This window comes from Streptomyces sp. NPDC054961 (assembly GCF_053609145.1).
Genome location: NZ_JBSGWY010000020.1, coordinates 66,414 through 121,988, shown reverse-complemented (window position 1 = coordinate 121,988; position 55,575 = coordinate 66,414). Strand labels below are relative to the sequence as shown.

The window sequence follows — 55,575 nt, the reverse complement described above, 5'->3', positions numbered from 1 at the left end:
TGTAGACCAGGACGTTCATCCGGTCGTCGGCGTTGTCGGTGATCGCGACGTAGCCGTCGCCGAAGAGGTCCGGCGTGGTGCCCGAGCCCTGGTTCACGGAGCCGGGCTTGGTCCCCGTACCCCGGTCGTAGGTCTGGCGCCACTGCACCGCGGGGGTGCCGTCGTCGTCCGCGCGGAAGCTGTACAGCGCGTGGTCGGTGACGATGGACACGCCGTCCTCCGCGACCGAGAAGGAGTTCTGGATCTCCTCCCCCGCCAGCCGGACCGAGCGGATCCGCGAGGTCTCCGGATCCACGGTGCCGACGCGGCCCTGGCGGGTGACCCACCAGATGCGGCCGCTCCAGTCGGGCATCACCGACGTGACGGGATCGCAGGTGCCCGAGGGCCAGAGGTTGGTCCAGTCGACGCAGTCGTGCGGGACCTGGCCGGTGAGGTCCCAGTCGTCGTCCACCCTGAACCGCCAGCCGCCGTCCGGGTTCTGGACGTGGGACAGGCGCAGGACGTGCTGCCGGGAGTCGGCCAGCACCGCCCGGTCCTGGTCGTCCAGGTAGAAGTAGGCGCCGCCCGAGGTGTCCTTGAAGATCTTCGAGAAGTCCAGCGAGGTGATCGCCTGGACCGTCGAGGACCGCTGCGGGAGCTGGTACTCCGCGAGCGTGGCCAGCGTGCGGGGGTCCAGCAGTTTGACCTTGAAGCCGCCGAAGGTGCCGCACACGGTGACCAGCCGGCCGGCCGAGTCGAAGGTGGCGGTCGCGCACTCGCCGCCGAGGGCGGCGATCTTCTCGCTGGTCACCCGCGGGTCCTTGCCGAGCGGCCCGGGCCAGGGGGACGTGGCGCTCCCGGCCGCGTCGGAGTGCATGCCGCTGCGGCCGTTGGGCGCGAGGAAGGGGTGCTGCGGCGGGGCTTCGCCGGGCAGCGGGGCGGCGGTCACGGGGCCGCCGTCGTAGTGGCTGACCAGGCGGTGGCCGGGGGCCAGGGGTATCTCCTCGGCGGCGGCCGGCGGTATCCCGTACATCACCGCGCATGCGGCGAGGACCGGCACCACAGCGCAGTTCAGCGCTCTTCGCAACATCCGGACGTCCTCCGTTGTCTTGGCCTCTGTTGACACCGCGTATGACATCGCGCCGCGGCCAGACGCTAGATCGCACGGCCCGAGGAGTCCATGGAAGAGCCGGATGATTCACGAAGGCGCAACAGTCGATCACCGTGCGCGGGACGGCCGGGGTCACCTAGGGCTTGAGGTCGCCGACCACGCCGGCCGTGGCCGAGAAGCCGTCGTGGATGGTCGCGGCCAGGCTGCTGCTCGCGAGGAAGAAGCCGAGCAGGACGCAGACGAGCGCGTGCGACAGCTTGAGGCCTCCGCCGCGCATGAACATCCACGCGAGGAAGAGGAGCAGGACGACGACGGAGAGGGAGATCACCATCGGAACACCTCCTTACGCGGCGCCATGGTGGCGCAGGAGAAGGGCTCCGGGAGCGAAACCCGTGTCCGCCAAACGGGTGTTGACCGTCCGTGACCGGCGGTCAGTCCTTGACGATCTCGCCCCAGCGGGCCGTTCGCCCGCACCAGCGCCCGAGCAGGACGGGGTCGTGACCCACCGCCAGCAGCCCGGCCCCGGACTCCGCCCGGTACTCCTCGACCACGCCGACCAGCGCGGCGGTGGTGGACGCGTCGAGCATGGCGGTCATCTCGTCGCACACCAGCCAGCGGGGCCGCAGCACCAGGGCCCGCGCCAGGCAGGCGCGTTGCAGCTGGCCGTCGCTGACCTCGTGGGGCCTTCGGGCGAGCAGGTCCGCGCCGAGGCCGACCCGCTCCGCCAACGCGGGGACCGCGGAGTCCACTTCGCCGCGCCGTCCGTTCGCCCGGAGGGGTTCCGCGACGAGGTCGCGCAGACTGAGCCGGGGATCCGCCGACAGCCGGGGCTGCTGGAACACCACGCCGACCGCGGTGCGCAGCTCGCGCGGGGCCTTGTGCCGGAAGCCGGTCACGGCGCGGCCGCCGAAGGCGACCGTCCCCCGGTCGGGCCGGTGCAGCAGGGCGGCGACCCGGGCCAGGGTGGACTTCCCGCAGCCGCTGGGTCCGAGCAGCCCGAGGGATTCGCCGGGGCGCAGGCTCAGGCAGGCGTTCCGCACCACGGGGGCGCGGCGGTCGTATCCGGCGGTGATGCCGGTGAGCTCAAGCACGGTGGCAGGCCACCCCTTCGGAGAGCGGGGGGCGCTCGGCCCGGCAGCGGGCGTCGGCGAGCGGGCAGCGGGCGGCGAAAGCGCAGCCGGGCGGCAGCGCGCCGAGCTCGGGCGGGGCGCCGGGAACGGGGGTGAAGGCCCGCTCGGGGAGGGCGTCGAGGAGCCCGCGCGCGTAGGGGTGGCGCGGGCCCGGAGCGCCGAAGAAGGCGTCGGCGGGGGCGTGTTCCACGATGCGGCCCGCGTACATGACGGCCACCGTGTCGGCGATGCGGTGAGCCGCCGCGAGATCGTGCGTGATCATCAGCAGCGCGTGGCCGGCGCCCCGGGCGTGGGCGCTCAGCTCGTCGACGGTGCGGTCGACGAGGTCCCGGTCGAGGCCGGTGGTCGGTTCGTCGGCGAGCAGCAGGGGTGCGTCGCCGATCAGGGCGAGCGCGGTGGCGGCGCGCTGGGCGAGGCCGCCGGACAGCTCGTGCGGGTACCGGTCGAGGTGGCTGGCGGGGAAGGCGGCCCGGGCCGCCGCCGCCCCGGCCGCTTCGCGCAGTTCCGCCTTGGCGGTCCCGGTCAGCTCGCGGACCGTTTCCTCCAGGTGGGACCGGATGGTGCGGACCGGGGTGAGGTGCGCGGCCGGGCTCTGCGGGACCAGCGCGACGCGGCGGCCCCGGATGGTCCGGGCGAGGCTCCGCTCGTCGAGGGCGAGGAGGTCGACTCCGTCGGCGAGCCGGGCCGAGCCGGCGGTCTCGGCGTTGCCGGGGAGCAGCCCGAGGAGGGCGGAGGCCAGGACGGACTTGCCGCAGCCGCTCTCGCCGACCAGGGCCAGGCACTCGCCGGGGGCCAGGGTGAGGGTGGCGTCGGTGACGGCCTCGACGTGCCGGCCGCCGCGCATGCGGAAGCGCACGGACAGCCGGTCCAGGGTCAGGACGGGCCCGGCGGGACCAGGGTGGTTCACAGGCTCAGCTCCGAGCGGCGGCGGGGGTTGAGGCGGTCGCGCCAGGCGCCCGCGAGGCCCGCGATCGCCAGGGTCGGGACGATCAGGAAGAGGCCGGGGAAGAGGGTGGGCCACCAGTCGCCGGCGAGCAGCGAGCCGCGGGCCGTCTGGACCAGGTTGCCCAGGCTCGCCTGGTGTGCGGGGAGGCCGAGGCCGAGGAAGGACAGGGCGGACTCGTGCCACATGGCGTGCGGGATCATCAGGACGGCCGCGAGCCCCGCCTGCGGCAGGACTCCGGGCACGAGGTGGCGTACGGCGATCCGCAGGCGCGAGGCCCCGCCGGAGACGGCCGCGTCCACGTAGGGCCGCGCGCGGAGCGAGAGGACCTCGGCGCGCACGATGCGGGCCGTGGACAGCCAGTGCGTGAGCGCCACGGAGACCACCACCGGCCACACCCCCGGCCGGAACATCGCCACGACGAAGACGCCCAGCAGCAGGTGCGGGACGGACGCGAGGGCGTCCACCACCCGCATGACGAACCGGTCCGTCCATCCGCCCAGCGCCCCCGCCGCGGCGCCGACCGCCGTGCCGATGACCGTGGCGGTCAGCGCCGCCACCAGGCCGACCAGCAGCGAGACCCGCAGCCCGTGGACGCAGCGCAGCAGCAGGTCGCGGCCCACGTCGTCGGTGCCGAAGGGATGGGTCCACGAGGGCGGTCGGAGTTTTGCCGACAAGTCGACTGCCTGCTGGTCCAGCTGGACGAGCGGCGGCACCAGCAGCACCGCGAGCGCGATCAGCGCGGCGATCACCGCCGAGGTTCGCACCCGCACGGCACGCGGGGAGCGCCGCTCCCGGCCCCGGGACCGCCAGGTCACCCCCGTCCCGCCCGCCGCCCGGGTCGCGCCGGCCGTCCCGGATGCGGCGGCCGCCTCGGATGCACCGGTCACCGCGGTCACCTCGCCCGTGTCAGCCATCGAAGCCCACCCTCGGGTCCGCCAGCCCGTACAGCAGGTCGGACAGCAGGTTCCCGGCCAGCACCGCCGCCGTCGCCAGCACCGTCAAGGCGGCCAGCAGCGGGAAGTCCACCGACGTCGCGGCCTGCACGGTGGCCGCCGCGATGCCGGGCCAGCTGAAGACGGTCTCCACCAGCAGGGCGCCGGTGATCAGTTCGGGCACCCTCGATCCGATCAGGGTCAGCATCGGGAGCGTTCCGGCGCGCAGCGCGTGGCCCAGCAGCACCCGCCGTTCCGCGATGCCCCGCGCACGGGCGCCCCGTACGGGGTCCTCCTCCAACGCGTCGGCCACGCCCTGCCGGACGTACAGGAAAAACCACGGCAGCTGCGAGACGCCCAGGACGAGTGCGGGCAGCACCAGGTGACGGGCGACCTGTCCGGCCGTGACCACGTCGCTGCCGGCGTCCGACAGCCCCCCGGACGGCAGGACCCCGAGGCGCACGGAGAAGAACCAGACGGCGAGCAGGCCCAGCCAGAAGGCCGGGGCCGCCTCCAGGGTGTACGCGAGCGCGGAGACGGCCCGGTCCAGGCGGCCGCCCTGGCGACGCGCGGCCAGTACCCCGAGTCCGGTTCCCAGCAGCACGGCCACCGCGAAGGCGCACAGCGCGAGCAGCGCCGACCAGCCGAGGCGTTCGCCGATGACGTCGGCGACGGGCCGGCGCATGACGGTGGAAACGCCGAGGTCCCCGGTCAGTGCCGAGGTGAGCCATTCCCACCAGCGTGCGAGCAGGTGCCGGTCCACGCCGAGGTTGGCCCGCAGCCGGTCGAGTTCGGCCTGCGGGGCGGTGAGGCCGGCCGTGCCGGCGTACGCCGTGACGGGGTCGAAGGGGGACAGCTCGGCGACGGCGAAGACGGCGAAGGTCACGACGAGCAGGACGGGGGCGGCGAACAGGGTCCGCCGTCCGGTCATGCGCGCCATCGGCCCCCAGGGGAGGCGGGCGCGGGCGCTCACCTGTGCTTCGGCTTCCAGTTCTCGACGTTCCACCAGGGGCCGGAGCCCAGGCCGTGGTCGTGCGGCTCCACCTGGGTCGAGGGGCCGTCCCACCGGTCGTCGACCACGTAGAGGTGGTCGATGTGCGTGAGGTACACGTAGCCCGGGTTCTGGGCCAGTTCGCGCTGGACCGTGTCGTACGCGGCCTTGCGCACGGCCGGGTCGCCGCTCTTGCGGCCGTCGACGAGCGCCTGGTCCACGGCCGGGTTGTCGTACCGGGCCATGTTGTTGAAGCCGTCGCCCGCGAGGGAGGAGGTCAGTGCCGGGTACTGGTCGAAGTCCGGGTCGGCGGGTGAGCCGCCGCCCGCGAGGACGGCGTCGGTCTTCATCCGGGGCTCGATGACCTCCCAGCCGCCGGACTCGGTCGTGACCTCGATGCCCGCCTTCTTGGCGTCGGAGGCGAAGGCCAGCGCGTGGTCCTGGCGGATCTTGTCGCCGGAGGTGTACCAGAGCGGGAAGGAGGCGCGGACGCCGTTCCTGACACGGACGCCGTCGTCGCCGGGGACCCAGCCCGCGTCGTCGAGGATCTTCTTGGCCCTCGCCAGGTCGTACGCGCGCTCCGTGCCGGCCGCGAACCACGGGCTTCCGGTCGGAACGGGGCCGTAGGCGGCCTTGCCGGCTCCTTCCAGGAGCCGGTCGACCATCGCGCCGCGGTCCACCGCGATGTCCAGGGCCCGGCGGACCGCCACGTCACCGGTCACGCCGTGGTGCGTCGGCAGGGTGACGTTGCGGTAGTCGAAGGTCTTCGCCGCGTACGTCTTGCGGGCCGCGTCCCCGGTGAAGGCCCGGGCCAGGTTCGGCGGCAGGATCGCCCCGTCCAGTTCGCCGGTGCGCAGCCGGGTGGCGCGCACGTCGTCGTCCTTGACGACGGCCATGGTGAGCTTCTTCACCGCCGGCTCGCCGCCCCAGTAGGCCGGGTTGGCCTTGAAGCTGAGCTTCTCGCCCCTGGACCAGGCGGTGAGGACGTACGGACCGGTGCCGATGGGCCGGGAGGCGAAGTCCCCGCTGTTGACGTCCTGTCCGCCCGCGATGTGTTCGGGGGCGATGGGCAGGACGGTGCGCTCGGCGAAGGGGGCGTAGGGGTACTTCAGGGTGAAGACGACCGCGTCGTCGCCGCGCGCCTCGACGCCGGCGACGGCGTCGAGCTCGGACCGGGACGGGTTGTTCGTCTTCGCGTCGAGGACCGTCTCGTAGGTGAAGACGACGTCCTTGGCCCCGAAGGGCTGCCCGTCGCTGAACTTCACGCCCTTGCGGAGCGCGTACGTGTAGGTGAGCCCGTCCGCGGAGACCTCCGGCAGGGCCTCGGCCAGCGCCGGCTTCAGTCTCATGTCCGCGTCGTGCGCCAGCAGCCCGTCGAAGATCTTCGAGTTGCCGTCCTTGCCGTAGCCCAGCAGCGGGCTGAGGGTCTCCGGCTCGTTGGCCACTCCGACCACGACGGAGTCCGCGGACCCGGAGCCGGCCGCTCCCGTGGGGTTCGAGCAGGCCGCCACGCCCGTGATGAGTGCGGCGGCCGCGGTCGCGCCGATCACGCGCCGTACGGTCCGGGCCGTCATGGTGTGCACTTCTCTCCTGTTTTCGAACACTATCTGCTGAAAAATCGTCGTTATTGCAAAGAGGTCGCAATAATGCCAGACGGGAGCGGCAGAAGACGAACGCACGGGTCTTGTCCGGCCGCCGCACGGCGTGCCATATATGTCTAGACCTTTACGAGGAGCCGGGAGAGCCGGAGGAAGAGGGCACCCGCCGTGCGCGACGCCGCAGCTAGCCCCGCACGGGCGTCCGTACGGCCCACGGCGCGGCCGGCCGGGCGCCGGGCACCGCTCGCCACCCTGGCCCTGGCCCTTGCCCTGGCCCTGACCCTGGCCCTCGCGGCGGCCGCCCTGACGGCGTGTTCCTCCGGCGACACCACTCCCCCGCCCGCGCCCGGCGGGCTCACCGCCCAGGCCGGCAGCGCCACTTCGGTCCACGTGATGTGGAGCTCCGCGGCGCCCGCCGACGCGGTGGCCGCCTTCCTGGTGTTCCAGGCGGACCGCCTCGTCCGGGAGCTGCCCGCCGACAAGACGATGGTGGACATCACCGGCCTCACCCCGCAGACCGCCTACGGCTTCACCGTCCGGGCCCGGGACACCGCCGGGAACACCTCGCCGCCCAGCGCCACCGCATCGGCCACCACCCCGGCCGCCCGGGCCGAGGACCACGGGGCCCCGACGGCCCCGCCCCGTACGGCCGGCCGTGCCCTCGGGCCCACTTCGGCCCGGCTGACCTGGGACGCCGCCTCCGACGACACGGGCGTCACCGCGTACGACGTCTACCAGGGCGCGGCCCGCATCCACAGCGTCGGCGCCGGGGTGACGGAGACGACCCTGGAGGGCCTGCGGCCCGAGACCGCGTACACCTTCACCGTCCGGGCCCGGGACGGCTCCGACAACTCCTCCCCCGACGGGCCCCCGGTGGACGTGACCACCCCGGCCGGGGCGGGGCAGCGGCCGGACACCGCGCCCGCCGCGTTCACCGCCGTCGCCTCGGCGGGCGCGGTCACCCTGGCGTGGACCGCCCCGCCGACCGGGCGGGAAACGAGCGCGTACGAGCTCTACGTCAACGGTCGGCCCACCACCGTCATCCAGTTCGGCGCGGGCGCGGTCCCGGCCGGCCGGGCCGAGCACCGCCTCGCGGTCACCGAACCGGCCGGTACCGTATGGACGGTGAAACTGCGGGCCCGACTGCCCGACGGCACCTGGGGGGCCTTCTCCGAGGAACGGCGGTTCACGCTCGTCCAGCCGGGCGCCGCCCCTTCGATCTGACCCTAACGGCACTGCGGGGAACGAACTTCGCGCACAATACAAGCGTGTTCGGTGAGTACTCGATCAACAACAATCAGCCAGATTCCTCAGGTGGCGGCACTGAGCCAGACTCTGGCGCCATGCCGGGAAACCTGCCGCCGGAGACGGCGAGCTTCGTGGGCCGCGAGCGTGAACTCGGCCTGCTGCGCGGACTGCTGGGCGAGCAGAGGCTCGTCACCCTCACGGGCGTCGGCGGCGTCGGCAAGTCCCGGCTGGCCCTGCGCGCCGTCGCGGACGCGCGCCCGCGCCCTCGCGACGGCGTCTGGTGGGTGGAGCTCTCCCCGCTGCGCGACGCCGACCTGCTCACCACCACCGTCGCGCACGCCATCGGCCTCGCCCACCAGTCCCCGCACCCCCTCGACGAGGAACTGTGCGCCTGGATGGCCGACAAGGAGCTGCTGATCGTCCTCGACACCTGCGAGCACCTGGTCGCCGCGTGCCGCCACCTGGTGGGTGAACTCCTGCAGTCCGCACCCGGGCTGACGGTGCTGGTCACCTCCCGCGAGCCGCTCGGCTGCCCCGGCGAGCAGGTGGTCGAGGTCAGCCCCCTGCCGTGCGACGGACCCGACAGCGACGCCCTCGCCCTCTTCCGGGCCCGCGCCCTCGCCGCCACCCCGGACGCCGAGGCCGCCTTCGCGGACCCGGACCGGGCGGCCGTCGCGGCGGAGGTGTGCCGCCGCCTCGACGGGATCCCGCTGGCCCTCGAACTCGCCGGCGCCCGGATGCGGTTGTGGACCCTGGAGCAGACGGCGGAACGCCTCGGCGTCCGCTTCGACCTGCTCTCCGACACCTCCGCGTCCTGCCTGCCCCGGCACCAGACCATGCGGACCGCGATCGGCTGGAGCCACGAGCTCTGCGAGCCCCTGGAACGGCTGCTGTGGGCCCGCCTCTCGGTCTTCACCGGGGACTTCGACATCGCCGCGGCGCGGGCGGTCTGCTCGGGCGGCCCGCTGCCCGCGGTGCGCGTGGAGCGGGTGCTCGCGGGCCTGGTCGCCAAGTCCGTGGTGCGGTGCAGCCAGGAGCGCGGCGCGGGAGCCCGCTACCGGATGCTGGACACGATCCGTGAGTACGGCCAGGACTGGCTGGCGGAACTCGGCGAGGTGCGGGTCCTCGCCGACCGGCACGCCCACTGGTACGCGGCGCTCTCCCAGGCCGCCGACCGGGACTGGATGAGCCCCTCCCAGGTGGACTGGTACCGCAGGATGACCACGGAGCACGCGCAGCTGCGCACCGCCCTGGAGCACCTGCTCGGTTCGGACCCCACGGCGGCCCTGGAGACCGCCGGGGCGCTGTGGTTCTTCTGGTTCTCGTGCGGACACGTCCACGAGGGCAGGGCCTTCCTGGAACGGGCCCTGAGCAAGGCCCCCGCGCCCGCGGGAGCGGCGTACACCCAGGCGCAATGGGCGCTGGGGCTCACCGCGCTGCTCCAGGGCGAGCTGGACACCGCCGAGGCGGTCGGCGAGGAGTGCACCCGCTCCGCGGCGGCCCTGGCCGACCCGGAGCCGGAGCTGCGCGCGGCCTACCTCCACGCGGTCGCGGTGCTGATGCCTGGCGATCCCCTGCGGGCCCTCACGCTCGCCGGCCCCCGGGCCCGCGCGGGCCACGGAGGACGGCCCACGGGTGCGGGCTGGCTGCTGTGCCGGCTGGCCACCGGCTACGCCCTGTGCGACCTCGGGCGCTTCCAGGAGGCCATGCGGGAGGCCCAGGGCCTGCGCGAGGCGTGCGCCGAGCTGGGCGAGCGCTGGCTGCGGGCGTACGCGGACTACATCCTGGCCGTCGCGTCCTTCAAGCTCGGCCATCACGGGGAGGCGGCCCGGCACGCGCGGGCGATGCTGTCGGGCAAGCGGCTGCTGGGCGACCGCATCGGCATCGCCCTCGGCCTCGACCTGCTCGCGGCGGCGGTGGCGGCCCTGGGCGACGGCGAACTGGCGGCGCGGCTGCTGGGCACGGGGCACGCGTGGTGGCGCACGGTGGGCAGGCCGCAGATGGGCTCGCCCTCACTGACGGCGCTGCGCGACGAGGGCGAGCGGCAGGCCAGGGCGGCGATCGGCGACGAAGCCTACGAGAGCGCCTTCCTGGGGGGTGCTGCGGCGCCCACCGGCTGAGGCTCTGCCGATGGGCGTCAAGGATCCGACTCCGGGGCTCCCGTCAGTACGGGAGGGGCCTTCCCGACGGTGTGCGCAGATCCAGGTCTCGGGGTGCGGGCTTGGGGACGGACTTGCGGATCAGCTGCTGGCGCATGCTGCCTCCTCGCTCAGACCAGGGCCGGGCGGCGGGGTTCCACCGTGCGGCCGTCGGGGAGCAGTTCGCCGGTGTCGTCGAACACCACGGCGCCGTTGCAGAGCAGGTTCCAGCCTTGTTCAGGGTGGAAGGCCACGGTGCGGGCGGCGTCGTGATCGGCGCTGTCGGCGGTCGGGCAGGGGGGCTGGTGGGAGCACATGGCGCACCTCCTCGCAGAGTGGGGCGGGAGGGCCGGTGGTCACCCGGTCGAATCCGCGATCCACGGTGGCGGTGAGTATTACTGATCGCCACCCCTGGGCGGAACCCATATTCGCCGTCCAGTTCAGGGTGTGTATGCCCGATTACCATGCGCTCATGCCCGCTATCCGGATCATTCGCCGAAGTTCTCTCGCACCCTCCGAAGCGTGGCGGCGGCTGACGGACTGGGAGCGCCACGGGGAGCAGGTCCCGCTCACCCGGACGATCGTCGGGACCGCTCCTCCCACGCACGTCGGAACACGGTTCACGGCGCGCACGGGCGTGGCCGGAATCACGTTCGACGACCCGATGGAGGTCACGGTCTGGCGGCCCCCGGGCGACACCTCGGCCGGACTGGTCCGCCTCGTCAAGCACGGCCGCGTGGTCCGCGGCTGGGCGGAGATCGAGGTCCGCCCCGCGCCCGGCGGCTGCGAGGCCGAGTGGCGCGAGGAGCTGAGCCTGCGGGGCCTGCCCCGCCTCTGCGACCCGGTGACGGCGGCGGCGGCGCGATTCCTCTTCGGCCGCGCGATGGACCGCCTGCTGCGCCCCTGAGGCCCGCGCCGCCGGTCACGGGCCGCCGGTCACGGGCCGCCCGCCGCGGCCCCCGGACCCGCGGCTATGGTTCTGCCGTCGCCGCATCCGGTGATCATCGCGAGTCCGAGGGGGATCTCCGTGGCCACCCCGCCACCTCCGCAGCCGGGCACCGGCCCGCAGTCCGCAGGGCCCTACGGTCCCTACGCCCCGGCGCAGCCGCCATCCTGGCCGGGAGCGGCTCCGGGAGGCCCGTACGCCCCGCCGCCGCCCGCGGGTCCTCACGGGCCGGCCGTGCCCGCGCAGCAGGGGCCGTACGGTTCCTGGTCCGCGCCACAGCCCTCGTACGGCCACCCGGGGTGCCGCCTCTGCGGGGCGCGGCCGGCCGCGGAAGCGACCGTGCGCGGCCACCAGGGCATCATCGTGCTGATGCGCTTCCTGAGCCTGCGCGGGCCGTTCTGCCGCGACTGCGGGCTCGCCACCTACCGCCGCATGTCCTCGGACACCCTGTGGCAGGGCTGGTGGGGTCCGCTGTCGCTGTTCATCACGCCGGTCACGGTGCTGGTCAACCTCGGCCCCCGGGCGGCCTTCCGCCGCCTCGGGCCCCCGGAGGGCGGCTTCCGGCCGGCGCTCGACCCGGGCAAGCCGCTGCGCCGGCGCCCGGTCGTGCTGCTGCTGCTCGCGCCCGTGCTGCTCGTCGTCCTCGGGATCCCGGCCCTGATCGCCATCGGCCTGCTGGCGGGCGACGACGAGCCGCTGACCCTGTCCCCGGGGCAGTGCGTGCGCAACGTGGGCACCCTGAAGGACCAGAAGCTCGTGGTCACGGACTGCGGCTCGCCCCGCGCCGAGTACCGCGTCGACAAGCTGCTGGACGGCGACCGGCCCTGCCTCCCGGATGCCTACCTCGCCTCCCCCGAGTACGGCCCCGGCGGCTACGGCCTCTCCTGCCTGACGCCGCTGCGCGACCACTGACGCGAGACGCCGGCGCCCCCGCCCACCGCGAGGTGGACGGGGGGCGCCGGCGCGAGGCCGCGATCGGCCGCGGTCAGCGGATCGGCATGTCCGCGAGGGTGCGGGCGATCACCAGCCGCTGGATCTCGCTGGTGCCCTCGAAGATCGTGTAGATCGCGCTGTCGCGGTGCATGCGCTCCACCGGGTACTCGCGGGTGAATCCGTTGCCGCCGAGGATCTGGATCGCCTGCGCGGTGACCTTCTTGGCGACCTCGCTCGCGAAGAGCTTGGACATCGAGCCCTCCGCCGAGGTGAAGGGCTTGCCCGCGACCGCCATCCAGGAGGCCCGCCACACCAGCAGCCGGGCCGCGTCGATGGAGGTCCGCATGTCGGCGAGCTGGAACGCGACGCCCTGGTTGTCGATGATCGGCCGGCCGAACTGCGTACGGGTCTTCGCGTAGTCCAGCGCCACCTCGTAGGCGGCGCGCGCCGTGCCCACGGCCATGGCGCCGACGGCGGGCCGCGAGGCCTCGAAGGTGGCCATGGCCGCGTTCTTCACCCGCTCGCCGCCGCCCGCCCTCGCCCGCTCGCGGGCCCGCGCGAGGCGCTCGTCCAGCTTCTCCTTGCCGCCGAGCAGGCAGGAGCCGGGGATCCGGCAGTCCTCGAGGACCACCTCGGCGGTGTGCGAGGCGCGGATGCCGTGCTTCTTGAACTTCTGGCCCTGGGAGAGGCCGGGGGTGTTCGGCGGCACGATGAAGGAGGCGTGGCCCTTGGTGCCCAGCTCGGGGTCGACGACGGCCACGACGATGTGGACGTTGGCGATGCCGCCGTTGGTCGCCCAGGTCTTGGTGCCGTTGAGCACCCACTCGTCCTTGGCCTGGTCGTAGACGGCGCGGGTGCGCATGGCACCGACGTCGGAGCCGGCGTCGGGCTCGGAGGAACAGAAGGCGGCGAGCTTCACGTCGTCGGGGGTGCCGTACATCTGCGGGATCCAGGTCCCGATCTGCTCCTCGGTGCCGTTGGCGACGACGCCGATGGCGGCGAGTCCGGTGCCGACGATGGACAGCGCGATGCCCGCGTCGCCCCAGAACAGCTCCTCCATGGCCATCGGGATGCCGAGGCCGGTCGGGTCGAAGAACTGCTGGGCGTAGAAGTCGAGCGAGTAGATGCCGACCTTCGCGGCTTCCTGGATGACGGGCCACGGAGTCTCTTCGCGCTCGTCCCATTCCGCGGCGGCGGGACGGATGACGTCGGCGGCGAAGCCGTGGATCCAGTCCTGCATCTGCTTCTGGTCGTCGTTGAGCTCCATGGTGAACTCCGCCATGTTCCCTCCAGCTTTCGTGTCGCAACGCCGCACACCTAGTTACCAACGGTAACCCCTACGGTGCACCCAGTCTGTTACCGGCCGGTAAGCACTGTCAAGCAGCGCCGGTACCAGGCCTCCGATGGGATCCTCAGGGTGGGTGGGGTGTTACGTTGCGTGGGCGTCACGCACATCGCAAGGGCGGGGAGAGAAACACGTCATGGAGACCACACAGCCGACCGGCGAACCGGGAGCGGGCGAACGCCGCCGGCGGGAGCTGCTCGAGGCGGCAGACCGGGTCGTGCTCCGGGACGGCCCCAAGGCGTCCATGAACGCCATCGCGGCGGAGGCCGGCATCACCAAGCCGATCCTCTACCGCCACTTCGGCGACAAGGCCGGCCTCTACCAGGCCCTCGCCGTCCGGCACACGGACGCCCTGCTCGACTCGCTGCGCGCGGCGCTCGACGCCCCCGCGGAACGGCGCCGGCGGGTGGAGGCCACCCTCGACACCTATCTCGCCGCCATCGAGGCCCGCCCGCAGGTCTACCGCTTCCTCATGCACCCCGCCGAGGACACCCAGACCACCGGGACCGCCGAGGGCGGCTTCGACGTGGGCCTGCACTCGGCCCCGCTGCTGCGCCGGCTCGGCGAGGAACTGGCGCAGGTGATCGGCGAGCGCGTGGACCTCGGCCCCGGCGGCGAACGCCTGGCCCGGGTCTGGGGCCACGGCATCGTCGGCATGATGCACGCGGCGGGCGACTGGTGGCTCGGCGAGCGCCCGTGCGAGCGCGCGGATCTGGTCGCCGGCCTGACCGACCTCCTGTGGGGCCGCCTGGCCACGGCCGGCAACCGCGCGGACGGCCCCGGCTTCTGAGGAGGAGCCCCGGGGCGGGCTCACTCCCCCAGGGCGTGGATGCCCGCGGTGCCCCAGTCCGTCTTGCGGATCTGCCGCCGCAGCTTGCGCGCCCGCAGGCCCGTCACCCGCTCCGCGTAGACGGTCCCGTCCAGGTGGTCGCACTCGTGCTGGAGACAGCGGGCGAAGAAACCGGTGCCCGTGACGCGCAGCGGCGTCCCGTCGGAGGTGACCCCCTCGACCACGGCCTCGTCGAAGCGGACCGTGTCCGCCTCCAGCCCCGGCAGGGACAGGCAGCCCTCGGGACCTCCGTACGCGTCCCCGTCGGCGCGCACCAGGCGCGGGTTGACGATGTGCCCGACGTGGCGGACGTCCTCGTCGTCGGGGCAGTCGTAGACGAACACCCGTCGCCCGACGCCGATCTGGTTCGCGGCGAGGCCGACGCCCTGGGCGGCGTACATCGTGGCGAACATGTCCTCGATGAGCCGGTCGAGGGCCGGTCCGAACTCGGTGACCTCCGCGCAAGCGGAATGGAGCACCGGGTCGCCCAGCAGGCTCATGGTGCGGACGATGCCGGAGGTACCGGGGAGGGGGCGCTGTCGCATGGCCGTAAGGGTACGACGGGCGACTATATGAGGAGATCTTCGGCTGACCGGGGGCGCCGCGGTCGGGGCGCGGGCAGGTACTGGATAGGCTGGGGGCGACCGACGCAAGGAGGACAAGGGACGATGGCAGGCAACACAGAGCCGCTTTCGCCGCGGGCCAAGCTGGCCGTGACGGCGGGCAAGGCCGCGGCGGCGGTGTCGCGGGCCGCGGGACGCGGAAGCGGATCGGTGATCGGAGGCAAGGTCGCGCTCAAGCTCGACCCCGATCTTCTCGGCGCGCTGGCACAGCATCTCGACGTCGTCCTCGTCTCGGCGACGAACGGCAAGACCACGACGACCCGGCTGATCGCGGAGGCCCTGCGGGCCAGCGGTCCGGTCGTCTCCAACGCGCTGGGCGCGAACATGCCCGCGGGCATCACCTCTGCCCTGGCGGGCGGTTCGGACGCCCGTTACGGCGTCATCGAGGTGGACGAGAAGTACCTGGCCGGAGTGGCCCGGGACGTCACCCCCAAGGTGATCGCCCTGCTCAACCTCTCCCGCGACCAGCTGGACCGCGCGGCCGAGACCCGCATGCTCGCGGAGAAGTGGCGCGAGGGCCTCTCGGGCTCCAAGGCCGTCGTCGTCGCGAACGCGGACGACCCGCTGATCGTGTGGGCGGCCTCTTCCTCGCAGAACGTGGTGTGGGTCGCCGCCGGCCAGGAGTGGAAGGACGACGCCTGGTCGTGCCCCTCCTGTGGTGGCGTCATGCAGCGCCCGGGCGACGACTGGTTCTGCGGCGAGTGCGGTTTCCGGCGCCCCACCCCGAGTTGGGTGCTCTCCGGCGATCACGTGCTCGACCCGCACGGCAGCGCCTGGCCGATCAACCTCCAGCTGCCGGGCCGCGCCAACAAGGCCAACGCGGCGACCTCGGCCGCCGTGGCCGCCGTCTTCGGCGTCCCGCCGCAGGTCGCGCTGGAGCGGATGTACCAGGTGCAGGCCGTCGCCGGCCGCTACGACGTGGTGAGCTTCCAGGGCCGTGAACTGCGGCTGCTGCTCGCGAAGAACCCGGCGGGCTGGCTCGAGACCTTCTCGCTGATCGACCCGCCGCCGACGCCGGTGATCCTGTCGGTGAACGCGCGCGGCGCGGACGGCACCGACACCTCCTGGCTGTGGGACGTGGACTATCCGCGGCTGGCCGGCCACCCGATCTTCGTGATCGGCGACCGCAAGCTGGACCTCGCGGTCCGCCTCGAGGTCGCGGGCCTGGACTTCCGGGTGTGCGAGACCCTCGACGAGGCCGTGCAGCTGGCGCCGCCCGGACAGATCGAGCTGATCGCCAACTACACCGCCTTCCAGGACGTGCGCCGCCGCGTCGGCAACTAGGACCCGTGAGGACAAGAGCATGAGCGACAACAGCCTGCGTCTGGTGTGGGTCTACCCCGACCTGCTCAGCACGTACGGAGACCAGGGCAACGCCCTCGTCGTGGAGCGCCGGGCCCGTCGGCGCGGCCTGGACGTCCAGCGCGTGGACGTGCGCAGCGACCAGCCGATCCCCACCTCGGGCGACATCTACCTGATCGGCGGCGGCGAGGACCGGCCGCAGCGCCTGGCCGCGGAGCGGCTGCTGCGCGACGGCGGTCTCGAGCGGGCCGTCTCGAACGGGGCGATCGTCTTCTCCGTCTGCGCCGGATACCAGATCCTGGGCCAGGAATTCGTCAACGACGTCGGCCAGCGCCAGGAGGGCCTCGGCCTGCTGGACGTGGTGACCGTGCGCGGCGAGGGCGAGCGGTGCGTCGGAGACGTGCTCGCGGACATCGACCCGCAGCTCGGCCTGCCGCAGCTCACCGGCTTCGAGAACCACCAGGGCATCACGCACCTCGGCCCGACGGCGAAGCCGTTCGCCCGGGTCACGATGGGGCGCGGCAACGGCACCGGCGACGGCACCGAAGGCGCGTACAACGACACGGTGTTCGGCACCTACATGCACGGTCCCGTGATGGCGCGCAACCCGCAGATCGCGGACCTGCTGCTGAAGCTGGCCCTCGACGTGAACGCGCTGCCGCCCGTCGACGACCGCTGGTACGACGCGCTGCGCGCCGAGCGGATCGCTGCGGCCACCCAGCCCGCGTAGGTCCGCCGAACCGCCGCGGACCCGGCGTCCGGCCCGGAGTCCCCTCGGGGATTCCGGGCCGACGTGTTTTCGTACGACCGGACCTGACCAGCATGTGGAGGATGGTTCAGTCCACCGGGGATCGACTTGTAGGGTGCAGGGTAGTTCCAACCGGACGACGTGGTCCGGTCGTCGGCCCACGTTGCAAAGGTCCTTCCTGCCATGCGCATAGGTGTGCTCACTTCCGGAGGCGACTGCCCCGGCCTCAATGCCGTCATCCGCTCCGTCGTACACCGCGCCGTCGTCGACCACGGCGACGAAGTCATCGGTTTCCACGACGGCTGGCGCGGCCTGCTGGAGTGCGACTACCGCAAGCTCGACCTGGATGCCGTCAGCGGCATCCTGGCCCGTGGCGGCACGATCCTGGGCTCTTCCCGGGTCCAGCCCGCCCATCTGCGCGACGGCGTGGAGCGGGCCCGCGGCCACGTCGCCGACCTCGGCCTGGACGCCATCATCCCGATCGGCGGCGAGGGCACCCTGAAGGCCGCGAACCTGCTCTCGCAGGGCGGTCTGCCGATCGTCGGCGTCCCGAAGACCATCGACAACGACATCGCCTCGACCGATGTCACTTTCGGCTTCGACACCGCCGTCGGCGTCGCCACCGAGGCGCTGGACCGGCTCAAGACCACCGCCGAGTCCCACCAGCGCGTGATGGTCGTGGAGGTCATGGGCCGCCACACCGGCTGGATCGCCCTGCACTCGGGCATGGCGGCCGGCGCGCACGCGATCGTCGTGCCGGAGCGCCCCTTCGACATCGAGGAGCTGACGACGATCGTCGGCGAGCGCTTCTCCCAGGGCAAGCGGTTCGCGATCGTCGTGGTCGCCGAGGGCGCCAAGCCCGCCGCGGGCAGCTCGATGGCCCTCGAGGAGGGCGGCACCGACATGTACGGGCACGAGCGCTTCGCGGGGATCGGCAACCGGCTCGCCGTCGAGCTGGAGGACCGGCTCGGCAAGGAGGCCCGGCCGGTCATCCTGGGCCACGTCCAGCGCGGCGGCACGCCCACCGCGTACGACCGGGTCCTCGCCACCCGCTTCGGCTGGCACGCGGTGGAAGCGGCGCACCGGGGCGAGTTCGGGATGCTGACGGCGCTGCGCGGCACGGACATCGAGATGGTGCCGCTCGACGAAGCGGTGCAGACGCTGAAGACCGTTCCGGCCGAGCGGTACGCCGAGGCGCAGAACGTGCTGTGATCTCTCCCCCTTTCCACGGGTCACTCCCGTAATGGCCGCCCCCGGACGACTTCCCGTCCGGGGGCGGCATTACTGTGGTGGGGCACCACAGGTCAAGGGAGTGAAGAGATTGAGTTACCTCGCGCACGAGGGCATGGACATGGATATGCCCATGGACCTGCCGCCCTTCACCCTCGGACGCGGGCTGGAGTTCTCCTTCGACGCCTTCTTCCTGATCGGCTCCCTCGTGGGCCTGGCCCTGTACGGGTGGGGCGTGGTGCGGCTACGCCGGCGCGGCGACTCCTGGCCGGTCGGCCGGGCGATCGCCTTCACCGTCGGCGTGCTGAGCGTGATGCTGATGATGTGCACCAAGCTGAACGACTACGGCATGGTCATGTTCAGCGTGCACATGGTGCAGCACATGGTGATCAGCATGCTCTCCCCGATCCTGCTGCTGCTCGGGGCGCCCGTGACGCTGGCGCTGCGCGCCCTGCCGCCTGCCGCCCGCGGGAGCAAGGGCCCGCGCGAGCTGCTGCTGATGCTGCTGCACAGCCGCTACATGAAGGTGATCACCCATCCGGTGTTCACGATCCCGCTGTTCATCGCGAGCCTCTACGGCCTCTACTTCACCCCGCTCTTCGACTTCCTCATGGGGTCGAAGACCGGGCACATCGCGATGATGGTGCACTTCCTCGCCGTCGGCCTCGTCTTCTTCTGGCCGATCATGGGCGTGGACCCGGGCCCGCACCGCCCCGGCTACGTGATGCGCATGCTGGAGCTGTTCGCCGGAATGCCCTTCCACGCCTTCTTCGGCATCGCGCTGATGATGGCGAGCCAGCCCATGGTGAAGACGTACGCGAACCCGCCGGCGTCCCTCGGCATCGACCCGCTGCTCGACCAGCAGTGGGGCGGCGGCATCGCCTGGGCCTTCAGCGAGATCCCCTCCGTGCTGGTGCTGATCGCGCTGGTCTACCAGTGGTACCACTCGGAGCAGCGGGCCGCGAAGCGCTCCGACCGGGCCGAGGACCGCAACGGCGACCAGGAGCTGGCGGCCTACAACTCCTATCTCGCCTCCCTTCAGGCGCGTGGACAGTAGCGCGGGACCCCCTTCGCGCGCGACCATGGGGCATGACCGGATCCGTGAAGGCGATGGCCGTGATGACCTTCGCCTCCCTGGTAGTGATCGCCACGTATTCCGTGGCACTCGGCAGCAACGGCTGGCTGTGGTTCGGCTGGGTCGTGCTGGGGCTGCTGACCGCGGGAATGGCCGCCTCCCGCAGCGTCTGAGCGGGCGCTTCCCCCGCGTGCCGTCCGTGACGGTCCCTCCTCGGCGGGGCTGAGCGGCCCGCTCCCCGTGGCGCGATCCGGCCCGTTCCGCCCGCCCCGCACCCCGGCGCCGTGCCACACGCCGGCGTGTCCCGGGTCCGCGCCGCCGGAGCTCCGTCCCGCCCGGCCCCTCCGGTCCGGGCCTGACCGTCCGTAAGATGTCCGTGACAACGGGATGTCGACGGGAGCGGCCTGGTGTTCTACCACTTGCTCAAGCACGTGATCCTCGGGCCGCTGCTGCGGCTGCTCTTCCGGCCACGGATCGAGGGACTGGAGAACATCCCGCAGGACGGGGCCGCGATCGTCGCGGGCAACCACCTCTCCTTCTCGGACCACTTCCTGATGCCCGCGATCCTCAAGCGGCGCATCACCTTCCTCGCGAAGGCCGAGTACTTCACCGGCCCCGGTCTCAAGGGACGGCTCACCGCCGCCTTCTTCCGCAGCGCCGGGCAGATCCCGGTCGACCGCTCCGGCAAGGACGCGGGGCAGGCCGCGATCCGCGAGGGGCTCGGGGTGCTCGGCGCGGGCGAGCTGCTCGGCATCTACCCGGAGGGCACCCGTTCGCACGACGGACGGCTCTACAAGGGCAAGGTGGGCGTGGCCGCGATGGCGCTGGGCGCCCGGGTGCCGGTCGTCCCCTGCGCGATGGTCGGGACCTTCGAGATCCAGCCTCCCGGACAGAAGATCCCGAAGGTCCGGCGGGTCACGATCCGCTTCGGCCGGCCGCTGGACTTCTCCCGGTACGAGGGGATGGAGGGTGAGCGGGCCGTGCTGCGGGCCGTCACCGACGAGATCATGTACGAGATCCTCGAGCTGTCCGGCCAGGAGTACGTGGACCGGTACGCCGCCGAGGTCAAGGCGGAGGAAGAGGAAGCGCGGAAGAAGGCCCGGCGCAGGACGCGCTGAGCCTTCTCCCGCACGGGCAGCCGTTCACGGCTGCCGGCCGGCCGTTAGCGGACGGCCGGGAGCTCGTCGATCGCCGGGAGGTCGGCGGCCGGAGCCTGGGCGAGCGACTTCGCCGCCGCGGCGGCCGGAGCCACCGGGGTGGCGTGCGGCGCGCACTTCACGTCCTGGGCGTCGACCTTGCCGGTGAGCAGGTAGGTGTCGACTCGGGTGTTGATGCAGGGGTTCACCAGGCTGGTGACACCGTGCGAGCCGGCGTTCTGCTCGGTGATCAGACGCGAGCCGGCGAGCCGGTTGTGGAGCGAGACCCCGCCCTTGTACGGCGTGGCAGCGTCGCGCTCGGACTGGACGATCAGGACCGGCGGCAGGCCGCGCTTGGCGCCGACCCCGACCTCGATCGGGTTGCTCTGCTTGGCCTTCCAGGTCGCGCAGGGCAGGTTCATCCACGCGTTGGACCAGGTCAGGAACGGGTACTTCGCGTGGAGCTTGCTGTTGTCCCGGTCCCACTTGGCCCAGCTGGTCGGCCACTTGGCATCGGCGCACTCGACGGCGGTGTAGACGGCGTTGCCGTTCTCCGACGCGATGTTGCCCTGGATGTCGGTCATGTCCGGGGCGATGGCGTCGATCAGGCCCTGCTCGTCACCGGCCAGGTACGCGCTCCAGGTCTGGGCGACGGGCACCCAGGAGGAGTCGTAGTACGGGGCGCTCTGGAAGAAGCCCAGGAGCTCCGCCGGACCGACCACGCCGCCGAGCGGGTTGGCCTTGGCCTTGGCGCGCAGCTCGAGCCACTTGGCCTCGACCTTGGCGCGGGTGTCGCCGATGTGGAAGACGCTGTCGTTCTTGGCGACCCAGTCCTGCCAGTCGTTCCAGCGCATCTGGAAGGCGACGTCCTGGCCGAGGTTGGCCTCGTACCAGATGTTGTCGCGGTCCGGGTCGACCACGCTGTCGACGATCATGCGGCGCACGTGGGTCGGGAACAGGGTCGCGTAGACCCCGCCGATGTAGGTGCCGTACGAGACGCCGAGGAAGTTCAGCTTCTGCTCGCCGAGGGCGGCACGGATGACGTCCAGGTCACGCGCGGTGTTCGGCGTGGTCATGAACGGCAGCATCTCGCCGCTGCGCTCCTTGCAGCCGTCCGCGTACTCGGCCGCCAGCTTGCGCTGGGCGCGCTTGTCGGCCTCGCTGTCCGGGACCGGGTCGGCCTTGGGGGCCTTGACGAACTCCTGCGGGTCGATGCAGGAGATCGGCGCCGAGTGGCCGACGCCGCGCGGGTCGAAGCCCACGAAGTCGTACGCCTTGGAGGTGTTGACCCACAGCGGGCTCTTGGTGGTGACCCGGCGCGGGAAGCGCATGCCGGAGCCGCCGGGACCGCCCGGGTTGTAGACGAGCGCGCCCTGGCGCTCTTCCTTGGTGCCCGTGCTGACGGCGCGGTCGACCGCGAGGTCGATGGTCTTGCCGAACGGCTTGCTGTAGTCCAGCGGGACCTTCACATAGCCGCACTGGATGGGTGCTTCGAAGCCCCAGTCGGCCGGACAGGCCTTCCAGTCGATCCCGGTGCGGGCCGCGCGGGCGGCGGCGATCTGCGTGCCGACCGCTTCCGCGGTTCCGTTGTCGCGCCCGGACGAGAAGGTCGGGGACGCGGATGCGGACGGGGCGAGCAGCAGGCTCGCCGCCAGCGTTCCGGTGATCAGTGTGGCGGCGCTCCCCAGCGCCGCGGTGCGTATCACGTGGTTGTTCCCCCTGCGTCATCTGCCGCCGTGGGCGGCGTGGTTCGGGTGGGTCATGGGTGAACGGGTATGGACGTGCAAGGGGATACTTCCGCCTGACCCGGAGCATGCGACAGAGCGCGGCCCTGTTCTTTGCCAACCCGATATCCGGAAGTGCGTGTACCGCTGAGCGGGGTCTGGTTCGTCCCGGGTTCAGACGTGGTTCACCGGGTACGTCACCAACCGTAGGCACGGCAGGCCGTGTCGAGCAGTTCGCGCAGCCGCAGCGCGTCCGGGGCCAGTGCCGTGATCAGCACCGCCGGGCCCGCCAGCGGCGTTGCCGCCGCGAACTCGCCGAGCATGCCGGCCTGCGGCGGGGCCGCTTCGAAGTCCGGGTCCACCACGAGGAGCTGGCCGAGCGCCCGGTGGCCGTCGAGCCCCGCCGGGCCGTCCCAGCCGCCCGGAGCTCCCGGGCCGCAGGCCAGCTCCTGGTCCAGCAGCGGCCGTCCGGCCCGGGTCACGGTGAGGCGGCTGCGCACCCGGCCGGGGGGCTCCCCGGTACGGCCCAGGACCTGCTCCTCGCGCAGCAGGAGCCGGGCGGTGGGGGCGAGTTCGGCGCGGGTGCGGACCCGCAGGTCGCTGCCGCGTACGGAGACGAGCGGTTCCGGGAGCCAGCGCACCGCCGACTCCCCCGCCAGCGTGAGCCGTACGTCGTACCGCGCGGGCTCCCCGCCACGGCCGGGCAGCGCCAGGGTGGCCGCCGCCGAGCGGAGCACCAGCCGGGCGCCCGGGCCGGCGTCGGCCTCGATCGCGAGGTGGTCGCCGCCGAGGGGGGCGCTCATGGCCCCGACCAGCACGACGCCGGCCTCGGCTCCCTCACCCCGGGTGCGGCGCAGGGCGAGCGGCCCCTCCCCGGCCAGGAGCGGCAGGCCGGTGCCGCCTCGCCCGTCGGCGACGGCGCGGATCCGGGCGGTGGCACGGAGGCCCGCGGGGGCGGGGACCGGAGCCCGGACCGGAGCAGGCGCCGGAGCCGGCGCCGGGGCGACGGCCGCGGGGGCCGCGCCCGGCACCGCAGGGGTCATGCGGCGGCCCAGGCGGCGATCCGCTCGCGCACCCAGGCGGCCACCGGGGCCACGCCCTCCTCGCCGCGCAGGGACTGGAAGGCGACGGGCAGTTCGCCGCGCTGGTCGGCGGCGTCGCGGGCCATCCGGCCCAGGTCGGAGCCCACGTAGGGGGCGAGGTCGGTCTTGTTGACGACGAGGAGGTCCGCGGTGGTGACCCCGGGGCCGCCCTTGCGCGGGATGTCGTCGCCGCCGGCCACGTCGATGACGAAGATCTGGGCGTCGACGAGGCCCCGCGAGAAGGTGGCGGTGAGGTTGTCGCCCCCGGACTCGACGAGGATCAGGCCGAGCGGACCGTGCTCGCGGAAGGCCTCCTCCAGTTCCTCGACGGCCTCCAGGTTGGCGGAGATGTCGTCGCGGATGGCCGTGTGCGGGCAGGCTCCGGTCTCCACCGCGCTGATCCGCTCGGGCGGCAGGACGGCCTCGCGGAGCAGGAACTCGGCGTCCTCACGGGTGTAGATGTCGTTGGTGACCACGGCCATGGACACCTCCGCGCGCAGGGCCCGGCAGAGGGCGGCCACGGTGGCGGTCTTGCCGGAGCCGACGGGGCCGCCGAGGCCGATGCGCAGGGCGCGGCGGGTGCCGTCCGCCCGCAGCGGCTCGGCGCCGTGGGTATGGCGCTGCGGGAAGGTCACGCCGTGGTCGAGGTGCATGGATGTCTCCTTGGCGGGGGCGGGGCGGGCGGTGCGGGTTCGGGGGCGGGGCACGGAGGGGGTGTGATCAGGAGGCGAAGAGGCGTACCGGCCAGTCGGCATGGGCCTGCGCCGCGATGTCCAGCAGGGGTGAGGAGGCCGCGGGCAGGGCCTGCGGCCCGTCCGCGCGGGCCCGGAGGGCGGCCTGCCGCGCCCGGTCGGAGACCGCGTCGAGCTCGGGGGCCAGCCGGGCCAGCACCCCGCTGGCCTGGAACGGGTCCAGCCCGAGCAGCCGTACGGTCGCGGTCGCCGGACCGCTGACGCTCTCGTACGCCGCCACGTGCGCGGCGTCCAGGGGCCCGAGCCCTGCCGCGCGGGCCGTGACGCCGAGCACCACGGGCTGGTGCGCGCCGCGCGGGAACGCGGCGGCCAGTGCGTCGAGTTCGGCGGCGGGCCACGTGGCGCGGGCGGCCCGCATCAGCTGCCGGCCGAGTCTGCGGGCGGTGGTGCGCAGGGCGGGCACCGGGGTGCGGGCGTCGGCGGCCTCGTCGAGGGCCGCCGGGTCCAGCCCGTCGGCGGCGGCCGCCGCCAGGGCGGCCGCGACCAGCCCGGCGGTGTGCAGCCTTCCCCGGCAGAACTCCTCCAGGGTGGCCGCGTCGTGGATGCGGCCGGCCGCGCAGGCGGCCTCGGCCCCGCCGGAGTGGGCGTGACCCCCGGCGGGGAAGCGGCCGTCGGCGAGGACGAGAAGGGCGGCGAGGCTCATCGGACCCCGCTCCCGGGAAGGGCCGGACTCCAGGGAAGGGCCGGGCTTCCCGGAAGGACCGGGCTCGTCAGGAGGAGGCGGCGCACCTCGAGGTCCGGGCCCATCAGAAGAGGAAGTAACGCTGGGCCATGGGCAGTTCCGTGGCCGGGGCCGGTTCCACCACTTCGCCGTCGATGGTCACGGTGAAGGTGTCGGCGTCCACCTCGACCCGCGGCATGGCGTCGTTGTTGCGCATGTCCGCCTTGGTCACCTTGCGGGTGTTCTCGATGGCGACGAACTCCTTGCCGAGCCCGAGCCGTTCGGGCAGGGCGTCGTCGAGGGCGGCCTGCGCGGTGAAGTTGACCGAGTTGAGGCCGGGCGCCCGCCCGTGGGCGCCGAACATCGGGCGCGGCAGGACCGGTTGCGGGGTGGGGATGGAGGCGTTGGCGTCGCCCATCTGCGCGTAGGCGATCTGGCCGCCCTTGATGACCAGTTCGGGCTTGACCCCGAAGAAGGCCGGGTTCCACAGCACCAGGTCGGCGAGCTTGCCCGTCTCGACGGAGCCGATCTCGCGGGCGAGTCCCTGGGCCACGGCGGGGTTGATCGTGTACTTGGCGACGTAGCGCCGGACCCGGTGGTTGTCGGCCGGTCCGTCGCCGGGCAGGGGGCCGCGCCGCTTCTTCATCACGTGGGCGGTCTGCCAGGTGCGCAGGACCACCTCGCCGACGCGGCCCATGGCCTGGGCGTCGGAGGAGATGATGGAGATGGCCCCGAGGTCGTGCAGGACGTCCTCGGCGGCGATCGTGGAGGGCCGGATCCGGGACTCCGCGAAGGCGAGGTCCTCGGGGACGGCGGGGTTGAGGTGGTGGCAGACCATCAGCATGTCGAGGTGTTCCTCGACGGTGTTGACGGTGTGCGGCCGGGTCGGGTTGGTGGAGCTGGGCAGGATGTTCGGCTCGGAGACCACGGTGATGATGTCGGGTGCGTGCCCGCCGCCGGCACCCTCGGTGTGGTACGAGTGGATGGTCCGCCCGGCGATGGCGGCGAGGGTGTCGGCGACGAACCCGGCCTCGTTGAGGGTGTCGGTGTGGATGGCGGCCTGGGCGCCGGTCTCCTCGCAGACGGTGAGGCAGGCGTCGATCACGGCGGGGGTGGAACCCCAGTCCTCGTGGAGCTTGAAGCCGAGCGCCCCGCCGCGCAGTTGGGAGTACATCCCCTCGCGGGACATCGTGTTGCCCTTGCCGAGCAGGCCGATGTTGACGGGATGGGCCTCCAGCGCGGCGAACATCCGGGCCAGGTGCCACGGGCCGGGAGTGACCGTGGTGGCCTTGGACCCCTCCGCGGGTCCGGTGCCGCCGCCGACGAGGGTGGTGATCCCGGAGGCGAGGGCCTCCTCGATCACGGTCGGGGAGATGAAGTGCACGTGCGCGTCGACGGCGCCCGCGGTGAGGATCTTCCCGTTGCCCGCGATGACCTCGGTCTCGGGGCCGATGACGAGCGCGGGCAGCACCCCGTCCATCGTGTCGGGGTTCCCGGCCTTGCCGATGCCACAGATCCGGCCGTCGCGGATGCCGACGTCGGCCTTGACGATCCCCCAGTGGTCGAGGATCACGACGCCCGTGATGACGGTGTCGGCAGCGCCCTCGGCGCGGGTGGTCCGGGCCTGCCCCATGGATTCGCGGATGACCTTGCCACCGCCGAAGACGGCCTCGTCGCCCGCCCGGCCGGGGCCGCCGCCGAGGTCCTGCTCGATCTCCACGAAGAGGTCGGTGTCGGCGAGGCGGATGCGGTCGCCGGTGGTGGGCCCGAAGAGGTCGGCGTAGACCTGGCGCGACACCTCAGCCATCGAGCGGTCCTCCGGTCTGCCCGCGCAGGCCCGGCACGGTGCGCAGTCCGCCCAGCGGGACGAGCGCCACGGCGACCGGGATGCCCGGCTCGAAGCGGACCGCGGTGCCGGCGGCGATGTCGAGCCGCTGCCCGCGGGCGGCGGCCCGGTCGAAGTCGAGGCCGGGGTTGGCCTCGGCGAAGTGGTAGTGCGAGCCGACCTGTACGGGGCGGTCGGCGGCGTTGAGCACGGTGATGCGGGTGACGGGCCGGCCCTCGTTGAGGTGCACCGAGCCTTCCCCGTAGGCGATTTCGCCGGGGATCATGCCGGTACTCCCTTGTCGACGATCGGGTCGTGGACGGTGACGAGCTTGGTGCCGTCCGGGAAGGTGGCCTCGACCTGGACGTCGTGGATCATCTCGGGGATGCCCTCCATGACCTCCTCGCGGGAGAGCACGGTCCGTCCGGAGGCCATCAGCTCGGCCACGGTCCGTCCGTCGCGGGCGCCTTCGAGGACGTGCGCCGTGATCAGGGCGATCACCTCGGGATGGTTGAGGAGGACGCCCCGCGCCCTGCGTTTCCCGGCCACGTCGGCGGCCACGTGGATGAGCAGTCTCTCCTGCTCGTGGGGGGTCAGTTGCACAGCAATCACCAAGCTTCCGGGACGTGATCGACAACGCGCCGAGCCGACCTTAGGGGGCCGTCAACACTTTGTTGACCTGCGCATATCCGAGCCAAGCGTGTCTTGCCCAAGGCGGAGAAAGGCTTTCCGTCCCGACCATCGCTGCTTTGCCCAATCATGGGTGATCATTGGCGGAGGGAACGTGGCCGCCACGCTAAGGGGCCTGTTTTTCCGCTGCGTTAACCCGTGTTTCGGGGAGGTACCCGGTGCGACCGCGGTCGCCGCCCCGCCCGGTTCCGTATACCGGGCGACCGGACGGGGTCAGCAGCCGGTGGACGTCCCCGCCGGGGCCCCGACCGCCCAAGGCAGGCCGATCCAGACGGTCTTGCCGCCGTCCTCCGTGGGGCTGACCGAGAGCCGGCCGCCCGCCTCGGCGGTGAGCCAGCGGATGATGACCATGCCCCGGCCGTTGTCCTGCTGGACGGCGGCCGGGAGCCGCTTGGGCCAGCGCGGGTGGCTGTCGGTGACCCCGACGCGCAGCCACTCCTCGCGCTCCAGGCGCAGGTCCACGGTGAAGGTGGGGGACTGGCCGAAGGTGTGCTGGACGGCGTTGGTGGCGAGTTCCGAGACGATCAGCCGGACGCTGTCCGCGATGTCGGTCCCGTCGGGCAGTCCCCACCCGCCGAGCACCTCCGCGACGTAGCGGCGGGCGGACGCGACCGAGGCCGGATCGCTCGGCAGAGTGACGGATGCTTCCTGGTGATCTGCCATGGCGACGGTCCCTTTCCCACCGGGGCGGAGCCGTCCCGGATCTGTGCTGGACGCCAGAGTGTCACCCATCGTCCCCCGTTTTCCGCCGTTCCCTCAAGATATGCATATATCTGTCGCTCAATGCGGTGAACTCTGCTACGGAATAGCGTATTTGGACGGCAGACTGGTGCGACCTGTGCCGGTGAAAAGGAGGCGGTGTGCAACACGGTCCCGCGGTGCGCCGGCGCAAGCTCGGCGAGGAATTGCGCGCCCTGCGCGACCGGTCCGGACTCACCAGTGGTGAGGCGGCCCGGCTCGTCGGATGGCACCAGTCGAAAATCAGCCGTATCGAGACGGGGCGCAGTGGCGTCAAGGTGGCGGACATCCGACTGCTGCTCGACGCCTACGGAAGCGTCGCGAGCCCGCAGCAGCGCGCCCTGCTGGAAGCCCTCTCGGTGTCGGCGGCCGGCCCCGCCCCGGGCGCCGACACCGGGCGCGGGCGCCAGTGGTGGCACGACTACCGGGGGCTGCTGCCGCAGGAGTACCGGGACTTCATCAGCCTGGAGGCGAGCGCCCGGGCCGCCCGGACCGTCGAACTCTCCGTCGTCCCGGGCCTGTTGCAGACGCCGGAGTACGCGCGCGCGGTGACCCGGGCGGCGCTCGGCGGGCTGCCGGAGCCGAAGGTCGACGCCCTGGTCGACGTCCGGCTCGCGCGCCAGTGCGTACTGCGGGCGGATCCGCCGCTGGAGCTGAGCGCGGTCCTGGACGAGGCGGTGCTGCGGCGGAAGATCGGCGGGCCGGGGGTGATGGCGGAGCAGCTGCGGTACCTGGTGGAGGTGTCGAGCCTGCCCCAAGTGCGGCTCCAGGTTCTGCCGTTCAGCGTGGGGGGACATCTCGGCCTGACCGGACCGTTCGTCATCTTCTCATTTCCGAACATCGCCGATCTGGATGTGGTGGTACTCGACCATTTGACGAGTAGCCTCTATCTGGAGCGGAAGGAAGACCTTGAGGCGTACAGCGCCGCGTTCCGCACCATTCAGGCGCACGCCCTCCCGCCCCGCGATTCGTCGGACCTGATCAGCGTCCTCGCTGACGACGCGTAAGGAGGCACTCCCCGTGTCCGCAACCCCCTTATCCACCAGCGGACTCCTGAACAGCGCGAGGTGGCTGCGCAGCAGCCGCAGTACCGGAATGAACAATTGCGTGGAAACGGCCGCCCTCGGTGACGGCCTGCTGGCCGTCCGCGACTCCAAGCGGGCGGACGGCCCGGCCGTGCTCTTCACCGGGCCGGCCTGGGACGGCTTCCTCGTCTCCGTACGGGCGGACCTGGCCACGTAAGCACCAGAGGCGGACGTACGGGCGCCCCCGCTCCCGTAGCTCCGACTAGCGGTCCGTGGCTCCGGCCGGAGCGGTCCCGAGGATCGTCTCCACCGCCCGGCTGATCTCCTCCCCCGTGAGATCGGCCCGCGCGGTCAGCCGGAGCCGGGAGATGCCGTCCGGCACCGACGGCGGACGGAAGCACCCCACGGACAGACCTGCCTCGCGGCAGTCGGCGGCCCAGCGCAGTGCCGCCGACGCCGACGGGGCCCGAACCGACACCACGGCCGCGTCCGGCCGGGCCGCGGTCAGGCCGGACGCGGTGAGCCGCCCGTACAGCTCGGCGGCCACCTCGCGGGCGCGACCCGCCCGCTCGGGTTCGCGCTCCAGCAGGCGCAGGGCGGCCAGCGCGGCGCCCGTGGCGGACGGAGCGAGCCCGGTGTCGAAGATGAAGGTCCGGGCCGCGTTGACCAGGTGCCGGATCACCTTGGCCGGGCCCAGCACGGCGCCGCCCTGGCTGCCCAGGGACTTCGAGAGGGTCATCGTCGCCACCACCCCGGGCGCCCCCGCGAGCCCGGCGGCGTGCAGCGCGCCGCGGCCGCCCTCGCCGAGGACCCCGAGCCCGTGCGCGTCGTCCACGAGCAGGGCCGCGCCCTCGGCCCGGCAGGCCTCGGCGTGGCGGGCGAGCGGAGCGGCGTCCCCGTCGACGGAGAACACCGAGTCGGTGACCAGCAGGGCCCGCCCGCCGTGCGCGGCGAGGGTCTTGCGCGCGGCGTCCGGGTCGGAGTGCGGGACGACGGCGGTCTCGGCGCGCGACAGCCGGCATCCGTCGACGATCGAGGCGTGGTTGCCGGCGTCGGAGACGACCAGCGTGCCCCGGTCGCTGAGGGCGGTGACGGCGGCGAGGTTGGCGGCGTACCCGGAGGAGAGCACCAGCGCGGCCTCGAACCCGCAGAACGCGGCGAGCTCGCGCTCGAGCTCCGCGTGCAGTTCGGTCGTGCCGGTGACGAGCCGGGATCCGGTGGCTCCGGCGCCCCAGCGCTCGGCCGCCTCACGTGCGCCCCGCACCGTCTCGGGATGCCGGGACAGCCCGAGGTAGTCGTTGCTCGCGAGGTCGAGGAGCGGCGAGGAGGCCGGCCGCGGACGCAGCGTCCGGACGAGTCCGGCCCGCTCGCGGGCCCGCTCCGCGTCGTCGATCCAGGCGAAGACGTCCACGGGGTCGGGCGTGTGCTGGGGCATCGGCGGTCCTCGTGTTTTGTCGGCAGTCCACAGAGCTGAACGACCCTAACAATCGTGACTTGAGCGCCAGGTGTGGCGATACACACACTCTCTTCCGGCCATGTTGTCGGATCTCTCCTTGGCCGGGAGTGGTGGTGTGGTCCAGGATCGGCGTCATGGACCTGCTGAACACCCTCGTGGACAAGGGGCTGCGGCGTGAGCTGCCGACCCGCGAAGAGGCACTCGCCGTGCTGGCGACCTCTGACGACGCACTGCTCGACGTGGTGGCCGCGGCCGGCAAGGTGCGCCGCCAGTGGTTCGGGCGCCGGGTCAAGCTGAACTACCTCGTCAACCTGAAGTCGGGGCTCTGCCCCGAGGACTGCTCGTACTGCTCCCAGCGGCTGGGGTCGAAGGCCGAGATCCTCAAGTACACCTGGCTGAAGCCCGAAGAGGCCTCCCAGGCCGCCGCCGCCGGCGTGGCCGGCGGAGCCAAGCGGGTCTGCCTGGTGGCGAGCGGGCGCGGCCCGACCGACCGTGACGTGGACCGCGTGGGCAAGACCATCGAGGCCATCAAGGAGCAGAACGAGGGCATCGAGGTGTGCGCCTGCCTCGGCCTGCTCTCGGACGGCCAGGCGGAGCGCCTGAAGGACGCGGGCGCGGACGCCTACAACCACAACCTCAACACCTCCGAAGCCACCTACGGCGAGATCACCAAGACCCACACCTACGCGGACCGGGTCGACACGGTGCAGAAGGCGCACGCGGCCGGCCTGTCCGCCTGCTCCGGTCTGATCGCGGGCATGGGCGAGAGCGACGAGGACCTCGTCGACGTCGTCTACTCGCTGCGCGAGCTGGACCCGGACTCGGTGCCGGTCAACTTCCTGATCCCCTTCGAGGGCACCCCGCTGGCCAAGGAGTGGAACCTCACCCCGCAGCGCGCCCTGCGCATCCTGGCGATGGTCCGCTTCGTCTGCCCCGACGTCGAGGTCCGCCTCGCGGGCGGGCGCGAGGTCCACCTGCGCACCCTGCAGCCCCTCGCCCTGCACCTGGTCAACTCGATCTTCCTGGGCGACTACCTGACCAGTGAGGGCCAGGCCGGGCAGGCCGACCTCGACATGATCGCGGACGCCGGTTTCGAGGTGGAGGGGGCCGGTACCTCGACCCTCCCCGCGCACCGCTCCGAGGTCGCGGAGGCCCGGGGCGGCTGTGGCTCGCACGGCGCCGGCGCCGGCGCCTCGGTCTGCGGCTCCTCCGCCCCCGAGGACGGGGCCGGCTGCGGTTCGGCCTGCGGCGGCTGCTCCGGCCATGCCGGGCACGAGGCCCCCGTACCGGCCCAGGCGGAGGCGGGAGAGGTCCGCACCGGCCTGGTGGCGGTGCGCCGACGCGGCGCGGGGACGGACATCGCCCCCAATGCCTGACCTTCACGACCCGCTGCCGGCCGCCGACCTGCTCGCGCTGGACCGGCAGCACGTGTGGCACCCGTACGGCCCCATGCCCGGGCGGCAGGAACCGCTCGTCGTCTCCTCCGCCACGGGCGTCCGGCTGCGGCTGGCCGAACCGGCGCAGGGCAACGACGAGCTGGTCGACGGAATGTCCTCCTGGTGGTCGGCGATCCACGGGTACAACCACCCGGTGCTGAACGAGGCGGTGACCGGCCAGCTCGGCCGCATGTCGCACGTGATGTTCGGCGGGCTCACCCACGAGCCCGCCGTCCGGCTGGCCGCGAAGCTCGTCGAGATCACCCCGGCCGGCCTGGAACACGTGTTCCTCGCCGACTCGGGCTCGGTCTCGGTCGAGGTCGCGGTGAAGATGTGCCTGCAGTACTGGCGCTCCGTGGGACGCCCCGCGAAGACCCGCCTGCTCACCTGGCGGGGCGGCTACCACGGGGACACCTGGCAGCCCATGGCCGTCTGCGACCCCCAGGGCGGCATGCACGAGCTGTGGTCGGGCATCCTCCCGCGCCAGCTCTTCGCGGACGCCCCGCCGAGCGGGTTCTCCGCACCGGTGGACCCCTCGTACGTCGCCCACCTGCGCTCCTTGGTGTCGGCGCACGCGGACGAACTGGCCGCGGTGATCGTGGAACCGGTGGTCCAGGGCGCCGGCGGCATGCGCTTCCACAACCCGGGTTACCTCCGGGTCCTGCGCGACCTGTGCGACGAGTTCGGCGTCCTCCTGATCCTCGACGAGATCGCGACGGGATTCGGCCGCACGGGCGCGCTGTTCGCGGCCGACCACGCGGGGATCACCCCGGACGTGATGTGCCTGGGCAAGTCCCTGACCGGCGGGTACCTCACCCTCGCCGCCACCCTGTGCACGGAGCGGGTGGCGGACGGCATCTCCCGGGGCGAGGTCCCCGTACTGGCCCACGGGCCGACCTTCATGGGCAACCCGCTCGCCACGGCGGTGGCACTGGCCTCCATCGACCTGCTCCTCGGCCAGGACTGGCCGCTCGAGATCAAGCGGATCGAGGCGGGCCTGACCGAGGGACTGGCTCCGGCGGCCTCGGTCCCGGGGGTCAAGGAGGTCCGCGTGCTGGGCGCGATCGGCGTGGTGCAGCTCGACCACGAGGTCGACATGGCGCGCGCCACCCGGGCGGCGGTCCGGGAGGGCGTCTGGCTGCGCCCCTTCCGGGACCTGATCTACACGATGCCGCCGTTCGTCACGGGCGACGCCGACGTGGACCGCATCTGCCGCGGTGTCCTCGCGGCCGCGAAGGAGGCCTGACATGGCCACCGGACACACGGCCGACCGCCCGGCGCACGGCGCGGACCTGCCCACCGGCTCGATCCTCATGGTGTCCGGCACCGGCACGGAGATCGGCAAGACGGTCGTCACCTCGGCCGTCGCGGCGGCCGCGCTCGCCGCCGGCCGCTCGGTGGCGGTCCTCAAGCCGGCCCAGACGGGCGTCGGCCCGGACGAACACGGCGACGCGGCGGAGGTCGTCCGCCTGGCGGGCTCCGTCACCACCGCGGAACTGGTCCGCTACCCGGAGCCGTTGGCCCCGGACCGGGCGGCCCGCCGCGCGGGCCTCGCCACGGTCTCCCCCGCCGAGATCGCCGCGGCCGCGCGCGGCCTCGCCCTGACGCACGATCTGGTCCTGGTCGAGGGCGCGGGAGGTCTCCTGGTCCGCTTCGACGAGGCGGGCCACACCCTGGCCGACGCCGCCCGGCTCCTCGGGGCCCCGACCCTGGTCGTGGCCCCGGCGGGACTCGGCACGCTCAACAACACGGCCCTCACGGCCGAAGCCCTGCGGGCGCGGGGCCTCGTCGGCCTGGGCGTGGTCATCGGCAGCTGGCCCGCCGACCCCGATCTGGCGGCCCGCTGCAACCTGGCCGACCTTCCGTCGGTCTCGGACCTGCCCCTGCTGGGCGCGGTCCCGGAGCGGGCGGGAGGGCTGGAGCCCACGGCCTTCCGCGCCGCGGCCCCCGCCTGGCTGGCGCCGACCCTCCACGGCACCTGGTCGGAACCGTCCTTCCGGACGCTCTGGCCCGCCTGACGCGGCCGGCCGACGAGACCGGCCGGCGTGCCCGACGGGGCCGGCCGGCCGACAGCCGGTGAGGTCACGGCGGACGGGGCCTCACCGGCCCCGGCGGGGCGGGCGGCCCCGCCCGGAGGTCCGCGCCGGCCGCTCCGTCATCCGTTCAGCGGCTTGACCCAGCGGGTCCAGTGGTCTTCCGGGTGGTATCCCCCGGCCTCCCACGCCCTGTGGCCGCGCTCGTTGCGGTCCAGCACCATCGCGTCCGCCCGCCGTCCGCCGAGCGCCGCGAACCGCTGCTCGGCGGCGGCGAGCAGCGCCGACCCGATCCCCCGGCGGCGGTGGTCCGGGTGCACCGCGAGCCGGTAGAGATGGCAGCGCCAGCCGTCGAACCCCGCTATGACCGTGCCGACCAGTTCGCCCTCGCGGCGCGCGAGCAGCAGCGCCTGCGGATCGCGGGCGTGGAGGCGCTCGACGCCGTCGAGGTCATCGCTGATACTCGTGCCCTCGGCGGCTGCCTTCCAGAAGTCGAGGACGGCTGCGAGATCGGCCGCCGATGCGGGTGCGATGCGAAGATCGTTCATGCGTGGATCCCATCACCCCCGAGGGGGTCCGCCAAAAGAATGATCCGATCGCTTTGCCCTTCCTTTACCCTGTAGGCGTCAGTTCCCTTCCTCTCCGAAACGAAAGGTGTGAGCGTCCGCCCATGGGCGAGCCTCCCCGTCCCCTTCATCCCCCCGCACGACACCGCGCGACGGCACTCCTCCTGGCCGATCATGGGACGGAGGTGAACGACCGATGACCGAAGTGCTCCTGCTCCTCCTGGCGCTGCTGCTCTGCCTTGCCTGCGGAGTCTTCGTCGCGGCCGAGTTCTCGCTGACCACCGTCGAGCGCAGCGAGCTGGAGGAGGCCGTCGAGCGCGGCGAGCGCGGCGCCGAGAGCGCACTGACCGCCGTCCGCAGCCTGACCTTCCAGCTCTCCGGCGCCCAGCTCGGCATCACCGTGACCGGCCTGGTCATCGGCATGATCTCCAAGCCCTCGATCGCCGCCCTGCTCAAGGGCCCCTTCGAGGCCATGGGGCTGTCCGCCGGGGCCGCGTCCTCCACCGCCCTGATCCTCGGCACCGTGCTGTCCACCGTCGTCCTGATGGTCGTCGGCGAGCTGGTGCCCAAGAACTGGGCGATCTCCTCGCCCCTGGCCGTCGCCAAGCGCGTCGCCACCATGCAGCGGGTCTTCTCCCGTGCGTTCAGGCCGCTGATCAGCCATCTCAACACCACGGCGAACCACATGGTGCGCCGGTTCGGCCTGGAGCCCGCCGAAGAGCTCGCCTCGGCGCGCACCGCGCAGGAGCTGGTGGCCCTGGCCCGGCACTCCGCGAAGGCGGGATCCCTGGAGAAGGACACCGCCGAGCTGTTCGTGCGGACCCTCAACCTCGCCGACCTGACCGCGGAGAACGTCATGACCCCGCGCGTCCAGGTCACCGCCCTCGACGTACAGACCAGCGCCGAGGACGTGGCGAACGCGACCCTCGCGACCGGCCTGTCCCGCTTCCCCGTCTACCGGGGCAGCCTCGACAGCGTCGTCGGCACCGTCCACATCAAGGACGTCCTGGCCCTGCCCGCGGCGGAGCGGCACCGCCGTCCGGTGTCGCAGCTGCTGCGCGAGCCCCTGCTCGTTCCGGAGTCGCTCACCGTGGACCGGCTGCTGGACCGGCTGTCCGGCAAGCAGACGATGGCCGTGGTCATCGACGAGTACGGCGGCACGGCCGGAGTGGTCACGCTGGAGGACATCGTCGAGGAGGTCGTCGGCGAGGTCCGCGACGAGCACGACCCGCACGAGATCCCCGATCTGGACGCGGCCGGCGTGGACGACTCGGGGCGCGCGCTGTACTCCGCGGACGGGTCCGCGCGCACCGACCAGCTCCAGCGGATCGGCCTGCGCGTGCCGGACGGCCCGTACGAGACCCTGGCGGGCCTGATAGCGACCCAGCTCGGGCGGATCCCCGTGGTCGGCGACAGCCTGGAGCTGGACGGCTGGCGCCTGGACGTGGTGGACGCCGGCGGGCGGCGGGCGGCGCGGGTGCTCCTGCACGTGCCGGCCGAGCCCACCACGCGTGACAACGACGGGGAGGAGGCGCGATGACCGCCGTCCAGTTGCTGATCGGCCTGGCGACCCTCGTCGTCAACGCCTTCTTCGTCGGCGCGGAGTTCGCGCTGATCTCGGTCCGGCGCAGCCAGATCGAGCCGTACGCCGAGCAGGGTGACCGGCGCGCCAAGTCGGTGCTGTGGGCCCTGGAGCACGTGTCCGCGCTGATGGCGGCCGCCCAGTTGGGCATCACCCTGTGCACCCTGGTGCTGGGTGTGGTGGCCGAGCCGGCCATCGCGCACCTGCTGACCCCCGCGTTCGACTTCTTCGGAGTGCCGGCCGGCCTGACGCACGCGATCTCCTTCGTGGTGGCGCTGGCCCTCGCGACGTACCTGCACATGCTCTTCGGCGAGATGCTGCCGAAGAACGTGGCGCTGGCCGAGCCGGTGCGGACCGCCCTGCTGCTGGGTCCGCCGCTGGTTGCCCTGGCCCGGGCCCTGAAGCCGGTGATCTTCGCGGTCAACGCCTTCGCCAACACCCTGCTGCGCCTGTTGCGGGTGGACGTGAAGGGCGAGATCACGGCGACCTTCTCGGACGACGAGCTCGCGCGGATCGTCAAGGACTCCAGCAACGCGGGGCTCATCGACAACCGGGCGAGCGAGCGGCTGCACGACGCCCTGGAGCTGGGGCGCAGGCCGGTCACCGATGTGGTGCTGCCCGCGGACCGGGTGGTTCCGGCCCACGAGGGCATCACCCCGGCCGGTCTGGAGCAGTTGTCGGCGTCGTCGGGGTACTCCCGCTTCCCCATGATCGACGCGGAGCACCGGATCCTGGGGTACCTGCACGTCAAGGACGCCCTGGACGTGACCGAGCGCGACGAGCCCTTCCCGGTCTCGGCGTTGCGGCCGATCGCCCAGGTGCGGGCGGAGACCCCGCTGGACGACGTACTGACCGCGATGCGGCGCAGCCGTACGCACCTGGCGGCGGTCCTCGGAGCCGACGGCGCCATGACGGGCCTGGTCACGATGGAGGACGTGCTGCGGGAGCTGTTCGGCCGGCCGGCCTCGGCCTAGCCCCGCTCCCCCGCGGGCGGTGGCGGTACGCCGGTGCTCCGGTACCCCGGTAACGGTGCTCCGGTAACGGTGCTCCGGTACCCCGGTACCCCGGTACCGCCTGCGGGACCGGGGTACCGCGCGGTAGCATCGCTCCCGCCATGGAGATGAATGCCTCTTACACCAGTCTTGTCGCGGTCGGCGACTCCTTCACCGAAGGCATGTCCGACCTGCTCCCCGACGGCTCCTACCGGGGCTGGGCCGACCTGCTGGCCGACCGCCTCGCGGCGCGCGAGCCCGGCTTCCGCTACGCGAACCTCGCGGTCCGCGGCAAGCTCATCGGCCAGATCGCCGGGGAGCAGGCCCCGGCGGCCGCCGCGATGGGCGCCGACGTGGTGACCCTGGTCGGCGGCCTGAACGACGCGCTGCGGCCCAAGGTCGACATGGGCCGCGTGCGCGGGCACCTGGAAGAGGCCGTCGGCCTGCTGGCGCCCTCCTGCAAGACGCTGGTCCTGATGCGTTCCCCGGGCCGCAACGGGCCCGTGATGGAACGATTCCGCCCCCGCATGGAGGAGCTCTTCGTCATCATCGAGGAGCTCGCCGCACGGCACGGCGCCCTCGTGGTGGACCTGTACGGGGCCGCCGTGCTCGGCGACCCGCGGATGTGGGACGTGGACCGGCTGCACCTGACGGCCGAGGGCCACCGCAGGGTGGCGGAGGCGGTCTGGCAGGCGCTGGGCCTGCCGCCCGAGGCCGACTGGCGCACCGAGCTGCCGCCCTCGGTCCCGCCGGGCTGGGCCGTGCGCCGCGCGCAGGACCTCAGCTTCGCGCGGCAGCACCTGCTCCCCTGGGTCGGCCGCCGCCTGACGGGCCGCTCCAGCGGGGACGGCCGCCCGGCCAAGCGCCCGGAGCTGCTGGCCCACGAGGCCTGGCGGGGCGAGCCGCTCTCCTAGGAGCGCGGCGGGGCCGGGGGGACCGGGGCTGTGGCGCCGCGGGGGCCGTGACGCCGTGGCGTGGCTCTCGTAGCAAGGCACAATCCGGGGCGGGGTCCCTACCTGCGTAAACACACAGCCGCGGCCCAAGTAGAATCCCTCTACGTGACTGCCAAGCCCCGCATCCCCAATGTCCTGGCCGGCCGCTACGCCTCCGCGGAGCTCGCCGTCCTGTGGTCCCCCGAGTACAAGGTGACGCTGGAGCGGCGGCTGTGGCTCGCCGTGCTCCGCGCCCAGAAGGACCTCGGTATCGAGGTCCCGGACGAGGCCATCGCCGATTACGAGCGCGTCCTGGAGACCGTCGACCTCGCCTCGATCGCGGAGCGCGAGAAGGTCACCCGGCACGACGTGAAGGCCCGCATCGAGGAGTTCAACGCCCTCGCCGGCCACGAGCACGTCCACAAGGGCATGACCTCCCGCGACCTCACCGAGAACGTCGAGCAGCTCCAGATCCGGCTCTCGCTGGAACTGGCCCGGGACCGTACGGTCGCCGTCCTCGCCCGGCTCGGCAAGCTGGCCGGCGAGCACGCCGAGCTGGTCATGGCGGGCCGCTCCCACAACGTCGCCGCGCAGGCGACCACCCTGGGCAAGCGCTTCGCCACCGCGGCCGACGAACTGCTCGTCGCCTACGGGCGCCTCGAGGACCTGCTGGGCCGCTACCCGCTGCGCGGGATCAAGGGCCCCGTCGGCACCGCGCAGGACATGCTCGACCTGCTGGGCGGTGACGCCTCGAAGCTCGCCGACCTGGAACAGCGCATCGCCTCCCACCTCGGCTTCGGCCAGGCCTTCACCTCGGTCGGCCAGGTCTACCCGCGCTCGCTGGACTACGACGTGGTCACCGCCCTGGTGCAGCTGGCCGCCGCCCCGTCCTCGATCGCCAAGACGATCCGCCTGATGGCCGGCCACGAGCTGGTCACCGAGGGCTTCAAGCCCGGCCAGGTCGGGTCCTCCGCGATGCCCCACAAGATGAACACCCGCTCGTGCGAGCGCGTGAACGGCCTGATGGTCATCCTGCGCGGCTACGCCTCGATGACCGGCGAGCTGGCCGGCGACCAGTGGAACGAGGGCGACGTCTCCTGCTCAGTGGTCCGCCGGGTCGCCCTGCCCGACGCGTTCTTCGCGCTCGACGGCCTGATGGAGACCTTCCTGACGGTCCTCGACGAGTTCGGCGCCTTCCCGGCCGTCGTGGCCCGCGAACTGGACCGCTACCTGCCCTTCCTGGCCACCACCAAGGTCCTGATGGGCGCGGTGCGGGCCGGGGTCGGCCGGGAGGCCGCCCACGAGGTCATCAAGGAGCACGCGGTGGCTTCCGCCCTCGCCATGCGCGAGCAGGGCGCCGAGCGCAACGAGCTGCTGGACAAGCTGGCCGCCGACGAGCGGATGCCGCTGGACCGGGCCCAGCTGGACGCCCTGATGGCCGACAAGCTGTCCTTCACCGGTGCGGCGGGCGACCAGGTCGCCTCCGTGGTCTCCCGCATCGAGGAGATCACCAAGGAGCACCCGGAGGCCGCCGGCTACACCCCGGGGTCGATCCTCTGACTCCCGACGAGCTGAACGCCGCCCGCGACCGCGTCCTCCCGGACGTGGTCGCGGGCGGTCTTCGTGTGCTCTTCTGCGGCATCAACCCGGGGCTGCTCTCCGCCGCGACGGGCCACCACTTCGCCCGCCCCGGCAACCGCTTCTGGCCGGTCCTGCACCTGTCGGGTTTCACCCCGCGCCGCCTGGCCCCGGCAGAGCAGGAGGAACTGCTCACCTACCGCCTCGGCATCACCAACGTGGTGGCCCGTGCCACCGCGCGCGCCGACGAGCTGAGCGCCGAAGAGTTCCGCGAGGGCGGCCGCGTCCTGACGGCCAAGGTCGAGCTCTTGCACCCCCAGTGGCTGGCCGTGGTCGGCGTCACCGCCTACCGCACCGCCTTTGGTGAGCGGAAGGCCCAGATCGGTCCCCAGGAGCGCACCATCGGCTCCACTCGCGTCTGGGCCCTCCCCAACCCCAGCGGCCTCAACGCCCATTGGACCGCCGAGTCCATGTCCCTCGAGTACGCCCGCCTCCGCGCGGCCGCCGACGCCGACTCCGCCTCCGCCTCCGCCTCCGCCTCGGGCACCTAGGGGGTCGGGCAGCGTTCGCCCCGTCCGACGCGCGGCACGCACTCTCGCCGTGCCGAACGCCGTGTTCGACGGGCAGACGTCGCCGACGCGGCACCGGAACCGCGGCCGGCGGCTCGCCGCGCGACGGGGGTGGCCCGGGCCTACGCTTGGTTGCCTGGGTCCACGGACGACAGGAGACCGCTGTGAAGTCGACCCCCACGCGACTGCGCCGGGCCTGTGTGGCCGTCGCGGCCGCGAGCGTCCTCCTCGCCCCGGCCGCCGTGGGCTCCGCGTACGGGACGACCGCCCCGCCGCCCTCTGCCCCCGCCGCTCCCTCCCCGGACACCGGAGCGGAGTTCCCTCAGCTCACACCGGCCGTCGCCGCGCAGCTGGACGCGGCCGTCCGCCGGGTCATGCGCGAGACAGGGGTGCCGGGCGTGACCGTGGGCCTGTGGGCCCCCGGCAAGGGAAGCTACGTGAAGAGCTTCGGCGTGGCGGACAAGGCGACCGGCGCGCCGATGAAGCCCGATCTCCACGTGCGGATCGGCAGCGAGACCAAGACGTTCACGGTCACCGCCCTCCTCCAGCTGGTCGACCAGGGGAAGGCCGGCCTGGACGACCCGATCAGCACCTACATCGCCGGGGTCCCGAACGGGGACCGCATCACCCTGCGCGAACTGGCCGGCATGCGCAGCGGGCTCTACAACTACAGCGAGGACGAGGACTTCATCAAGAAGCTCCAAGCCGATCCGTCTCAGTCCTTCACGCCGCGGCAGTTGCTCGGCTACTCCTTCAAGAATCCCGTGCAGTTCCAGCCGGGTGCGGAGTTCGACTACTCCAACACCAACTTGATCCTGCTCGGCCTGGTGGTGGAGAAGATCACCGGCCGCCCCCTCCACGAGGTCATCCAGAAGAACGTCCTGGAGCCGGCCGGACTGCACCGCACGGTCTTCCCCACCAGCCCCGCGATCCCGGCGCCCCGCGCACAGGGCTACACGAACCAGACGGCCTCGGGCAGGACCGTGGACTCGACCGGCTGGAACCCCTCCTGGGCCTGGGCCGCCGGAGAGATGATCTCCGACCTCCAGGACCTGCGCAGTTGGGCACACACCCTCGCCACCGGGACGCTCCTGACACCCGCGACGCAGGCCGAGCGCCTGAAGACCACCCCCATGAACCTTCCCGGTGACGGCTACGGGCTCGGCATCTTCAACGTCCAGGGCTGGATCGGCCACAACGGCTCGATCCCCGGCTACGAGGTCCTCCCCGTCTACCTGCCCGAGGCGCGGGCGACGATGGTCATCCTCCTCAATACCGACAGCCAGACCGACGGCCAGGAGCCCAGCACGCTCTTCGGTCAGGCGGTCACCCAGATCGTCACCCCCGACCACGTGTACCCCGGCCACAAGCCCCTGGGTCCCAAGCCCAGCTGATCGCGCCCCGCCTCCGAACCGACCGGCTCCTCGGGACACTTCACGTACCGGAGCCGGTCGATCGTGTTCCGGTGGGCCGGGCGCTTCGGCCGCCCCCGGCGTCACGCGTCCCGGCGCCGCACGGACAGCCAGCCGGCGGTCACCGCGGCCAGGGTCCACAGGGTCAGCACCCCCAGACCCGCCCAGGGGGCGAGGCCCACGGAGGTGTCCAGCCGCATCATCATCTGGCCCGCACGGTCCGGCAGGAACTGGGCTACGCCCTCGGAGACCGCGCCCAGCACGAAGGACACGATCAGCGTGAGGGGTATGAGCAGGCTCAGGACCGCGGTCGCACTGCGCAGCACCGCCGTCAGCCCGGCCGCCAGCAGGGCCATCAACGCCAGGTACATGCCGCAGCCGAATATCGCACGGCAGGCACCCGGGCTGCCCGGGTCCAGGGCGTAGGGGCCCATGAACGCCTGCCCGGCGAAGAAGGTGGCCAGTGCGGTGAGCTGGCCGACCACGAGGGCGGCCCCGCCCACCATGGCCAACTTGGACAGGTAGAACCGCGCACGGTTCGGCACCGCGGTCAGCGAGGTCCGCAGGGCGCCGTTGTGGAACTCGCTGGACAGCGCGGTCGCGCCGAAGGCGAAGGCGGCGATCTGCCCGAAGTTGAGGCTGTAGAAGGCCCCGAGGAGCGGATCGTCCCCCATGCTGCCGGCCTCTTCCTGGCCGATCATCGCGGTGGTCAGCGCCTGGATCCCGACCGTGACGGCGAAGACGCACATCAGCGCCCCGAAGGTGCCGCGCAGGGACCGTATCTTGATCCATTCCGAATGCAGGACGGGGACGGTGGGCAGAACGGTGCTCATGGGGAGGCCTCTCCTTGGAAGGGTGGGGTCAGCGGGTGGCGGCGAACTGGGCACTGCCTGCGGTCAGGTCGAGATAGGCCTGCTCCAGCGAGGCCCTCTCGTCGACCAGTTCCAGCATCGGAATGCCTTCACGGGCGGCGATCACACCGAGTCGCTCGGCCTGTATGCCGTCCACGGTCCACCGCCCTGCCTCGGCGCCGACCAGTTCGAAGTCGTCGCGGGCCAGGGCCGCCCGCAGCCGGGCCGGGTCGGTGGTGCGCAGCCGGACCCTCGGGGTGCTGCGGGCGTCGATGAACTCCTCCATCGAGGTGTCGGCCAGCAGTTTGCCCTCCCCGAGTACGACCAGGTGGTCGGCGAGGGCCGCGGTCTCGGTCATCAGGTGGCTGGAGACGAGGACCGTGCGCCCCTCGGCGGCCAGGCCGCGCATGAGCTCGCGGATCCAGATGATGCCTTCGGGGTCGAGCCCGTTGGTCGGCTCGTCCAGCAGCAGCACTTCGGGATCCCCGAGGAGTGCCGCGGCTATACCGAGGCGCTGGCGCATGCCGAGCGAGAAGGTCTTGATCCGCCGCTTGGCCGCCGAGGCGATGCCCGACTGCTCGAGGACCGCCTCCACCCGGCTCATCGGAATGCGGTTGGCCGCGGCGAGGAACCGGAGGTGGTCCCGGGCCGAGCGGCCGCCGTGCGCCGACTGCGCGTCCAGCAGCGCGCCCACCCGGTGGAGGGGATCGGGAAGTTCGGTGAACCGCCGGCCGCCGATGGTGGCCGTGCCGGAGGTGATCCGGTCCAGGCCCAGCAGCAGCCGCATCGTGGTCGACTTCCCGGCGCCGTTCGGTCCGAGGAAACCGGTGACGCGGCCGGGCATGACATCGAAGGTGAGGTGGTCCACGGCCAGGGTCCGGCCGAATTCCTTGGTCAGTTCTCGGATCTCGATGCTGTTCATGTCTCAAGGTTGGCCGCCGGCCCCACCCCTCTTCCTCCCCCAAGCGAGGGTTCTCCCTCCCCCACGTGGGGGAGCCGCGTGCTGCCCTCGGACTGCCACGATGGGGGGATGCACCGACTCATGCGCGCCGCACTGCGCCCAGTGACCTACTCCCGCTGGGTGCATCTGTGCGTGCCCAACTTGATGCTGGCCGTGTGGATGTTCATAGAGCCCGAGGCTCCGTGGGTACCGCTGGTCCTCGTCATACCGCTGGGGCTGCTGCCCTGGATGCGGATGGCCGAGGGGCTCCAGGCGCAGTTCCTCCTCAGTCCGCCCGCGCGGGGTCCCGGGACCACGCCGGAGCCCGAGGAGCACAGTTTCAGCGCCCTCCCGTCCAAGAAGTGGAGCGACCGCTGGCGGACCTTGCTGTGGCTGGAGATACGGCTCGTCCTCTCGCTGGCCACCCTGATGGTGTCGGTGTGGCTGCCGGTGCTGACGGTCGATCTGATCATGGCCGCGCTCACCGGAAGGCTCGGCGCGGAGAGCATTCTGCCCATCGTTCCCCCGTCCTGGGCGGCATGGCTGCTCGCGCCCGTGCCGCTGGTCCTGCTGCTCGTCCTCGTGATCCTGCTCGGCGAGGCGATCACCGTCATCGGCCGCCGGCTGCTAGGCCCGACGGCGGCGGAGCGGGTCAGCGCCCTGGAGCAGCGGACCGAGCAGTTGCTGGAGCGCACCCGCATCGCGCGTGAGCTGCACGACTCCATCGGCCACGCACTGACCGTGGCGGTCGTCCAGGCGGGGGCCGCGCGGGCGGCGGGCGACCCGGAGTTCACCGACCGCGCGCTGAGCGCGATCGAGGAGACGGGCCGGGCCGCGCTGGAGGACCTGGAGCGGGTGCTGCTCGTCCTGCGGGAGTCCGGCCAACGGCCCTCCCAGCGGCCGACCTTGGCGGAGGCCGACCGGCTGCTCGAGTCGGCGCGCGCCTCGGGCTCCGAGGTCGACGCACAACTGGTCGGCCCTCTCGACCAGTTGCCGGGACCGGTCACCCAGGAGGGGTACCGGATCCTGCAGGAGGCGCTCACCAATGTGCTGAGGCACTGCGGCCCCGTACCCGTACGGGTAAGGATCGGCATGGTCGCCGACCGGCTGGACCTGGAGGTGACCAATGCGCTGCCGGACCGGCCCACCGTCATGACCGGCTGCGGCACCGGGCTGCGCGGAATGCGGGAGCGGGCGGCGCTGCTGGGCGGAGAGGCCGAGACCGGTCTGTACCAAGGGGGTTGGAGGGTGCGCGCACGGCTTCCGCTGGAGCGAATACGCTGACCGGATGCCGGTTACCGTACTCCTCGTCGACGACGAACCCCTGGTGCGCGCGGGTCTGCGCGCCGTCCTGGACGCCCAGCCCGACATCGAGGTGGTCGGAGAAGCCGCCGACGGCGCCTCGGTGGTCCCGCTCGTGCGGCAGCTGCGACCGGACGTCGTGGCCATGGACGTCAGGATGCCGTTGCTCGACGGGATCGAGGCGACCCGGGCGGTCCTGCGCTCCGTGGACTCCCCGCCGAAGATCCTCGTGGTCACCACGTTCGAGAACGACGAGTACGTCTACCAGGCACTGCGCGCCGGCGCGGACGGGTTCCTGCTGAAGCGGGCCCGGCCGTCGGAGATCGTGCACGCGGTACGGCTGGTGGCGGAGGGCGAGACGCTGCTCTTCCCGGCGGCGGTGCGCTCCCTGGCCGCCGAGTACGGCAACCAGCAGGCGCGGACGGTGCTGGAGCGGGCCGCGCTGACCGACCGGGAGGCGGCCGTGCTGCGGCTGATGTCGAAGGGACTGACCAACATCGAGATCGCCCGCGAGCTGATCGTCGGGACGGAGACGGTGAAATCCCACGTGAGCGCGATCCTGGCGAAGCTCGGGGCGCGGGACCGGACCCAGGCCGTGATCGCCGCGTACGAGTCGGGCTTCGTCGCCCCTGCCTGACCGTCGCCGGGACACGGGCGGGGAAGGACGGATTCCGGCCGATGGGGGGCTGCTTCTCGCCGTCGTGCCGGGTCCGCAGTACGATCCGCCTGACACGCTCGCTCGCTGGGAGGACACACGTTGGGGCAGCTGACCGGCGGGGACCCCTCGCTGCTCCGGCGGATCAATTCCGCCGTGGTACTGCGGGCACTGCGCGCGGCCGAGGCGCCGACCCTCACCGACCTCACACGGGTGACCGGGCTCTCCCGGCCCACCGTCGAGGGGGTCGTCGAGGGACTCATCGGCACCGGGCTCGTCGTCGAGGCCGGTGCGGAGGAAGGGGCGCGGCGCCAGGGCCGGCCGGCCAGGCGGTTCCGCTTCCGGGCCGAGGCCGGGCACCTGCTCGGCGTGGAGATCGGCTCGCACAGGATCGCGGTGCTGCTGTCCGGTCTGGACGGGCGGGTGATCGGGGCCGGCACCAAGGAGGTCGCCGAGACGGCGTCCGCCGACGAGCGGCTGGAGAAGGTCCGCACGGCGGTGGCCGACCTGCTGCGCAAGGCCGGGGTGCCCCGCGACTCCCTTCGGGCGGTCGGCGTGGGCAGTCCAGGGATCGTGGAGGCCGACGGCACCGTCCGGCTCGGTACGGCGCTGCCCGGCTGGACCGGGCTGCCGCTCGGGGAACGGCTGCGCCGCTCCTTCCGCTGCCCGGTACAGGTGGAGAACGACGCGAATGCCGCGGCGGTGGCCGAGCACTGGAAGGGCGCGGCGTCCGACACCGACGACATGGTCTTCGTCATGGCCGGGCTCAGCCCCGGTGCGGGATCACTGATCGGCGGCCGGCTGCACCGCGGTTTCGGCGGGGCCGCCGGAGAGATCGGCGCCCTGCACCTGCTGGGCCGCGAGGCCACGCCGGAACGACTGCTGTCGACGACCGGCGAGCCGCTGCATCCGCTGGACGAACCGGCCGTAGCCGAGGTCTTCGCGATGGCCAGGCGCGGCGACGCGCGTGCGGTGGCCGCGGTGGAGCGGTTCCTCCAGCGGCTGGTCCACGACGTGGCGGCGCTGGTCCTGGCGATGGATCCGGAGCTGGTCGTGGTCGGCGGCTGGGCCGCCGGGCTGGACGGGGTCCTGGAACCCCTGCGCCGGGAGCTGGAGCGCTACTGCCTGCGCCCGCCCCGCGTGGCCCTGTCCCTGCTGGGTGAGGCGGCGGTCGCGACGGGAGCGTTGCGGCTGGCGCTGGACCACGTCGAGGAAGAGCTGTTCGCGGTGGAGAAAACGGTGACGGCCCGCCGCCGCTGATTCCACGCGGGGCGGGCCGTACGGTGCGCGGTCCGGGTCCTCGGGTGCACGGTCGGCTCCGGCTCCGGCTCCGACGATCCCGGCACGCACACATGCATGCAGGCGGACGGGCGAACGGGTAGACGGCCGGGCGGGCGGGAAGACGGACGGCCGACCGACCGCGGTCCCGACCGAGGCCGAGGCCGATCCGGCCGGCCCTCCGCGGAGGGCCGGCCCGCGGTTCAGGAAGCGGCGCGCTCGTCGTGGGTGATCTGCACGTCGCCCGAGTCACCGAAGGTGAGCCGGCAGGTGTCCGCACGGTAGGTGGCCACCGAGACGGCCGCGGTCCCCGCCGCCGTGAAGTAGCGGGTGGTGACCACGAGGACCGGCGCGCCGGGCAGTCGGTCCAGTTCCTTCGCGTCGTCCGCGCGCGCCGACCCGAGCTCCACCGAGCGGTCCTGCCCGTCGAGGACGAGCCGCTGCAGCTCGCGCAGGACGGCGCGGGCGCGCGCCGGACCGGCCGGAGCGTCGATCGCGGAGAGTCCGGGCACCGAGGCGGCCGGGACGTACAGCAGCTCGGCCGCGACGACCTGACCCTGCTCGACGCGGGTCCGGCGCACCGCGAGGACCAGTTCGCCCGGGGCGCTGCCGAGGAGCCTCAGGACGGCCACGCCCGGCACGGCTTCCGCCGCGTCCACCGGTTCCCAGCCGTCGGTGCTCTCGCCGGGCCAGCCGTGCTGCGCGCTGCCGACGTCCACACCCACGCGCGGCGGGGCGACCGTGGTGCCGACGCCGCGACGGCGCTGGAGACGGCCTTCGAGCTCCAGCTGCTCCAGGGCCTGACGCAGGGTCGCGCGGGCGACGCCGAAGCGGGCGGCGAGGTCCCGCTCGTTCGGCAGGACCTCGCCGACGGCGAAGTCCTGGTCGAGTGCCTCGCTGAGGACGGTCTTCAGGTGCCAGTACTTCGGCTCCGGCACCGATTCGAGCTGCGTGGTCCCCACCCTGACTCCTCCTGCCATCGCTGCAATCGCCGTGTTCCAGCGGCAGTTCCGCGCCCTTGTTTATTAAAGGTTCCTGCACTATCCCTGCGACGATAGGACGGCGCACCCCCTTGGTCAAGACCAATCCTCATGCCTTTGCCGGGCACACCGGGCATATGTGGCAAGCCGTTCACGGGATGTTCGCGGTCCCCCGGGTTCGGAACCCTTGTTGACGGGGACTACCGGGCGGTAATCATGGCGGGAGACACTCCTGACCATCCGTCTCGTACGCGTCCACCCGATTCCCGACGAGGAGCAGCATGACCGCCACGGTCTCCTTCACGATCGACTCGCCGCTGGGCCCCCGCACCGCCACCGCCGCCTACGAACGCAAGGGCACGGGCGAACCGCTCCTCCTGCTCCACGGCATCGGCCACCACCTCCAGGCCTGGCACCCGGTCACCGACATCCTGTCCGCCGAGCACGACTGATCGCCGTCGATCTGCCCGGCTTCGGCGTCTCGGAGCCGCTGCCCCACGGGGTCCCGTACAGCCTCGCCACCGTCGCCTCCGCACTCGGCGCGCTCGGCTCCGCCCTCGGTGTCGAGCGCCCGCACGTCGCGGGCAACTCCCTCGGCGGGCTGCTCGAGCTGGGCCGGGCCGGCCTGGCCCGCTCGGTCACCGCGCTCTCCCCCGCCGGGTTCTGGACGGAGGGCGAGCGCCGTTACGCCTTCGCCGCGCTCCGCGCGCTGCGCGCCGGCGCCGCCGTGCTGCCCCTGCCCGCCGTGGAGCGGCTCTCGCGCAGCGCAGCCGGCCGGGCGGCGCTCACCGGCACCATCTACGCACGCCCTGCCCGCCGTTCCCCCGCCGCCGTGGTCGCCGAGACCGTTGCCCTGCGCGAGGCCACCGGTTTCGAGCACACGCTGGCGGCGGGCGGCTCCGTACGGTTCACCGACGACCTGCCCGGTCTCCCGGTCACCATCGCCTGGGGCACCCGCGACCGGCTGCTCCTGCGCCGCCAGGGCATACGCGCCAAGCACACCATCCCCGGCGCACGCCTCGTCCGCCTCCCGGACTGCGGCCACGTCCCGATGAACGACGACCCGGCCCTGGTCGCCCGCGTCATCCTGGACACGGCCCGCGCCGCCCGCTGACCGGTTGGCCCGGTGGCGCCCCTTCGCCCTTACGCCCCTTCGCCCGGTGGCCCCTTCGTCCCCTCGCCCCGCCATCCGTTCGCGTTCGTCCCTCCCGGCCCCCTCGGTCCGCCCATCAGTGTTCACACACGGTTCGCGTGGGCGACGCGGCCGTGCCGGTGTGCCGCCGGTGTACGGCGGCACGCTGGTCCGGCCCCGCCCCCGCCGGCCTCTGGAGACGCACCGATGGCACCGATTCCGCACACCCGACGGTCCCTGCTCGGCGGCTCCCTCGCCGTTCCCGTGGGCCTCGCCCTGTCCAGCGCCCTCACCGGCGCCCTCACCGCCCCGGCCTACGCCGCCTCCGCCCCGGCCCTCGCCCGGTCCGGCCGCCCGAACGCCCTCTGGGGCGTCCAGTCCGGGGAGATCACCGCCCACTCGGCCACCGTCTGGACGCGCTCCGACCGGCTCGCGCGGATGTACGTGGAGACCTCCCCGAGCGAGTCGTTCCGCTACGCCGTCCGCCGCCACCGCGGCCCGCTCCTCGGCCCCGACACCGACTTCACCGGCACCACCACGCTGCGCGAACTCCCGCCCGGCCAGCAGGTCCACTACCGGGTCGTCCTCGCCGACCCCGACGACCTGCGCCGCACCGGCGAGCCGGTCCACGGCACGTTCCGCACCACCCCCGCCTCCCGCCGCCGCGACGTGCGCTTCCTGTGGTCCGGGGACCTCGCCGGCCAGGGCTGGGGCATCAACCCCGGTCTGGGCGGCTACCGCGTCTTCGACGAAATGCGGCTGCGCGACCCCGACTTCTTCCTCTTCAGCGGGGACACCATCTACGCCGACGGCCCGATCCAGGCCTCCGTACCCCTGCGCGACGGCACCCTCTGGCACAACGTGACGACCGAGGAGAAGGCCAAGGTCGCCGAGACCCTCGCCGAGTACCGCGGCAATTTCCGCTACAACCTGCTCGACAGCAACCTGCGCGACTTCAACGCCCAGGTCCCCGTCCTCGCGCAGTGGGACGACCACGAGGTCCGCAACAACTGGTACCCGGGGCAGATCCTCGACGACCCCCGCTACACCGTGAAGGACGTCGACACCCTCGCCGGGCGGGCCCGCCGGGCCTTCGGCGAGTACTTCCCCGTCACCGACCTGCGCGGCGGCCGCGCCGAGGGCCGGATGTACCGGGTGATGCGCCACGGCCCGCTGCTCGACGTCTTCGTCCTCGACATGCGCACCCACCGCGACGCCAACTCCCCCGGCCGCCAGACCGACGACCCCATCGGGATCCTCGGCCCCGAGCAGCTGGCCTGGCTCAAGCGCGAGCTCTCGCGTTCCCGCGCCACCTGGAAGGTCATCGCCGCCGACATGCCGCTGGGGATCGTGGTCGCCGACGGTGCCGCGAACTTCGAGGCCGTCGCCCAGGGGGACCCGGGCGCGCCGCTCGGCCGCGAGCTCCAGATCGCCGAGCTCCTGCGCCACATCAAGCACCAGCGCATCACCGGCACCCTCTGGCTCACCGCGGACGTCCACTACACGGCCGCGAACCACTACGCGCCCGAGCGGGCCGCCTTCACCGACTTCGAGCCGTTCTGGGAGTTCGTCTCCGGCCCCATCGGGGCGGGCGGGTTCCCGGCGGGCCCGCTCGACGCCACGTTCGGCCCGCGGACGGCGTACGTCCAGTCCGCTCCGCTCGCCAACATGTCCCCGGCCGAGAACCCCCCGTACTACGGCGAGGTGGAGATCGACGGCGAAGGCGGCGAGCTCACGGTCCGCTTGCGGCGCCAGGGGGGCGGTGTGCTGTTCACCCAGACGCTGCGGCCCGGACGGGTGGGGCAGTAGCGGATGCGCCCCGCGTCCGACATCAGCCGGAAAACAGGGCGAAATCGACCAGATGGATCCTTAACCCATCGGTCACAGATCGTTCGTGATCACGCAACACCCCTGGGTCACAGTGGTCTGCATGACTGAGCGTACTGCTACCCCTGCCCAGCGTCCCCACCGCCACCACTGGCGCCGGGACGTCGTCGAACTCGCCGCCCTCTTCTGCGCCGTGGCCGTCGCCGACGGCATCGCCAATCTCGTCGTGCACGGCCCGCGCGGCCCCGTGCTGCTCGTCGCCTCCGCCCTCGCCCTCCTGGTCACGGCGGCGTTCCACACGTGGTGGGCACGGCGCCACAGCCATGCGCCCCCGCCCACGAGCACGGCGCCCACCGATCCGGGCGCGGCCCCCGTCACCGGGACGGCCACGGCCGCCGGTGCGGGCGCCGCCGGAACGGCCGAGGACCCCGCGCTCACCACCAGCCTGTGGCGGATGCGGACGACCGTGCGCGACGAGCCCGGCAGTCTCGCCGTGATCTGCGCCGCCCTCGCCCGGAGCGGGGTCGACATCCTGACCCTCCAGACGCACCCGCTCGCCGAGGGCGGCACGGTGGACGAGTTCCTGCTGCGCGCTCCGCAGCAGCTGCCCTCCGCCGAGCTGACCCGGGCCGTCGCCGGAGCCGGCGGCCACAGCACCTGGATCGAGCGCGCCGACGCCCACGACCTCGTCGACGCCCCGACCCGCGTCCTGGGCCTGGCCACCCGCACCGCGCTGGACGCCGCCGAGCTGCCCCTCGCGCTGCGCCAGCTGCTCGGCCGCTGCACCATCCACTCGATTCCCGCGACCACCCTCTCGGGGCGCCCCAACGCCGGCGCCGACGCGCCGGTCGAAGGGGTCCTCGAGGCCACCGTCATGCGGCTGCGCGACCCCTCGGGCGGTGCGATCACCGTCGAGCGGCCCTACCTGCCGTTCACCCCGACCGAGTTCGCCCGCGCCCGTGCGCTCGTCGAGCTCGACGCCCGGCTCGGGCCGCGCGTCCCGCGCAGCCAGGACGTCCTGACCCTGCCCGAGGGCAACGAGATCACCGTGCGCCGCGCCGACGGCTCCGACCTGCCGGCCGCCCGCGCGATGCACGACCGCTGCTCGGAACGCACCCTGTCCCTGCGCTACCACGGGCCCGTCGTCGACGCCGACCGCTACCTCGGCCACCTGCTGAGCCCGCGCTTCGGCCGTACGCTCGCCGCGACCACCGCCTCCGGCAAGCTCGTCGCCCTCGGCCACCTGCTCTGGGACGGCGACGAGACCGAGGTCGCGCTGCTCATCGAGGACGACTGGCAGCGCCGGGGCATCGGCACCGAGCTGCTCGGCCGGCTGATCGGGATGGCCGTCGAGGCCGGGTGCGACAGCGTGTACGCCGTCACCCAGGCCTCGAACACCGGCATGGTCGCCGCCATGCGCGGCCTCGGCCTGCCCCTGGACTACCAGATCGAGGAGGGCACCCTGGTGATCACGGCCCGGCTGGACGCGACCCCGGTCATCTCCCGGCTCCCGTACGAGCTCCCGTGCGAGCTCCCGGCCGAAGCCCGCGCGCTGCCCCGTACGCGGCACTGAGCGCGATCCGGGTCCCGGTGCCGTGACCGGCGAGGTGTGCCGGTCACGGCGCCGGGCCGGCTCTTCGGATCTTGCCGGGCCCGCGGTGTCCGGCAAGATCCGAAGGGACGATCTAGCGGACCAGGGCCGGACGGTCCGCGTCCGCGCGGTCCCCGGTGCCTCCGCGGCCCACGGCCCGGTCCAGCGCCTGGTCCAGATCGGCCCACAGGTCGTCCACGTCCTCCAGCCCGACCGACATGCGCAGCAGCCGGTCGCTGACGCCCGAGGCGTGCCGGTCGCCCTCGGCCACGATGCGGTGGCTGATGGAGGCCGGGTGCTGGATGAGGGTGTCGACACTGCCCAGGCTGACCGCCGGTGTGATCAGCCGGACCGAGGCGATCACCTCGTGCGGGTCCCCGGCCGTCTCGAAGGCGACCATGGCCCCGCCGATCCGCGGGTAGTGCACCCGCAGCACGCGCGGGTCCGCCTCGAGCCTGCGGCTGAGTTCGGCGGCGCTCGCGGAGGCCGCCCTTACCCGGACGGGGAGCGTCGAGAGCCCGCGGAGCAGCAGGTAGGCGGCCAGCGGGTGGAGCACCCCGCCGGTGGCGAACCGGACTTGGCGCAGCTGCCGGGCGAACTCCTCGTCGCAGGCCACGACCCCGCCGAGGACGTCCCCGTGCCCGCCCAGGTACTTGGTGGCGCTGTGCAGCACCAGGCGGGCCCCGCTCTCGGCCGGCCGCTGCAGGACGGGGGTCGCGAAGGTGTTGTCCACGAGCAGCGGCACGTTCCCGCAGGCGTACGCGGCGGCCCGCAGGTCGATCTCCGCGAGGGTGGGGTTGGCGGGCGACTCGATCATGACGAGCCCGGTGTCGGGCCGGATGGCGTCGGCGATGCCCGCCGGATCCACCCAGGTCACCGTGGTGCCGAGCAGGCCGCTGCTCAGCAGGTGGTCGCTGCACCCGTAGAGCGGTCGTACGGCGACCACGTGACGCAGGTCCTTCATCCCCCGCACCAGCAGGCAGGCCGACAGCGCGGCCATTCCGCTCGCGAAGGCGACGGCGCTCTCGGTGCCTTCGAGCCGGGCCAGGGCCGTCTCGAAGCGGGCGGTGGTCGGGTTGTCCAGCCGGGAGTAGACCGGCGGGCCCTCGGGCCGGGCTCCGGTGGTAGCGAACGCGTCGATGCGAGCGGCCTCCGCCCGGCTGTCGTACGACGGGTAGGTCGTCGACAGATCGAGCGGAGGCGCGTGCAGTCCGAGCCCGGCGAGGTCCTCGCGTCCGGCATGAACGGCTTCGGTGGCCAGTGACCGTCGTGCGGTCTGGGCGTTCGTCTCCATGGGCCGTACTGTGTGCGGCGCCACGGCCGGGGCGTGAAAACGCCGTGCTACGTTCGGCCAATGTCCGAATCCGTCGCGCTGGACCCGGTCGACCTGCACATTCTGCGGCTTCTGCAGAACGACGCCCGGTCCACCTATCGCGATCTCGCCGCCGAGGTCGGCATCGCGGCGTCGACCTGTCTCGACCGAGTCGCCCGGATGCGCCGCTCGGGGATCATCCTCGGCAACCGGCTCAGGCTGGATCCCGCCAAGCTGGGGCGGGGCCTGGAGGCGCTGCTGCTCATACAGGTGCGCCCGCACCGGCGTGAGCTGATCGGTCCGTTCGTCGAGCGGGTGCGCTCGCTGACCGCCTCGCGAGCCGTCTTCCATCTGACGGGCCCCGACGACTACCTCGTTCACGTGGCCGTTTCCGATCCCGGCGAGCTCCAGCGGCTGGTCCTCGACGAGTTCACCTCGCGGCGCGAAGTCGCCCGCGTGGAGACCCGGTTGATCTTCCAGGAATGGGACTGCGGGCCCTTGCTGCCCCCCATGTCAGCAGGCTGAGGGCATTTGGTGATGACGCGAGCCCGTCTCACGTACGAAGATGGCCGCATGTCAGACATCCTCCACAGTGACGGCGCCGCTCGGCTGCCCCGCCAGGTCGCCGACGCCTACGTCGACGAGCTCATCGCCATCGACCCGATCACGGGCACCTACCTCGGTGTCGCCGCCAGCTCCGGCAAGCTTCCGGACCTCTCCCCGGCGGGCCGCGCCGCGGCCGCCGAGCTGTCCCGTTCGACCCTCGCGCTGCTCGACGCCGCCGAGCGCCGGCCGGGTGCCGACAGCGATGTCGAGCGCCGCTGCGCCCGCCTGCTGCGCGAGCGCCTCACCGCCGAGATCGCGGTCTTCGAGGCCGACGAGGACCTGCGGGCGGTCAGCAACATCCACTCCCCGGCGCACTCGGTCCGCGAGGTCTTCACCCTGACCCCGGCCGACACGGACGAGGAATGGGCCGCCATCGCGGAGCGGCTGCGCGCCGTTCCGGCCGCCTACGCGGGCTACCGCGAGTGCCTCGCGCTCGGCCTGGACCGCGGCCTGTACGGCAGCCCGCGCCCCACCGCCACCTTCATCGAGCAGCTCACCGGCTGGGCCGGCGAGAACGGCGACGGCGAGGCGTTCTTCGCCGAGTTCGCCGCGGGCGGCCCGGACGCGCTGCGCGCCGAGCTCGACGAGGCGGCAGCCGCCGCGACCGGCGCCGTCGTCGAACTCCGCGACTGGATGCGGGACGTGTACGCCCCCGCCGTCGAGGGACAGCCGGACCCGGTGGGCCGCGAGCGCTACGCCCGCTGGTCGCGCTACTTCAACGGCACGGACCTGGACCTGGACGAGGCCTACGCCTACGGCTGGTCCGAGTACCACCGGCTGCTCGCCGAGATGAAGTCGGAAGCCGCCAAGATCCTCCCCGACGCCGGCCCCTGGGAGGTGCTCAAGCACCTGGACGAGCACGGCACCCACATCGACGGCGTCGACGAGGTCCAGGCCTGGCTGCAGGGCCTCATGGACGAGGCCATCGAGAACCTGGACGGCACCCACTTCGAACTCGCCGAGCGGGTCAAGAAGGTGGAGTCGCGGATCGCCCCTCCGGGCGGCGCGGCGGCCCCGTACTACACGAACCCCTCGGAGGACTTCTCCCGTCCGGGGCGCACCTGGCTGCCGACGATGGGCCAGACCCGCTTCCCCGTGTACGACCTGGTCTCCACCTGGTACCACGAGGGCGTTCCGGGCCACCACCTCCAGCTGGCGCAGTGGACGCACGTCGCGGACCAGCTCTCCCGCTACCAGGCCAGCGTCGGTCTCGTCAGCGCCAACGCCGAGGGCTGGGCGCTGTACGCGGAGCGGCTGATGGACGAGCTGGGCTACCTCAAGGACGCCGAGCAGCGGCTCGGCTACCTGGACTGCCAGATGATGCGTGCCGCGCGGGTCATCGTGGACATCGGCATGCACCTCGGCCTGGAGATCCCGGCGGACTCGCCGTTCCACCCGGGCGAGCGCTGGACGGTGGACCTGGCGCAGGAGTTCTTCGGCCTGCACAGCGGCCGGCCGGGTGACTTCGTCGAGAGCGAGCTGACCCGCTACCTGTCGATGCCGGGCCAGGCCATCGGTTACAAGCTGGGCGAGCGCGCCTGGCTGCTGGGCCGTGACAACGCGCGGGCCGCGCACGGCGATTCCTTCGACCTGAAGGCGTGGCACATGGCGGCGCTGTCCCAGGGTTCGCTCGGCCTCGACGACCTGGTGGACGAGCTGTCGAAGCTCTGACCGGCAGGTCCCGTGCGCACGGTCCGGGGGGGGGGCCCGCGGGGGGGGGGGGGGGGCGGGCGGGCGGGGGGCGGCCCCCCCCCCCCCCCCCCGCGCGCGGCCCCCCCCCCCCCCCCCCCCCCGGGGCTCGAGCCGAG

53 protein-coding genes and 1 pseudogene (1 of these 54 cut by a window edge) are annotated in these 55,575 nt (G+C 72.9%); 30 read left to right on the top strand and 24 right to left on the bottom strand.

The window, feature by feature from the left end; all coding sequences use genetic code 11:
• The 7 genes from ACWF9Z_RS19720 to ACWF9Z_RS19690 all read right to left on the bottom strand — a co-directional run.
• Positions 1–1,069 carry the 5' portion of a hypothetical protein gene (locus ACWF9Z_RS19720; RefSeq protein WP_453603714.1) on the bottom strand. The gene continues 500 nt to the left of window position 1, outside the view, so the window shows 1,069 of its 1,569 coding nt (coding positions 1–1,069); it begins with the start codon at positions 1,067–1,069; its stop codon lies beyond the left edge, outside the window.
• A 157-nt stretch (positions 1,070–1,226) separates the two neighbouring features.
• Complete coding sequence (locus ACWF9Z_RS19715; protein ID WP_453603712.1) at positions 1,227–1,421, bottom strand: hypothetical protein; 195 nt, start codon at positions 1,419–1,421, stop codon at positions 1,227–1,229.
• Between the two features lie 100 nt (positions 1,422–1,521).
• Complete coding sequence (locus tag ACWF9Z_RS19710; protein ID WP_453603711.1) at positions 1,522–2,181, bottom strand: ABC transporter ATP-binding protein; 660 nt, start codon at positions 2,179–2,181, stop codon at positions 1,522–1,524.
• Positions 2,174–3,064, bottom strand: coding sequence for an ABC transporter ATP-binding protein (locus ACWF9Z_RS19705; RefSeq protein ID WP_453603745.1), 891 nt, complete (start codon positions 3,062–3,064; stop codon positions 2,174–2,176). The genes ACWF9Z_RS19710 and ACWF9Z_RS19705 overlap by 8 nt, the downstream gene beginning before the upstream one ends.
• A gap of 59 nt (positions 3,065–3,123) precedes the next feature.
• The gene (locus ACWF9Z_RS19700) at positions 3,124–4,080 is read right to left on the bottom strand and encodes an ABC transporter permease (RefSeq protein WP_453603709.1); all 957 of its coding nucleotides are present in this window, start codon (positions 4,078–4,080) and stop codon (positions 3,124–3,126) included.
• Positions 4,073–5,038, bottom strand: a complete 966-nt coding sequence (locus ACWF9Z_RS19695; RefSeq protein ID WP_453603707.1) for an ABC transporter permease — start codon at positions 5,036–5,038, stop codon at positions 4,073–4,075. The genes ACWF9Z_RS19700 and ACWF9Z_RS19695 overlap by 8 nt, the downstream gene beginning before the upstream one ends.
• Positions 5,039–5,067: 29 nt before the next feature.
• Positions 5,068–6,663, bottom strand: coding sequence for an ABC transporter substrate-binding protein (locus ACWF9Z_RS19690; protein WP_453603744.1), 1,596 nt, complete (start codon positions 6,661–6,663; stop codon positions 5,068–5,070).
• Positions 6,664–6,855: 192 nt separating this feature from the next.
• On the opposite strand from ACWF9Z_RS19690, the gene ACWF9Z_RS19685 reads away from it, so the two are divergent.
• Both ACWF9Z_RS19685 and ACWF9Z_RS19680 read left to right on the top strand, forming a co-directional pair.
• Complete coding sequence (locus tag ACWF9Z_RS19685; RefSeq protein WP_453603706.1) at positions 6,856–7,911, top strand: fibronectin type III domain-containing protein; 1,056 nt, start codon at positions 6,856–6,858, stop codon at positions 7,909–7,911.
• Between the two features lie 119 nt (positions 7,912–8,030).
• Entirely contained in the window at positions 8,031–10,055 is a 2,025-nt protein-coding gene (locus tag ACWF9Z_RS19680; protein ID WP_453603704.1) for an ATP-binding protein, read from the top strand.
• A gap of 149 nt (positions 10,056–10,204) precedes the next feature.
• Here the strand turns inward: ACWF9Z_RS19680 and ACWF9Z_RS19675 are convergent, their stop codons facing one another.
• Entirely contained in the window at positions 10,205–10,390 is a 186-nt protein-coding gene (locus tag ACWF9Z_RS19675; RefSeq protein ID WP_356653617.1) for a DUF5999 family protein, read from the bottom strand.
• Positions 10,391–10,545: 155 nt separating this feature from the next.
• Between ACWF9Z_RS19675 and ACWF9Z_RS19670 the strand changes: the two genes are divergently transcribed.
• Both ACWF9Z_RS19670 and ACWF9Z_RS19665 read left to right on the top strand, forming a co-directional pair.
• Positions 10,546–10,980 (top strand): SRPBCC family protein, encoded by a 435-nt coding sequence (locus ACWF9Z_RS19670; protein ID WP_453603702.1) that lies wholly within the window; start codon positions 10,546–10,548, stop codon positions 10,978–10,980.
• A 378-nt stretch (positions 10,981–11,358) separates the two neighbouring features.
• On the top strand, positions 11,359–11,931 hold the full coding sequence (locus ACWF9Z_RS19665; protein ID WP_453603700.1) for an LppU/SCO3897 family protein: 573 nt from the start codon (positions 11,359–11,361) through the stop codon (positions 11,929–11,931).
• A gap of 73 nt (positions 11,932–12,004) precedes the next feature.
• Here the strand turns inward: ACWF9Z_RS19665 and ACWF9Z_RS19660 are convergent, their stop codons facing one another.
• Positions 12,005–13,234 carry an acyl-CoA dehydrogenase family protein gene (locus ACWF9Z_RS19660; protein WP_453603698.1) on the bottom strand — a complete coding sequence of 410 codons (1,230 nt, stop codon included), beginning with the start codon at positions 13,232–13,234 and terminating at the stop codon, positions 12,005–12,007.
• Positions 13,235–13,433: 199 nt separating this feature from the next.
• Between ACWF9Z_RS19660 and ACWF9Z_RS19655 the strand changes: the two genes are divergently transcribed.
• The gene (locus ACWF9Z_RS19655) at positions 13,434–14,087 is read left to right on the top strand and encodes a TetR family transcriptional regulator (RefSeq protein ID WP_453603697.1); all 654 of its coding nucleotides are present in this window, start codon (positions 13,434–13,436) and stop codon (positions 14,085–14,087) included.
• A gap of 20 nt (positions 14,088–14,107) precedes the next feature.
• Here ACWF9Z_RS19655 and def read toward each other — a convergent pair whose 3' ends face one another.
• Positions 14,108–14,671, bottom strand: a complete 564-nt coding sequence (def, locus tag ACWF9Z_RS19650; RefSeq protein WP_453603696.1) for a peptide deformylase — start codon at positions 14,669–14,671, stop codon at positions 14,108–14,110.
• A gap of 123 nt (positions 14,672–14,794) precedes the next feature.
• Here def and ACWF9Z_RS19645 point away from each other — a divergent pair, with 123 nt between their 5' ends.
• The 6 genes from ACWF9Z_RS19645 to ACWF9Z_RS19620 all read left to right on the top strand — a co-directional run bounded on the left by ACWF9Z_RS19645 (position 14,795) and on the right by ACWF9Z_RS19620 (position 20,222).
• Positions 14,795–16,033 (top strand): MurT ligase domain-containing protein, encoded by a 1,239-nt coding sequence (locus ACWF9Z_RS19645; protein ID WP_453603695.1) that lies wholly within the window; start codon positions 14,795–14,797, stop codon positions 16,031–16,033.
• Positions 16,034–16,052: 19 nt separating this feature from the next.
• On the top strand, positions 16,053–16,781 hold the full coding sequence (locus ACWF9Z_RS19640; RefSeq protein WP_356653603.1) for a type 1 glutamine amidotransferase: 729 nt from the start codon (positions 16,053–16,055) through the stop codon (positions 16,779–16,781).
• Positions 16,782–16,982: 201 nt separating this feature from the next.
• Positions 16,983–18,011: a 6-phosphofructokinase gene (locus ACWF9Z_RS19635; RefSeq protein WP_453603692.1), complete on the top strand. Its 1,029-nt coding sequence runs from the start codon at positions 16,983–16,985 to the stop codon at positions 18,009–18,011.
• A 145-nt stretch (positions 18,012–18,156) separates the two neighbouring features.
• Positions 18,157–19,086: a cytochrome c oxidase assembly protein gene (locus tag ACWF9Z_RS19630; protein WP_453603742.1), complete on the top strand. Its 930-nt coding sequence runs from the start codon at positions 18,157–18,159 to the stop codon at positions 19,084–19,086.
• A 32-nt stretch (positions 19,087–19,118) separates the two neighbouring features.
• Complete coding sequence (locus ACWF9Z_RS19625; protein WP_330295170.1) at positions 19,119–19,277, top strand: hypothetical protein; 159 nt, start codon at positions 19,119–19,121, stop codon at positions 19,275–19,277.
• A gap of 234 nt (positions 19,278–19,511) precedes the next feature.
• A complete protein-coding gene (locus ACWF9Z_RS19620; protein WP_453603691.1) occupies positions 19,512–20,222 on the top strand; it encodes a lysophospholipid acyltransferase family protein in 711 nt (236 codons plus the stop codon).
• A gap of 44 nt (positions 20,223–20,266) precedes the next feature.
• Here ACWF9Z_RS19620 and ACWF9Z_RS19615 read toward each other — a convergent pair whose 3' ends face one another.
• The 8 genes from ACWF9Z_RS19615 to ACWF9Z_RS19580 form a co-directional block, all read right to left on the bottom strand.
• Positions 20,267–21,946 carry an alpha/beta hydrolase gene (locus ACWF9Z_RS19615; protein ID WP_453603689.1) on the bottom strand — a complete coding sequence of 560 codons (1,680 nt, stop codon included), beginning with the start codon at positions 21,944–21,946 and terminating at the stop codon, positions 20,267–20,269.
• Positions 21,947–22,161: 215 nt separating this feature from the next.
• Positions 22,162–23,007, bottom strand: a complete 846-nt coding sequence (locus ACWF9Z_RS19610; protein WP_453603687.1) for an urease accessory protein UreD — start codon at positions 23,005–23,007, stop codon at positions 22,162–22,164.
• The gene (gene ureG / locus ACWF9Z_RS19605) at positions 23,004–23,699 is read right to left on the bottom strand and encodes an urease accessory protein UreG (RefSeq protein WP_453603686.1); all 696 of its coding nucleotides are present in this window, start codon (positions 23,697–23,699) and stop codon (positions 23,004–23,006) included. Before ureG ends, ACWF9Z_RS19610 begins: the two co-directional genes overlap by 4 nt.
• A gap of 67 nt (positions 23,700–23,766) precedes the next feature.
• Positions 23,767–24,441 (bottom strand): urease accessory protein UreF, encoded by a 675-nt coding sequence (locus ACWF9Z_RS19600; RefSeq protein WP_453603684.1) that lies wholly within the window; start codon positions 24,439–24,441, stop codon positions 23,767–23,769.
• A gap of 103 nt (positions 24,442–24,544) precedes the next feature.
• The gene (locus ACWF9Z_RS19595; RefSeq protein WP_453603683.1) at positions 24,545–26,266 is read right to left on the bottom strand and encodes an urease subunit alpha; all 1,722 of its coding nucleotides are present in this window, start codon (positions 26,264–26,266) and stop codon (positions 24,545–24,547) included.
• Positions 26,259–26,570, bottom strand: a complete 312-nt coding sequence (locus ACWF9Z_RS19590) for an urease subunit beta (RefSeq protein ID WP_453603681.1) — start codon at positions 26,568–26,570, stop codon at positions 26,259–26,261. The genes ACWF9Z_RS19595 and ACWF9Z_RS19590 overlap by 8 nt, the downstream gene beginning before the upstream one ends.
• Positions 26,567–26,887, bottom strand: a complete 321-nt coding sequence (locus tag ACWF9Z_RS19585) for an urease subunit gamma (RefSeq protein WP_453603679.1) — start codon at positions 26,885–26,887, stop codon at positions 26,567–26,569. The genes ACWF9Z_RS19590 and ACWF9Z_RS19585 overlap by 4 nt, the downstream gene beginning before the upstream one ends.
• A gap of 300 nt (positions 26,888–27,187) precedes the next feature.
• Positions 27,188–27,637: an ATP-binding protein gene (locus tag ACWF9Z_RS19580; RefSeq protein WP_453603677.1), complete on the bottom strand. Its 450-nt coding sequence runs from the start codon at positions 27,635–27,637 to the stop codon at positions 27,188–27,190.
• A 197-nt stretch (positions 27,638–27,834) separates the two neighbouring features.
• On the opposite strand from ACWF9Z_RS19580, the gene ACWF9Z_RS19575 reads away from it, so the two are divergent.
• Together ACWF9Z_RS19575 and ACWF9Z_RS19570 are read left to right on the top strand one after the other, a co-directional pair.
• Entirely contained in the window at positions 27,835–28,719 is an 885-nt protein-coding gene (locus tag ACWF9Z_RS19575) for a helix-turn-helix domain-containing protein (protein WP_453603676.1), read from the top strand.
• A 13-nt stretch (positions 28,720–28,732) separates the two neighbouring features.
• A complete protein-coding gene (locus ACWF9Z_RS19570; protein ID WP_453603674.1) occupies positions 28,733–28,954 on the top strand; it encodes a DUF397 domain-containing protein in 222 nt (73 codons plus the stop codon).
• A 45-nt stretch (positions 28,955–28,999) separates the two neighbouring features.
• Here ACWF9Z_RS19570 and ACWF9Z_RS19565 read toward each other — a convergent pair whose 3' ends face one another.
• The gene (locus ACWF9Z_RS19565) at positions 29,000–30,172 is read right to left on the bottom strand and encodes an 8-amino-7-oxononanoate synthase (protein ID WP_453603672.1); all 1,173 of its coding nucleotides are present in this window, start codon (positions 30,170–30,172) and stop codon (positions 29,000–29,002) included.
• A gap of 155 nt (positions 30,173–30,327) precedes the next feature.
• Between ACWF9Z_RS19565 and bioB the strand changes: the two genes are divergently transcribed.
• From bioB to bioD, 3 genes are read left to right on the top strand one after another with little or no spacing between them, the layout of a single operon-like run.
• On the top strand, positions 30,328–31,569 hold the full coding sequence (gene bioB / locus ACWF9Z_RS19560) for a biotin synthase BioB (protein WP_453603670.1): 1,242 nt from the start codon (positions 30,328–30,330) through the stop codon (positions 31,567–31,569).
• Positions 31,562–32,875, top strand: a complete 1,314-nt coding sequence (locus tag ACWF9Z_RS19555; protein ID WP_453603668.1) for an adenosylmethionine--8-amino-7-oxononanoate transaminase — start codon at positions 31,562–31,564, stop codon at positions 32,873–32,875. The genes bioB and ACWF9Z_RS19555 overlap by 8 nt, the downstream gene beginning before the upstream one ends.
• A 1-nt stretch (position 32,876) precedes the next feature.
• Complete coding sequence (bioD, locus tag ACWF9Z_RS19550; RefSeq protein ID WP_453603666.1) at positions 32,877–33,647, top strand: dethiobiotin synthase; 771 nt, start codon at positions 32,877–32,879, stop codon at positions 33,645–33,647.
• Positions 33,648–33,784: 137 nt separating this feature from the next.
• Here bioD and ACWF9Z_RS19545 read toward each other — a convergent pair whose 3' ends face one another.
• Positions 33,785–34,210: a GNAT family N-acetyltransferase gene (locus tag ACWF9Z_RS19545; protein ID WP_453603665.1), complete on the bottom strand. Its 426-nt coding sequence runs from the start codon at positions 34,208–34,210 to the stop codon at positions 33,785–33,787.
• Positions 34,211–34,424: 214 nt separating this feature from the next.
• Here ACWF9Z_RS19545 and ACWF9Z_RS19540 point away from each other — a divergent pair, with 214 nt between their 5' ends.
• The 6 genes from ACWF9Z_RS19540 (at position 34,425) to ACWF9Z_RS19515 (ending at position 41,275) form a co-directional block, all read left to right on the top strand.
• The gene (locus tag ACWF9Z_RS19540) at positions 34,425–35,768 is read left to right on the top strand and encodes a hemolysin family protein (RefSeq protein WP_453603663.1); all 1,344 of its coding nucleotides are present in this window, start codon (positions 34,425–34,427) and stop codon (positions 35,766–35,768) included.
• A complete protein-coding gene (locus ACWF9Z_RS19535; protein ID WP_453603662.1) occupies positions 35,765–36,784 on the top strand; it encodes a hemolysin family protein in 1,020 nt (339 codons plus the stop codon). Before ACWF9Z_RS19540 ends, ACWF9Z_RS19535 begins: the two co-directional genes overlap by 4 nt.
• Positions 36,785–36,924: 140 nt before the next feature.
• Positions 36,925–37,716, top strand: coding sequence for an SGNH/GDSL hydrolase family protein (locus tag ACWF9Z_RS19530; RefSeq protein WP_453603660.1), 792 nt, complete (start codon positions 36,925–36,927; stop codon positions 37,714–37,716).
• A gap of 144 nt (positions 37,717–37,860) precedes the next feature.
• Positions 37,861–39,294 carry an adenylosuccinate lyase gene (gene purB / locus ACWF9Z_RS19525; RefSeq protein ID WP_453603658.1) on the top strand — a complete coding sequence of 478 codons (1,434 nt, stop codon included), beginning with the start codon at positions 37,861–37,863 and terminating at the stop codon, positions 39,292–39,294.
• A complete protein-coding gene (gene mug / locus ACWF9Z_RS19520) occupies positions 39,291–39,863 on the top strand; it encodes a G/U mismatch-specific DNA glycosylase (RefSeq protein WP_453603740.1) in 573 nt (190 codons plus the stop codon). The genes purB and mug overlap by 4 nt, the downstream gene beginning before the upstream one ends.
• Before the next feature lie 182 nt (positions 39,864–40,045).
• A complete protein-coding gene (locus tag ACWF9Z_RS19515) occupies positions 40,046–41,275 on the top strand; it encodes a serine hydrolase domain-containing protein (RefSeq protein ID WP_453603656.1) in 1,230 nt (409 codons plus the stop codon).
• Positions 41,276–41,376: 101 nt separating this feature from the next.
• Here ACWF9Z_RS19515 and ACWF9Z_RS19510 read toward each other — a convergent pair whose 3' ends face one another.
• Together ACWF9Z_RS19510 and ACWF9Z_RS19505 are read right to left on the bottom strand one after the other, a co-directional pair.
• A complete protein-coding gene (locus tag ACWF9Z_RS19510) occupies positions 41,377–42,126 on the bottom strand; it encodes an ABC transporter permease (protein ID WP_453603654.1) in 750 nt (249 codons plus the stop codon).
• Between the two features lie 28 nt (positions 42,127–42,154).
• Positions 42,155–43,066 (bottom strand): ABC transporter ATP-binding protein, encoded by a 912-nt coding sequence (locus ACWF9Z_RS19505; RefSeq protein WP_453603652.1) that lies wholly within the window; start codon positions 43,064–43,066, stop codon positions 42,155–42,157.
• Positions 43,067–43,174: 108 nt separating this feature from the next.
• Here ACWF9Z_RS19505 and ACWF9Z_RS19500 point away from each other — a divergent pair, with 108 nt between their 5' ends.
• The 3 genes from ACWF9Z_RS19500 to ACWF9Z_RS19490 all read left to right on the top strand — a co-directional run bounded on the left by ACWF9Z_RS19500 (position 43,175) and on the right by ACWF9Z_RS19490 (position 46,301).
• Positions 43,175–44,368, top strand: coding sequence for a sensor histidine kinase (locus tag ACWF9Z_RS19500; protein ID WP_453603650.1), 1,194 nt, complete (start codon positions 43,175–43,177; stop codon positions 44,366–44,368).
• Positions 44,369–44,372: 4 nt separating this feature from the next.
• Entirely contained in the window at positions 44,373–45,023 is a 651-nt protein-coding gene (locus ACWF9Z_RS19495; RefSeq protein ID WP_453603648.1) for a response regulator, read from the top strand.
• A 120-nt stretch (positions 45,024–45,143) separates the two neighbouring features.
• Positions 45,144–46,301, top strand: a complete 1,158-nt coding sequence (locus ACWF9Z_RS19490; protein WP_453603646.1) for an ROK family transcriptional regulator — start codon at positions 45,144–45,146, stop codon at positions 46,299–46,301.
• Between the two features lie 221 nt (positions 46,302–46,522).
• Here ACWF9Z_RS19490 and ACWF9Z_RS19485 read toward each other — a convergent pair whose 3' ends face one another.
• Complete coding sequence (locus ACWF9Z_RS19485; RefSeq protein ID WP_453603645.1) at positions 46,523–47,281, bottom strand: GntR family transcriptional regulator; 759 nt, start codon at positions 47,279–47,281, stop codon at positions 46,523–46,525.
• A 299-nt stretch (positions 47,282–47,580) separates the two neighbouring features.
• On the opposite strand from ACWF9Z_RS19485, the pseudogene ACWF9Z_RS19480 reads away from it, so the two are divergent.
• From ACWF9Z_RS19480 to ACWF9Z_RS19470, 3 genes and pseudogenes are all read left to right on the top strand, one after another.
• Positions 47,581–48,413: pseudogene (locus ACWF9Z_RS19480) on the top strand (alpha/beta fold hydrolase).
• A gap of 225 nt (positions 48,414–48,638) precedes the next feature.
• Positions 48,639–50,240 carry an alkaline phosphatase D family protein gene (locus ACWF9Z_RS19475; protein ID WP_453603643.1) on the top strand — a complete coding sequence of 534 codons (1,602 nt, stop codon included), beginning with the start codon at positions 48,639–48,641 and terminating at the stop codon, positions 50,238–50,240.
• 121 nt (positions 50,241–50,361) lie between these two features.
• Positions 50,362–51,831, top strand: a complete 1,470-nt coding sequence (locus tag ACWF9Z_RS19470; RefSeq protein WP_453603641.1) for a GNAT family N-acetyltransferase — start codon at positions 50,362–50,364, stop codon at positions 51,829–51,831.
• A gap of 112 nt (positions 51,832–51,943) precedes the next feature.
• Here ACWF9Z_RS19470 and ACWF9Z_RS19465 read toward each other — a convergent pair whose 3' ends face one another.
• Positions 51,944–53,143 (bottom strand): trans-sulfuration enzyme family protein, encoded by a 1,200-nt coding sequence (locus ACWF9Z_RS19465; protein ID WP_453603639.1) that lies wholly within the window; start codon positions 53,141–53,143, stop codon positions 51,944–51,946.
• A gap of 60 nt (positions 53,144–53,203) precedes the next feature.
• Here ACWF9Z_RS19465 and ACWF9Z_RS19460 point away from each other — a divergent pair, with 60 nt between their 5' ends.
• Positions 53,204–53,686 (top strand): Lrp/AsnC family transcriptional regulator, encoded by a 483-nt coding sequence (locus tag ACWF9Z_RS19460; RefSeq protein WP_356653537.1) that lies wholly within the window; start codon positions 53,204–53,206, stop codon positions 53,684–53,686.
• 48 nt (positions 53,687–53,734) lie between these two features.
• A complete protein-coding gene (locus tag ACWF9Z_RS19455; protein ID WP_453603637.1) occupies positions 53,735–55,438 on the top strand; it encodes a DUF885 domain-containing protein in 1,704 nt (567 codons plus the stop codon).
• Positions 55,439–55,575 lie beyond the last annotated feature (137 nt).

Bases quoted from the DNA above. Each gene is read 5' to 3' on its own strand.
- ACWF9Z_RS19715 (WP_453603712.1), bottom strand. From the start codon at position 1,421: ATGGTGATCTCCCTCTCCGTCGTCGTCCTGCTCCTCTTCCTCGCGTGG.
- ACWF9Z_RS19705 (WP_453603745.1), bottom strand. From the start codon at position 3,064: ATGCGCGGCGGCCGGCACGTCGAGGCCGTCACCGACGCCACCCTCACC.
- ACWF9Z_RS19700 (WP_453603709.1), bottom strand. From the start codon at position 4,080: ATGGCTGACACGGGCGAGGTGACCGCGGTGACCGGTGCATCCGAGGCG.
- ACWF9Z_RS19695 (WP_453603707.1), bottom strand. From the start codon at position 5,038: ATGGCGCGCATGACCGGACGGCGGACCCTGTTCGCCGCCCCCGTCCTG.
- ACWF9Z_RS19690 (WP_453603744.1), bottom strand. From the start codon at position 6,663: ATGACGGCCCGGACCGTACGGCGCGTGATCGGCGCGACCGCGGCCGCC.
- ACWF9Z_RS19680 (WP_453603704.1), top strand. From the start codon at position 8,031: ATGCCGGGAAACCTGCCGCCGGAGACGGCGAGCTTCGTGGGCCGCGAG.
- ACWF9Z_RS19675 (WP_356653617.1), bottom strand. From the start codon at position 10,390: ATGTGCTCCCACCAGCCCCCCTGCCCGACCGCCGACAGCGCCGATCAC.
- ACWF9Z_RS19670 (WP_453603702.1), top strand. From the start codon at position 10,546: ATGCCCGCTATCCGGATCATTCGCCGAAGTTCTCTCGCACCCTCCGAA.
- ACWF9Z_RS19660 (WP_453603698.1), bottom strand. From the start codon at position 13,234: ATGGCGGAGTTCACCATGGAGCTCAACGACGACCAGAAGCAGATGCAG.
- ACWF9Z_RS19655 (WP_453603697.1), top strand. From the start codon at position 13,434: ATGGAGACCACACAGCCGACCGGCGAACCGGGAGCGGGCGAACGCCGC.
- def (WP_453603696.1), bottom strand. From the start codon at position 14,671: ATGCGACAGCGCCCCCTCCCCGGTACCTCCGGCATCGTCCGCACCATG.
- ACWF9Z_RS19645 (WP_453603695.1), top strand. From the start codon at position 14,795: ATGGCAGGCAACACAGAGCCGCTTTCGCCGCGGGCCAAGCTGGCCGTG.
- ACWF9Z_RS19640 (WP_356653603.1), top strand. From the start codon at position 16,053: ATGAGCGACAACAGCCTGCGTCTGGTGTGGGTCTACCCCGACCTGCTC.
- ACWF9Z_RS19635 (WP_453603692.1), top strand. From the start codon at position 16,983: ATGCGCATAGGTGTGCTCACTTCCGGAGGCGACTGCCCCGGCCTCAAT.
- ACWF9Z_RS19630 (WP_453603742.1), top strand. From the start codon at position 18,157: ATGCCCATGGACCTGCCGCCCTTCACCCTCGGACGCGGGCTGGAGTTC.
- ACWF9Z_RS19625 (WP_330295170.1), top strand. From the start codon at position 19,119: ATGACCGGATCCGTGAAGGCGATGGCCGTGATGACCTTCGCCTCCCTG.
- ACWF9Z_RS19610 (WP_453603687.1), bottom strand. From the start codon at position 23,007: ATGACCCCTGCGGTGCCGGGCGCGGCCCCCGCGGCCGTCGCCCCGGCG.
- ureG (WP_453603686.1), bottom strand. From the start codon at position 23,699: ATGCACCTCGACCACGGCGTGACCTTCCCGCAGCGCCATACCCACGGC.
- ACWF9Z_RS19600 (WP_453603684.1), bottom strand. From the start codon at position 24,441: ATGAGCCTCGCCGCCCTTCTCGTCCTCGCCGACGGCCGCTTCCCCGCC.
- ACWF9Z_RS19595 (WP_453603683.1), bottom strand. From the start codon at position 26,266: ATGGCTGAGGTGTCGCGCCAGGTCTACGCCGACCTCTTCGGGCCCACC.
- ACWF9Z_RS19590 (WP_453603681.1), bottom strand. From the start codon at position 26,570: ATGATCCCCGGCGAAATCGCCTACGGGGAAGGCTCGGTGCACCTCAAC.
- ACWF9Z_RS19580 (WP_453603677.1), bottom strand. From the start codon at position 27,637: ATGGCAGATCACCAGGAAGCATCCGTCACTCTGCCGAGCGATCCGGCC.
- ACWF9Z_RS19565 (WP_453603672.1), bottom strand. From the start codon at position 30,172: ATGCCCCAGCACACGCCCGACCCCGTGGACGTCTTCGCCTGGATCGAC.
- bioB (WP_453603670.1), top strand. From the start codon at position 30,328: ATGGACCTGCTGAACACCCTCGTGGACAAGGGGCTGCGGCGTGAGCTG.
- ACWF9Z_RS19555 (WP_453603668.1), top strand. From the start codon at position 31,562: ATGCCTGACCTTCACGACCCGCTGCCGGCCGCCGACCTGCTCGCGCTG.
- bioD (WP_453603666.1), top strand. From the start codon at position 32,877: ATGGCCACCGGACACACGGCCGACCGCCCGGCGCACGGCGCGGACCTG.
- ACWF9Z_RS19545 (WP_453603665.1), bottom strand. From the start codon at position 34,210: ATGAACGATCTTCGCATCGCACCCGCATCGGCGGCCGATCTCGCAGCC.
- ACWF9Z_RS19540 (WP_453603663.1), top strand. From the start codon at position 34,425: ATGACCGAAGTGCTCCTGCTCCTCCTGGCGCTGCTGCTCTGCCTTGCC.
- ACWF9Z_RS19535 (WP_453603662.1), top strand. From the start codon at position 35,765: ATGACCGCCGTCCAGTTGCTGATCGGCCTGGCGACCCTCGTCGTCAAC.
- ACWF9Z_RS19530 (WP_453603660.1), top strand. From the start codon at position 36,925: ATGGAGATGAATGCCTCTTACACCAGTCTTGTCGCGGTCGGCGACTCC.
- ACWF9Z_RS19510 (WP_453603654.1), bottom strand. From the start codon at position 42,126: ATGAGCACCGTTCTGCCCACCGTCCCCGTCCTGCATTCGGAATGGATC.
- ACWF9Z_RS19505 (WP_453603652.1), bottom strand. From the start codon at position 43,066: ATGAACAGCATCGAGATCCGAGAACTGACCAAGGAATTCGGCCGGACC.
- ACWF9Z_RS19500 (WP_453603650.1), top strand. From the start codon at position 43,175: ATGCACCGACTCATGCGCGCCGCACTGCGCCCAGTGACCTACTCCCGC.
- ACWF9Z_RS19495 (WP_453603648.1), top strand. From the start codon at position 44,373: ATGCCGGTTACCGTACTCCTCGTCGACGACGAACCCCTGGTGCGCGCG.
- ACWF9Z_RS19475 (WP_453603643.1), top strand. From the start codon at position 48,639: ATGGCACCGATTCCGCACACCCGACGGTCCCTGCTCGGCGGCTCCCTC.
- ACWF9Z_RS19470 (WP_453603641.1), top strand. From the start codon at position 50,362: ATGACTGAGCGTACTGCTACCCCTGCCCAGCGTCCCCACCGCCACCAC.
- ACWF9Z_RS19465 (WP_453603639.1), bottom strand. From the start codon at position 53,143: ATGGAGACGAACGCCCAGACCGCACGACGGTCACTGGCCACCGAAGCC.
- ACWF9Z_RS19460 (WP_356653537.1), top strand. From the start codon at position 53,204: ATGTCCGAATCCGTCGCGCTGGACCCGGTCGACCTGCACATTCTGCGG.
- ACWF9Z_RS19455 (WP_453603637.1), top strand. From the start codon at position 53,735: ATGTCAGACATCCTCCACAGTGACGGCGCCGCTCGGCTGCCCCGCCAG.